Here is a 57,671-nt window from a genome sequence, read left to right as displayed (position 1 = left end):
CGGCGGGCGCATATGGGTGGAGAGCGAGGTGGGTCGCGGAAGTGCCTTCCACTTCACTCTGCCCTTGCCTGGCAAGCAGGTGGTCCCGATCCAGGCGGCGGAGCTTCCGGCCGGGTGGCGGTATCCCGCCGGCAGGCCCGAGAGTAGCCGCCGACTGGTGACGCTGGCAGAGCCGGCCGAGTTCGCCCGTCTGCTGGGAAGGTACCTGCCGGATGCGGAGGTTCTGGCCGTACCCGACGTCTCAGATGCAGAGGCGACGGCGCGCCGGGCCCAGGCTGACGCGGTCGTCCTGGCCGATGGCGCCCAGGACGGCACGGCAGCCAAGGAGCTGGCTGCTGCCACGGCCGACCTGGGGCTGCCCGTGATCACCTGCTCCCTGCCCCTGGAGAGGGACCAGGCCGTGGCGGCCGGGTTCAGCCACTGCCTCACCAAGCCGTTCACCGCGGAGGACCTGTCGCGGGTCGTCGCCGGGGCAGCGCCGCGGGCCACTAAGGTGCTCGTGGTGGACGACGACGCCGGGGTGGTGCGCCTGGCGGAACGGTGCCTGAGAGCCCTGCTGCCGGGGGCGAAGGTGCTGAAGGCCTATGACGGGGACCGGGCGGTGGAGCTTCTGGAAGAGAGGCCGGACCTGGTGCTCCTGGATCTGGTCCTCCCAGGGAGGTCCGGCCTAGAGGTGCTCGCCTGCCTGCGAACCACCCCGGGCATGGGAGGGACTCCAGTGGTGGCCATCACCGCCCACGGTTTTGCCGCCGATGCGGCGGCGCCGACAGAGGGCGTGATCACCATTCGACGGGGACGTCAGTTCGCCGCGGGGGAGGTCACCCGCTGGCTGGAGACCGCCCTGAAGACGTTCCCGGCCCGGCATCTGCTGCCCGCAGAGCCTGCGCCAGAGCCCGCACCAGCTCACTCTGGCTGACGGGCTTGCGCAGGTAGGCGTCGGCGCCGATGGTCAGGGCCAGGTGCTCGTCGCTCAGCACAGAGCACACCAGAATGGGAATGTGGGAAGTGGCCGGATCGGCCCGCAGCGACTGGAGGATGCGCCAGCCGTCCACGTCGCGCATCATTATGTCCAGGACAACGGCATCAGGCTGAAGAGTGCGGATCTGGGCCAGGGCTGTGGCGCTGTCCTGGATGAGCACCGGCCGGTAGCTATAGGGCTCCAGGTAGCGACGAAAGAGCTGAAGCGTGGTGGGGTTGTCGTCCACTATGGCAACCACTTCCTCGCTGCTCAGAGGCAGCCGCAAGCGGACGTGAAGGATGCCGTCCTCCTCCCGCGCGTCTAGGCTGCCGCTCACGCGGTTGGCCAGGCGCATGGGCGTGAGGAGGTGGGTCTGCAGCGAGTCCAGCGTCTGTGGTGGCATGGGGATCTCGAGGTTCACCGTGGCCCAGGGCTCGGCCGCCGCCAGCTTCACCCGCAGGTAGCAGTGAGCGGTGCGTTGGAGCAGGGCGCTGAGGACGTCAATCAGCACTTGCCGGGTGATGACTTCGTCGGCAAAGGCGTGAACCGGGCGTTCGGCAGGAGGAGCGATGGCCACATCGCGCGCCAGAGCCAGGGGCGTCACCGCGGCGATGGCTTCCCGCGTGAGCGCCTCGAGGTCGAGGTTCTGCGCCTGCAATCCCAACTGCTCCAGTTCGTCGTTGAGGGCCTGGCGACGATCATCGTCGGTAGCGGAATCGTCGGATCTCCTGGCCCAGAGGAGCGTAGCCACCGCCTCAATGGCGCGTTGCTGCTCCCGGTAGTACTGACGCCTACCGATGGCCAGGGCGTCCTGCACCTCCTCCGCTTCCATGCCCTCCATGAAGCGGTGGCGCAGGATTCCGTACGGCCGATAGGCGGGATCATGGGGGGAGACGCGAGCCGGCGGTCTCAGTTCGCCGATCGCCTGCACGATGGCTTCGCGCAGGTACTGGGCTCGAACCCTGGGATCGGTCAGCTCTGAGGGCACCAGCAGACGAAGCAGCGGGTGCCGCTGCAGGTGGGCGGTATCGTGTAGACGCGCCAGGGCGTTCCGCACCTGTTTGGCGAACTCGCGCGGCGGTCCTTGGTCGGTCATGTTGCCCGCTGGCTCTTTGTCACCTTGGTGGCACTCCATGGCACTGCCCGGTCACTATGATCCTACCGCGCGCAGCCGCTAACGCGCTAGACTGGATGTGAGACCTCAGGTCTCTTTTTAGGAGGCGCGGCGGCACCGGGCGGGGACGTCCGGCATCAGAGCCCTTTCGCGCGTGGGCGCGCGAACTCCTCGGGGGTGGTTGGTGCTCTTGCTTGAGGACTTCGCGCTCCCAGGCGCGGCGGCACCGGGCGGGGGCGTGGGGCGGCAGGGCCCTTTCGCGCGTGGGCGGGCGAACTCCTCGGGGGTGGTTGGTCGCTCCCCCAGGCGCGGGGACATAGGCATCCCTGGTTGAGGAGAATATGAGCGTCAGGACAACCTGGTTTCAGGGCAGCCGCAGGGCCCGCAGTGAGGCCCTCTGGTCCTACGTCCTGATCTCCCCCTGGATTCTCGGCTTCCTGATCTGGATCCTGTATCCCATGCTGGCGTCGGTGTACTACAGCATGACCAAATACAGCCTGCTCAAGCCACCGACATGGATAGGCGGGGAGAACTTCTCCACCCTGTTCCGGGATCCGCTGTTCTGGCAGTCTCTCCGGGTGACGGTGTTGTTCTCAGTATCCTACGTGCCGCTTGCCCTTGCCTTCGCCCTGCTGCTGGCCTCGCTCCTCAACCAGCAGATTCGGGGGCTGGCTTTCTTCCGGGCCGCCTTCTATCTGCCGTCCGTTGTGTCCGGGGTAGCCATCTCGATGCTGTGGATGTGGGGCTTTAGCAACTACGGCTTCGTGAACGGCTTCCTGCGGCTGTTCGGCATCAAGCTGACTTCCTGGTGGACCAACGAGCGGCTGGCCCTCCCCGCCATGGTCATCTACAGCGTCTGGCTGGTGGGGGGGACTATGATCGTCTTTCTGGCCGGACTGCAGGCGATACCGCGGCACTTGTACGAGGCGGCGGAGATTGACGGCGCTAACAGCGTCAAGAAGTTCCGCTACATCACTCTGCCTATGCTCAGCGCCACCATGTTCTTCAACCTGGTCATGGGCCTGATCGCCGCCTTCCAGACCTTCACCGGCGGCTTTGTCATTACCAAGGGCGGTCCGAACTATGCCACACTCTTCTACAATCTGTACTTGTACGAGAACGCCTTCACCAAGCTGAAGATGGGCTACGCCTCGGCACAAGCGTGGGTCCTGTTCGCTATCATTCTGGTGCTGACCCTCATCGTCTTCCGCTCCTCGGCCGTGTGGGTCTACTATGAGGGGGAGGTTCGGAAGTGAGCCTCAGCTCATCCACGGCCCCGGCGCGGGCCCGCTCGACGCTTGCCCGTCCTGCTAGCCCTGGCTTAGGGAGGGCCCTGCGGTGGCTCAGGTCGCGCGGCTCTATCTATCTATTGGTGATCGCCTTCTCGGTGGTGCAGGTCCTGCCCCTGGCCTGGATGTTCACCACTGCCCTGAAGCCTGACGGCGAGATCGTCTCCATCCCGCCCAGCTTCATCCCCACTACCTGGCGTTGGGAGAACTTCCGCACCGCCTTAGCGGCGATGAAGTTCCCCATACTGCTCAAGAACACGGTCACCATCACCGGCATCTCACTTGTGGGCGTGTTGGCGTCGTCGTCGTTGGTGGCCTATCCCTTCGCCCGCCTGCGCTTCCCGGGCAAGTCCTGGCTCTTCATCCTGGTGCTCAGCACCACCATGCTGCCCTACGCCGTCACCATGATCCCAGTGTACATCGTGTTCGCCAAGCTGAAGTGGATAGATACCTTCAAGCCCTTGACCATCCCGGCATTCTTCGGCGGTGGTGCCTTCAACATCTTCCTCCTGCGCCAGTTCTACATGACCATCCCCCGCGAGCTGGATGAGGCCGCCACTATGGACGGCTCCGGGGTGCTGGGCGTGTTCTGGAATGTGATCCTTCCTCTGGCCAGACCGGGTCTCACTGCAGTTGGAATCTTCACCTTCATAGGCCACTGGAACGAGTTCCTGATCCCCCTACTGTACCTCAATTCGCGGGACAAGATGACGCTGGCGGTGGGCCTCAACTTGTTCCGGGACCAGTACGCTACCCAGTGGAACTACCTGATGGCAGCGTCGCTCGTCGTCATGCTGCCCTGCGCTGTGATCTTCATCGTCGCTCAGAGATACTTTGTGGAGGGAATCGCCTTGACCGGTGTCAAAGGCTAGCGGGGGGAGCGCCTTTGGCCATCCGGGCTATCGCCCCTTGAGGCTGGCAGGCTTCGAGGTGTCTAGCCGGGGCGGCCGAGGGATAGCTGACGATAGGACCCGATGGGATGAGGAGGTAGAGATGATCACTCGGTTGTCGCGTCGAACGCTGCTGAAGCAGGCTGGCATCGCTGGAGTCGGCCTTGCACTGGCTGGTTGTGCCGGAACGCCTGCTCCCGCAGCTACTGCTTCCACGGGCGCGGGGGAAGCTGCCACCGCGGTCCCGGCAGCGACCAAGAAGCAGGTGAGCCTCATGTATTACACCTCGACGACTCCGGCCATCGCTCGGATGGAGAAGCAGGAAGCTGGCTTCAAGGAGAAGTACCCTGATATCGAGTTGACAATCATACAAGAGCCCAGCGACCCCGACGGCAAGCTGAAGGTGATGTACGCTGCAGGTACGGAGCCCAACGTCTTCTGGGCGGGGCTGGCCGCTAACGGCTTTGCCGCCCAGGGGGTGTTTGCTCCCCTTGATGATCTCATCAAGGGCGACGCGTCGTTCGACCTGACCACTTACTACGAGCGCGTGGTCGACGGCTTCATCTACGACGGCAAGCTCTACGCTCTGCCCTACGGCTTCACAACAAGCGTCTGGTTCTACAATAAGGCGCTGTTCGATGCCAAGGGCGTACCTTACCCAACGGACGACTGGAAGCTCGAGGATTTCCACAGCATCGCTTCTGCACTGACAGAGGGCGACCAATATGGTGTGGGAGACCTGTGGGTCTATATCGGCAACTTCATGGCCGGTGGGCGAGCTTGGGATAACAGCTTCACCCAGTCCGCCATCAACACTCCAGAGACAATCTGGGCTTTGCAGTGGAACTACGACCTGCGAGTGACGGCTGGAGCGGTTCCGCCCGCCGACGTGCTTCAGGAGCAGGGCGCCATAGCCATGTTCCAGAACCAGAAGGCCGCCATGATCACGCTGGGCCGTTGGGGTCTGCCCGTGGCTGTTGCCATCGAGGACTTCGACTGGGATATCGCCGCCTTCCCCACTCCGCCGCAGGGGAAACGTGGCACCTGGACCTCCTTCGAGGGCTTCTCCATCACCAGCCGCACCCAGGACATGGACTCCGCTTGGAAGCTGGTGAAATACCTCTGCGATGAGGAAGCGCAGCGGAGTTTTTATGTCAAGGAGGGAAGCGCGATCCCCGCCATCAGGGCTGTCGCTGAGTCCGACGACTTCAGCTCGCCCGCCCCGGGCAAGAATCATGCTGCCTACCTGAAGTCCATAGACTTTGCTGTCCCTGTAGGCAAACATCCTGCCGACTTGCGCTTGCTCGTCGAACCTTGGGAGGGCTGGCAGCAGGTACTGGACGGCAAGATCACGGTGGAGGAGTTTGCGGCGCAGGCGGCGGAGATCATGAACACAATCATCGCGGAAGTGGCCGAGCTCTGATCGCCGGCGCGCCGATTCCGGAACGCTCCGAAGGGCAGCGGGGCCCGCACTGAGCCCCGCTGCCCTCACGCTAAAGGAGAGTGACCGTGGCAAGATTGGCCGCCCTGCAGCCAAGGCCGCCGGAGGAACTCATGGCGCGGTGGGCGGGGAGCGAATCCCGAGACCTGGAGGAGCTCCGGCGGCGTCTCGACCCCACCGATGACGGGTACGACGACGATACCTTCCGGGCGTGGATGGCTTACTGGCAGCGGTACCTGCTTGGTCTGGTAGCGGAGGCCGGGGCCCGGGGCGTAGAGCTCCTCCTCCTGCCGGAGAACACCCTTCCCACCGGAACCCTCAAGCGGGTGGGCATGGAAGAGCGCTTGCGCGAGGTATGTCGTTGGAGCGCGGAGGCGTACCTCTCCCAGCTGGCCGGCATCGCCAGGCAGTCTGGCATGGTGGTCGGCAGCTGCCTCAACTACGTGGATGGCCAGCACCTGGTCAATGCTGGCATCCTGACCGATGAGCGGAGCGAGATCGCCGGGATCTACCACAAGACGCACCTGCCGGGCTACGAGGACGAGCGGACGAACTCCAGCGAGGCGGCTATCCTGCGGGCGGGAAGCGAGTATCCGGTGTTCGAGACCAAGGTGGGGAAGATCGGCTTCCAGATCTGCTACGACATCGTCTTCCCGGAGCCATCGCGGATCCTGGCCCTCCAGGGAGCCGACGTCATCTTGCATCCATCGGCAGGCTACAACTTCCCGGACGAGGAGGAGGTCGTAGGAGAGGCCAGGCTTCGGGTGCGCGCGGCGGAGAACTCGGTGGCTCTGGTCTACGCCAACTTCGCCGTCAGGAGCCGCAGCTACCAGTGCGGTGGCCGCAGTTGCGTCATAGACCGCCGGGGAGCCATGGTCGCCTGCGCCGGGCGGCAGGAGGGGCTGGCGGTGGCCGACGTGGACCTGGAGGCGCCCAGGATACCGGGTTGGCTGAGGCCAGGCTACGAGCATCGCGAGCACATCTGGCGCAAGCGGCGCCCGGACACCTACGGTCTGCTCACCGAGCTACGCCCGCCGGTCCTCAGCGAGCTGCATGAGGCCAAGCAGGAACCCCTGTACCACTACCGCCAGGACGTCGGCTTGCCGTAACACGTGAGGAGTGACCCGTGGCGAGGCAGGAAGGAGGGCACACCCCCTCGCGTGTGGGCCGATTCCGCATGCAGACGGAGGCAAGCCCACGCACGCCACTGCGGCCTGCATCGCGCCTGCGACACGGCTCGCACGTGGGCTGATGCAGCGCCTCGGGGTCCGCCTGGCCGACCCTCCGGCAAGCACCGTCCATGCCGTCGCCCCGAGGCATGGCATCGCCGCCTACGAGGCCGCCTATCTGGCGCTGGCGGAGTAACTGGTCGCGCCTCTGTGGACGGGCGACCGGAGCCTCTACGAGAGACTGGCTGCCTCTGAACCGCCGGTCCGCTGGATCGGCGACTACCAGTAAGCCGGCGTAGGTGGACTTTCCGTCAGAGCTCCAGCATCAGGGGGATGTCCAGGGGCTCCATGGCGTGAAGCTCGGGATCAGGCTCGGGAGCCAGGTGGGCACCGCGACTGAAGTAGAAGGCGATGGCGGATTCCGAGGGTGTGGCGGAGATGTAGAGCCGGCGCGCACCCCTCTCCCGGGCCAGGCGTTCGATCTCCTGCATGAGGCGGGAGGCCACGCCCATCCGCCGGTGGCTGCGGGTGACGTACAGCAGGTCGAGGTGGAGGTAGTCCTGCCGGGGGCCGCGGAACGTTGGGCCCAGGACGGCGAAGCCCACTAGGCGGTCGCCGTCGAAGGCTCCTACCGCCTGTCCCCCGCGCTCGAGCTGGTCTAGCGCCCGCAGGCGGAAGCGCTCCACCTGGGCTTCGTCCCAGCGCTCCTTCTTGCGTTCCACCTTCTCGGACACCAGCCGCCCGTCCGCGAGGCGATAGCCTAGGAAGATCTCTTCGGAGCGGTCAACGTGGGCGATCAGGTGCAATTCGTCTTTGGAGAGGGGTCGTAGGGTCAGGCTATTGGCGTCAGGGGTCATTGGGGCTCCTGGTTGCGCTTTCGTGCGGTGTGGTCGGCGCACATTCTGCTACACCGTCGTGCCATGCGCCAGTGTACCAGCCTGGGGTGCTCCGCTCGCTGCGCCATACTGGCACGGCGTTTCTCCAGAGCCGGTCTCAGATCCCCCGATCAGGCAGCGTACCAGGAGCTCTCCCTTTCCCCTCGCGAACGGGTGATTCACCGTCCGGCCCGGCAGGCCGGACGGCGAGCGGGATCCCCACCGGACGTCATCCCGATACGTCCTGGACGTAGGGGGTACAGCCGAGCTTCTCCTCGAACCCGCGCAGAAGCTCAGGTATCTCCCCTCCGGCGTCGCGCAGCACTCGTTCCTGCATCAGCGCACACACATCCGGACGCTCCTCGGCCAGGTTGACCTGGAGCTCGGGGTCCGCCGGGGAAGTCCCTGCTCGGCCCACGGGGTCTGTCCGGGCGGCGTCCCGGCAGAGCCGCGCCCCTCGAGCCAGGGCTTTTCAACCCTCCTATGGTTGGGTGAGGAGGGCAAGGCTGGCTTCAGGGTGGAGACGCAGGTGACGGATGGCGTCGGGGACAAGGGGGAAGCCTAGGGAGCGCAGGAGGTTGAGGGCCAGGCTCCGTATAGCTGCCAGGGCCAGGCCGGTCACTCGGGCAGGTGGAGGTCCTCGCCTTGGGTCACGTCACGCACCCGATGCAGGGCATTCTCGATTTGCCAGTGGTCCCGCAGCAGCTTGGCGATGGTCTCGGGGTCGGCCTGCTGGGGGCTCAGGCTGGTGACCCAGGTGGTGGTCTCTACCTTCGTCTGCCCCGTGGCCATATCCACCCTGGTGCGCCTGATGAGACCTGCCTGCCTCAGCCCCCGCCAGTTCCACTCCCGCTCCAGGTAGGCCCCCAACTCCCCCGCCTCCACCACCCACAGCTCTCGACGCTCCAGCCGCCCCCGCTGCTTATCCCAGCGCAACACATCAGCCCTTCGCTCCTGGCCCAGGGGGGAAAACCTCGGGTCGGATGTAGTCATCCACCAGAGCCTTGAGCTCGGGGTGGTTGCCTTTGAGAGGGCCCAGATACTGCCCTCCCCCCTCCACTACCGCCTCCACTACCCCTCGCTGCATAAGCCCGGCATCCACCGTCACCACCTTGCCCTCCAGGTCCAGGCTCCTTAGCACCCCCAGGGCCGCCTGCAGTTCGTCCCCCTCCTTCACCCCCCGCTGGGCCACCACTACCCGCAGCTCCTGGGCCAGCGCCACCACCAGCGCCAGGGCCCGCTCCCGGCCCCGCCGGCTGCCCCGCAGGGTCTTGCCGTCCACGCTTATGTGCTCCGCTTCCCCATACTGCTTCTGGGCCCACTGCCCCAACACCCCCTCCAGAGCCCCCTCCTCCAAACCCCGCAGGGCATACCATACCGTCGAGTGGGCTGGAGGCCGCCGCCCACTGCGAAAACCCAAAGCCTGCCATATCTCCTGCCAGTGCCCCACCCCCCACAGTCGCATCCCCCGCAGCGACTGCTCTCCGTGCAACCCCCCAGTATCAGCATCCCCACGATCGCCCCCAGAGGATACATGAGCCCTTGCCGACGCCTGTGATCACGAAGCCGCGCCAACCCCTCCAGCAGGCTTTCCTCCCCTGTCTCATCCACCATCGCCCTAACCTCAGCCTCAAACTGCTACTAGCATAACATAACTGGCCGCTCCTGTCAGAGCATTGAAAAGCCCTGCCCTCGAGCGCCGGGCCCTTGACAGACGGCAAGCCCTTCGGGTATACGAGGGGCGCGCAAGTTGGCGCAGTAGCGTTAGCAGGAGGTGATGACATGTCAGAGCAGTTGAGACGTGTTGGCAGGCGATCGTTCCTCAGGAAGGCGGCCGTGGGGGCAGGGGTGGCGGCAGCCACGGCAGTGTCCACCGGCGCGGCAGCCGAACCCTCCCGCCAGATGGTTACCCCCGAAGAATGGGACATGGAAGTTGACGTGGTCGTGGCCGGCGCCGGTCACGGCGGCCTATGCGCCGCGGTAGCAGCGGCGGAAGAGGGGGCGGACGTTCTGCTCCTGGAGATCAGCTCCAAGACGGGGGGCGGGTCCGCCTGGTCGGGCGGGTACATCCACGCCATGGGCTTGCAGGACTGGGAAGAGTACAACGCCCACACCGAGGGTCTCCATGACCCGGTGCTGGGACGGCCGTACATCGAGACGTTCCGCAACGAGTTCATCCCCTGGCTGGAGGAGATCGGGGCCTACTTCGAGGGCCCGGGTGCGGGCATAGCCTTCTCGGCCGACTACTCCATGGGCCATGGTGAGCCTGGCTACCTGCGCCATCGCCTGTACTTCGACAGCCTGGAAGAAGCGCTGGCGAGGTTCGGCGGCACCCTGATGACGCGCATGCGGGCGGTCAAGCTGTTTGCCGACGAAGAAGGCAATGTCGTGGGCCTGCGGGCCGTCAACGTGGAAACCGGCGAAGTCCTGAACATCGGCGCCAAGGCGGTGATCCTGGCTACCGGCAACTTCATGGCCAACAAGGAGATGCTCAATCGGTACGTGGGCCCGTTCGCTCATCGGGCCAAGCTCATGGGGGTGCCCTATTCCACTGGCGAGGGCATCATGATGGCCCAGGAAGTGGGCGCCATCCTCAGCGGGAACATGAGCACCTGGTCCGGCACCTTGGTGGCGCTAACTCCGGGTGACCCCCTCTGCGCCAATGCGGAGGAGTACGAGCGGGTGCTGCAAGAGACTCCACCGGAGGAACTGGGCGGACCGCTTTCGGCCGGTAGGGTCTCGCCTCCTGGGTGGCTTCCCCTGGATGCTGGGTTCTTCTCCGGGCAGGTGCGGGGGCTACTAGTCAACAAGGAGGGCAAGCGGTTCATTGACGAGAGCAGCCCGCTGGAGGGCAAGTACGTGCGGCTGCAGCAGGCGGTTCTCAACCAGACCGAAGGCATGGCCTACCAGATCGGGGATCAGGCCATCTTCGATGCGGCCATGGGCTCCGCAGCGGCCATCGAGGCCATCGAGGCTGAAGGGGGGACGGTGATCGTCGCCGACACCCTGGAGGAGCTGGCCGACCAGTTGGCGGAGCGCGGTGTGCGTCGGGGCGCTTTCCTGCGCACGATCGAGGAGTACAACCAGGCCATCGCCGATGAAACCACAATGGACCTGGACGTACCCCGCGCCGCTGGCCTCTTCCCCATCGAGAACCCGCCCTTCTACGCCATAGCAGTCACCGCCCAGATCTACATGACGTTCGGAGGCATTGCCATCAACGAGAAGTGCCAGGCCCTGGACCGGCAGAAGGGCCCCATTCCAGGGTTGTATGCCGTTCCGCCAGCCGGTGGAGGCGTGTTCGACGTTATCTACGGCGGTGGCATCGGCATCGCCGGGACCTTTGGCTACCTGGCCGGTAAGGCGGCCACCGAGGTAGACGAGGAGTAGGCGGTTCCCCGGCCTGAGGCCGCAAACCTGTCCGCCACCGACGAGGCCTGCCGGAGCCCTCCGGCAGGCCTCTTGGCTTGTCGGCCCCGGCAGCTGCCGGGAATGGTACGGCCACAGTGTGAGGATAGATGTCAGGCCCAATGGTCAAGTACCGACTGTATCTGGTGGCCGAACTGGCGGATTGTGGCAGGTCGTGGAAGACTAGTCCGGGCCGCAACCGGCTATCGCCGGCAATGCGGCCGACAGCTGTCGCTCGGGATTCCGAGGCAGGGAAACGGGGGGAACGTGCATAATGAAAGCTAGCAGGGTCCTGGTAGTGCTGATACTGGTGGTAGTGCTAATGCTGGTGCTGGCCGCGGCAGTGCTGGTGCAGCGGGGCTCCAGTCCGGAGCCGACGCCCACTCCACTGCCTCCTACGGCCACCACTCAACCGACGGCCACGGCCGTCCCCACTGACACGCCCGCGCCCACGGCGGTGCCCACCGAGACGCCGACCACCGCGCCCACGGTGGCTCCCACTGAGACGCCGACCACCGCGCCCACGGCGACAACGGAGCCGACGGCCACCGCCACCGCGGAGCCGACGGCCACCGCCACGGCTGAGCCTACGGTCGCGCCCACGGCTGAGGCCGAGGAAGAAGGGGAGACGGAAGAGGGCGAGGCTTCGGCCGGCTACGCGCCGCTGCAGGCTCCGACAATCCTACACACTCTTGACGGGCGGGACGCGTGCTTGATGTGCCATGCGGTGGAGACCGGGCTTGAGCCCGCCCCGGAGAGCCACGCTGCCTTCGTCGACGAGGACTGCCTCACTTGTCACCGCACCGAGTCGGGCGAGGCGGCCGAGGCGGTGACGCCGGTGAGGATGACCGTCGCCCAGTGCCTCACCTGCCATGGCCCGTACGACGCTTTGATCGCCGCCACGCAGGACTACGAGCCCTTCCCCGACATGCCCAACACGCCGCACACTTACGTGCCGCACGAGGAGCCGGGCATCGAGGCGAACATCCCGTCCTGCATCAACTGCCACAGGCCGCACTCCATCCCGATGACCGAGGCCACCGGCGAAGTGGACCCGGGCGTCCGTTGGTGCTACGGCGCTTGCCATCACACCGGCACGCTCAACCCTTGTAGCGACTGCCACTAGAGTCACCGCGTCCACGCCGCCGCCAGGCGCGCGGCCTGGACGCAGGCTTTGCCAGGGGAGGACCCCGCGGGGTCCTCCCTTTGTCATCCCGGCGGGCGCCTTCACACGTTTGACGGAGGCTTACCAGCGGCCCACAATCCAGAGGTTTGATTCGCGATGTCGGGGCATGGGCCAGAGCCGGCCCGGCGGCTTGATTGGGAGAAGGTGATGAGTAGCAAGTATCGCGTGGGGATCATCGGTTGCGGGCGCATCGCGCCGGCGCATGTGAACAGCTTTCGGGCGGTGGAGGGCTACGAGCTGGCAGCGCTGGCGGACGTCAAGCGCGAGGCGGGCGAAGGGCTGTGCAGCAAATTCGAGCTGAGCGTTCCCCTCTACGAGGACTATCGCGAGATGCTGGAGAAGGAGCATCTCGACGTGGTGACGGTGGCCACCTGGCCAGGCACTCACGCGGAGATCACCGTGGCCGCGGCCAAGGCCGGAGTGGCCGGCATCCTGTGTGAGAAGCCCATGGCTCCCTCGCTGGGCGAGGCAGCTGCCATGCTGGAAGCCTGCGACGAGTACGGGGCGAAGCTGGCCATCGGGCATCAGCACCGTTTTGATCCCGCCTGGAACCGAGCCAAAGAGCTCATCGCCGACGGGGCCATAGGCCAGCCGCTCTTGGCGCTCTGCAGGGTAACCGACGGCCTGCTCAACAACGGCACTCATTACATAGACGGGATTCGGTACATTCTGGGAGATCCTCTGCCGCAATGGGCCATGGGGCAGCTGGAGCGCCGGACCGACCGCTACGAGCGGGGCGAACCCATCGAGGACCGCCTGCTCGGTTTGGTGGCCTTTTCCGGAGGGGCCCAGGCTCTGGTGGAGGTGGACATGCCGACGGCAGCGGAGGCGGCCTCCTGGCCTTACACCTTCCTGGGGACCGAGGGCAGGATCCAGCTGGAGCCCCAGAGGCTCACGCTGATCAACGCCAGCGGCAAGCAGCAACTGGCGCTGACTGCCGAGGTGTCCTCGCACGTGCTGCAGGCGCGGGAGTTTCTGCGCTGGCTGGATGGTGAGATCAAGGACTACCGGGGCTCGGGGGAGAAGGCGTATCAGACCGTGGCCATCATGATGGGCATGTACGAGTCGGTGCGCCGGCAGGGTGTAGTCTCTTTCCCTCTAACGGTCAAGGAATCGCCTCTCAAGCTGATGCTGGAAGCGGGGCGCCTACCGGTGGAGCAGGTGGGGAGGTACGACATTCGGGCTTGAGCTCTGCGCCTAGTTTGCGCCCATCTGGGTTGATGCCTGAGTGACAAGCTACTATAATCTGCCGACGTTGGGATACGTTAGCCCACTTAGCTAGAGGAGGAAGACATGCTATCGGACAAGCTATCACGCCGTGGGTTCCTTCACTTCTCCGGTCTGGCCACTACTGCGGCCCTGGCAGCTGCGTGCGCTCCCTCGGCGGCCACGCCTACGCTGGCCCCCACCGAGCCACCTGCTGCCACGCCGGAGGCTACCGCGGCTGTGACTCCGACCGCGGCACCGGAAGAGACGCCGGCTCCCACGCCGGCAGAGGCCCGTTACTCGGAAGCACCGATGCTAGCCCAGCAGGTGCAGGCTGGCACCCTTCCACCGGTGGAAGAGCGGCTGCCCGTGGACCCGATGGTCATCGAGGCCATTCAGGAGCCGGGGCAGTACTCCGACACCTGGCGTCGGGCGGAGACCAACCCCGGCCACGTGGCTGCCCGGCTGGGCGCTGAACCGCTGGTCACCTGGGCCCGCGACGCCCAGACCATCATCCCCAACCTGGCCTCGCGATGGGAGGTAAGCGAGGACGGCACCGAGTACACCTTCTACCTCCGGCAGGGGGTGCGCTGGTCCGACGGGGAGCCCTTCACCGCCGACGACATCATGTTCTGGTACGAGGACGTGCTCCTGAACGAGGAGCTGAGTCCCGCGTTCCCGGCCTGGATGATAGCCGGCGGGGAGCGGGCTGTGGTGGAGAAGGTGGACGACTACACCGTCAAGTTCATCTACGCCGTGCCGTCGGGGCTGGCGCTGGACAACCTCGCTTTCAGCGGCAACGCCATCCTGAACTACCCCCGCCATTACCTGGAACGGTTCCACATCAACTACGCTGACGAGGACGAACTGAACCGGATGGTGAGCGAGCGGGGCTTCGAGTCCTGGTTCCAGCTCTTCGGTGCCGAGGTCAACCCTAGGGACAACCCGGCTCTTCCCACCGTTCGGCCCTGGAAGATGGTAACCGAGAACTGGACCACCACGGCCACAGCCGAGCGCAACCCCTACTACTGGAAAGTGGATACCGAGGGCAAGCAGTTGCCCTACTTCGACCGCATCTTCTGGAACATCGTCGGCAGTGTAGACCTCATCCCGCTTCGCGTGGTCTCGGGCGAGGTCGACATGCAGGCCATGTACATCGGGTTCCCCAACTACACCCTCCTCATGGAGAACCGCGAGGCGGGCGACTACGAGGTGCGCTTGTGGGACCCGGGCCTGAGTGGGAGCACCATGTTCGTGAACCAGACCCGCACCGGCGACGACGAGATGCGGGAGCTTCTCCGCCAGCGTGACTTCCGCATCGCCCTCTCCAAGGCCATCAACCGGGACGAGTTCAACGAGCTCTTCTACTTCGGCCTGTCCCAGAACGTGCTCGCTTTGTATCCCCAGTCAGTGGCGGAGGACCCGGAGATCCAGAATCACTTCGTCTATGACGTGGACGAAGCCAACCGGTTGCTCGACAGCCTCGGGTTGGACCAGCGCGATGGGGAGGGCATGCGTCTCCTGCCCTCGGGGCGTCAGCTCACGTTGCGGCTTTTCGGGCATGCGGCTTACCCCGTGCACCGAGACGTGGCCGAGGTGGAGGGCCAGTTCCTAGGCGAGGTGGGTATTCGCACTACCATCGAGTTCGTGGCCGGCGAGCTGTGGACGCCGCGGCTTCAGCAGAGTGACTACGACATCCTCTGCTACGATGCTGACTACGCGCCCGGCAACCTGTTCTGGCTGGCCTACCCTCGCGCTATCTTCCCGGTGGAGCTGAGCACCTACTGGGCCTCGCTCTGGGGCTGGTACTACGCCACCAACGGGCAGAACGGGGAACCGCCCGAAGGCGAGGCGGCGCAACTGGTGGATCTGTGGGAGCAGGTCAAGATCACGGTGGACCGGGCCGAGCGCCAGGCTCTCGTGGATGAGGGCTTCCGCGTTCAGGCCACCAACCTGTGGACCATCCCCATCTTCGGAGGGGACATCGCTCCTTGTGTGGTGAAGAACGGCGTACGCAATGTGCCGGAGGTGGGCTCGCTGGCGTGGCCGGTGTACTCGCCCAAACTCTACAACCCCGAGCACTTCTACCGGCAGCAAGCCTGAGGCCCATAGAGCCTCGGCCGCTTGGCAGTCAGGGGGCTCGCGCCTAGGCGCGAGCCCCCGTTCGTTCTCCTCCGGTAGTCGGGTGCGGCGGTCACTGCCAGCTCCATGCACTCGATCCACCCGATGGGCAGACCGTCCCGGCGGAGAGCCGGGGCGGGGCCCCGGGCTAAACCCCCTACACCGCCCGCGCGCGAGATGAGCTAGCGGCGGCTTCTGGCTGGCCCCACTCGGGAGGGGCCTGCTCCCTGCATCGGGTGCGAGTCAGGAACGGGGTACACGCAAGCCAGGCAGCCCCAGGACAGCCTCTGTGCCCAGTGAAGAACTGCTTCGCCAGTTGCCGGCGTGCAGCCAGAGCCCCAGCCGCCCGCCCCGGCTGCCCGGATCCTGACCCAGGCTCGCCTCGCTAGGGTGCTGGAAGGAGGGCACACCCAGCAGTATAATGCACCTGGTTCCGTCGGGTCGAGGGCAGCGGTCGGCTTGCCGTACCGCCTGCCGACCCACGACCGAAGGAGGAAGAGATGTCTGCCGGCAAGCTCGATCGACGTACCTTTTTGCGGGTATCTGCCCTGGCTGCGACGGCCGCCGGCATAGCTGCCTGCGCCGGTGGGGCCCCCGCACCAACGGAGGCGCCCACGCAGGCCCCCGCGGCTACCACGGCTCCGGAGGCCACCGCTGCTCCTGAGGCTACTGCGGCCCCGGTCTCTCGGTACAGCGAAGCTCCTATGCTGGCCGAGATGGTGGCTGCTGGCACCCTGCCCCCGGTGGAAGAGAGGCTGCCCAAGAACCCCATGGTGATCGAGCCTCTCAACGAGGTGGGGAAGTACGGCGGGCGCTGGCGACGCGCCAACACGCAGCCCGGGGCCATCTCTGCCCGCGTCGGTGCCGAACCGCTGGTTTTCTACGGTCGTGACTGGGTCACAGTGGAGCCCAATCTGGCATGGAAGTGGGAGGTCGGGGCGGAGGGCAAGGAGTACACGTTCTACCTGCGCGAAGGGGTCCGCTGGTCGGACGGGGCGCCCTACACCGCCGACGACATCATGTTCTGGTGGGAGGACGTCATTCTGAACGAGGAGCTAACGCCCGTTTTCCCCACCTGGCTCAAGCCCGGGGGCGAGAAGGCGGTAGTGGAGAAGCTCGACGACTACACGGTCAAGTTCATCTTCGCCGTGCCCTACGGCATCTTCCTGGATCAGATGTGCTTTCGCGGCAACAGCATTACCTACTACTGCAGACACTATCTAGAGAGGTTCCACCCTAAGTATGCGGACGCCAACGAGTTGGCTCAGTTAGTGAAGGACCGCGGCTTCGAGCAGTGGTTCCAGCTCTTTGCCGCCGAGGTGGACCTGACCCGGAACCCCGACCTGCCCACGATCCGCCCCTGGCAGATCACCAGCAAGGAGTGGACTATCAGCGCTACCGGTCGGCGCAATCCCTACTACTGGAAGGTGGACACGGAAGGCAACCAGCTCCCTTACATTGACGAGGTCATGTGGTGGATTGTGGGAGATGCCGAGCTAATCCCACTCAAAGTCGTGTCTGGTGAGATTGACGAACTGGAGTTCAAGACCGGCTTCGTTAATTACACCTTGTACATGGAGAACCGGGAGAAAGGCGACTACAACGTCAGCATCTGGGACTACGGGGCCTCGGTCACAGCCATGCACATCAACCAGACCAAGATGGGCAACGATGAGCAGCGCGACATACTGCGCAACCGTGACTTCCGTGTCGCGCTCTCGAAGGCCTTCGATCGGGATGACATCAACCAGCTGCTGTATCTGGGACAGGCTGGGAAGGCGCTGGACATGCTGCCCGAGTCGGTCAAGAGCGACCCCGAGGTGCAGGACCTGATGACCTATGACGTGGACGAGGCTAACCGTCTGCTGGACAGCATTGGGCTGGACCAGCGCGACGCCGAGGGCATGAGGGTGCTGCCCAGCGGGGCACCTCTGACTCTCCTGTGCATCGGCACCACCGCCTACGCTACCCACCGGGACGCCGCCGAGATCGTGGGCGAATACTGGGCGGACGTAGGCATAAGGCTGAACCAGGACTGGTTTGCCAGCGAGTTGTGGTCGGCTCGGTTGCAGGAGAGCACGCACGACGTCATCGCTTACGAGGTGGACTACACCGGTGGTAACCTGCACTGGCTCACTTATCCGCGGGCCTACTTCCCCATAGTGATGGATACCTACTGGGCGCCGATGTGGGGCTGGTACTACGACACAGGGGGCAAGAACGGTGAGCCGCCCCAGGGCGAAGCCGCCCGGCTGGTGGAGATCTGGGATGAAGTTCAGGTGACGGTGGATGCAGCCAAGCGCAAGGAACTCGAGGACGAAGCCTTCCGGATCTGCGCTCTCAACCTATGGCCCATACTCACCTTGGGCAGCCGTCCGGAGCCCTGCATCGTGAAGAACGGTTTCAAGAACGTGCCTGAATGGGGCAGCCTGGCGTGGGCGGTGTATGGCCCCAGGCCAGCCAAGACCGAGCAGTTCTTCATGGAGTACTAGACCGGCGCCGGGCGAGACGCGCCAGGGGGCCCTGGGGGACCGGGGCCCCTCTTCCTTGCCGACTGCTGGCGGAAGGAGATCACTGTGCCCATTCGGGACTGGTACCCTAGGACGTTCCGAGAGTCGCCCCTGCCGGAGCCGGTGGCGCGGGCCAACGGCCTCCGCTGGGCCCGAGAACTGGCCCGCGACCGCGAGGGTCTAGGGGCGCTGCTGACCCAGCTGAGCGAGTTTGGCCACGCTGCTGCCGATGACCCAGACCTCTGCCGCGACTCGTGGCTGGCCTGGGCGGCGCAGAGGAGAGCGGCAGTGCGCTCCACCCTGGGCGAGATCCCGCTGCTCACCGTGGACCGCGCCGAGCTCAGCCTGCCGGTGCAGCGAGAAGCGGCCGGCATCGTCCGTACCCGACTACTGACCCTGACCGGCGCTGGCTGCGAGAACCGCCTAGTACCGGTGACTGAGGTGGTCCCCGCCGGGGAGCCCAGGCCGAGGACGGCGCTGCTGGTGCTGCCCGACCTGGAGGTCACCCTGGGGACCGGGCGCCGAGGTTCGCCCGAGCGCTGGGGCGGCCTGGCCGGCACCTCCGCTGCTCTGGTAACGGCTCGGTTCGCCGTACTGGAGCGGGCCAGCACCGCCTGGGTGAAGCGCTGGCTGCTCGAGGGAACCACCTTCATCTCCCAACTCCTGGCCGAGATCGCCGGCGTGGCCGATTGGCTGGCGGCGGAGGCGGGATACGCGTCGGTGGTGGTAGCCGGGGAGGGGCACGCTGGCCTGGTAAGCCTGCTCGCTGGGGCGATCTTGCCTGGGATCGCTGGCTGCGTGGTGCGCGACTCGACCTCCACCGATCTCTGGCCCACGGAACACTTGATGCTGTTGCCCGAGTCCCGCCGCATTCTGGACGTGGCCACCCTGGCGGCGTTGGTGCCGCCGAACGGGCTGCTGGTTGTCGCGAGCGGGAGCAGGGAGGCCATGGCGGCGCCACTGGAGGCAGCCCGCTGGTCGGCCCGCTTCTGCTGCCCGGTGGCGAGCGAGGAGGCACCGCAGTGCGTGTGCTCCGCCGAGGCCTACGACTCGGAGGCCTTTGCCTCTTGGGTCAGGGCCCTGGAGGGGACGGCAACCAGCGAAGGACGGCCTGCCCCCGCCGGGCGAGTGCGGTTTCCCAATATGCAGCGGGCTTTCGCCGCCGCCGGGCTGCGCGACCGATTCATCACTGCCCTTGGGGGCTTCCCCGCCAGGACCGAGATGGAGGCCTGGAGCCGGCCGCTTGAGCATGGCGAGTTTGACCTGGAGGAGGTGTTCTTCCGTGGCGAGCCGGATGTGGTGGTCCCGGGCCTCTTCGCCAAGCCGAGAGGAGCCAGAGGTCGGCTGCCGGTGGTGCTGTGCCTGCCGGGTTCCAGCGCTACGGCCGAGAATGTAGCTGTGCCCTGGGGTCGGCCCCTACTGGAGGAAGGCTTCGGGGTCTTCGCGGTGGACGTGAAGGCGAGCCGCTTCGGCAAGCGGGGTCAGCAGGCGGCAGCCGAGACCATCGCCCGCGGCACGTCGACCCTGGGGCAGATGACCTACGACCTGGTGCGGGCCATCGACTACCTCGAGACCCGAGAGGATGTGGACACCGGGAAGATCGGCTGCTTCGGTATCTCCATTGGGGGGACGCAGACCTGGCTGCTGGCGGCGGCCGACGAGCGGGTGAAGGTAGCTGCGCCCGTGGTAGGCATCTCCACCTACGACGCTATCGCCCGATGCATCCGCGACGAGTCCATTGATTCTAGCTTCATGAGCTGCCTGGACAGCCACAGCATCTACTACTACGTTCCCGGGCTGCTGGAGCTCGGAGACCAGCCTGAGTTTGCCTCGCTCATCGCGCCTCGCCCCCTATGCGTGCTGGCCACATCACGGGACAACTGCTTCCCTCTGGAGGGAGTTGAAGAAGCCATGAGGCGCCTCCGCAAGGCGTATGAGGCAAGCGGCGCGGCCGATAGGCTGGGATACCAGGTGGCCGAGGGGCCGCACGCATACCCCGTTGAGCTGCAAGAGGGCGTGCGCACGTGGATGAAGAGATGGCTGTAGGCTGACACACCAGCGACGCAGGAGAGCGCTGGAGCAGCGTCGCAGCACCGCCTCAGCTGGACCGTGACCAGTGCCGCTTTGGCCTCAGCGTTCAGACAGGGACTACCCCGCTGTTGGCCGGTCGGGTGGGCCACCGGTCGAGAGCTCCTACCCATCTGATGCACGCGCTCGCCATCACTGATGTGCAGGGCTTCCAGGGACCTCCCCCCGTGGGCTTCCCCTCTTGGCCGTAGTCTCTCAGTGATCGCTTTCAGCCGCTCGCTCCAGAGTTCCCTGCGTTGTGATGTGCGTCCTGATGCGAAGGGTACCGATGCACTCGGCCGCGTTCCCTGTCGGCGGTTGCGGGTGCGGCCTTTGCACCCAGATGAATCGCTGCAGCTGGTGGTCTGTCTCGGTACCTGCGTCCGCTGGGAGCGGGATCGCGTAGCTGGGGTCCCTAACGACAACAGATGGAACCGGGTTCATTGATGGCCTGCTGCCTGTGCACTGCCGTTTGACGGTTCACTTCGTGTCCTCGGCCGCAGCTTCCCGCCCGCGGTCGGGTGTGAATGGACCGCCCTTCGGCCCTGGGATTGCGCCTGAGCTTCGATCTTGTTGTGCTCAGCCGCGCGTTGCGGCACCCGGTCTGGGAGCGGTCCGTACTTAAGGCGATTGCATCTAAGTGGTTAGTGTAGGCAAGGAACCTGCAGGAGGTGGGGAGCAGCGATGTAGGGAGAGGGGGCTGTCATGGCTGGAGCGAGTCTGGTGGAGCACTTCTCGGAGCTGACCGATCCTCGGGTGGAGCGCACCCGCTGGCACAAGCTAGTGGATATCGTGGCCATCACCCTTTGTGCCACCATCTGCGGGGCCGACAACTGGGTGGATATCGCCCTTTTTGGGGAGTGCAAGAAGGAATGGTTTGCCACCTGGCTGGAGCTACCCAACGGCATCCCCTCCCACGACACCTTTGGGCGAGTGTTTGCTGCTTTGGACCCAGTGGAGTTTGGCCGCTGCTTCATGAGTTGGGTACAGGCGGTACAGGAGGCTACAGAGGGTCAGGTGGTGGCCATTGATGGCAAGAGCCTGCGAGGCTCAAGGGACGGTGTGCTGGGCAAGAGCGCCATTTGTATGGTCAGTGCCTGGGCGGCAGGAAACCGCCTGGTGTTGGGGCAGGTGAAGGTAGAGGACAAGTGCAATGAGATAGCAGCCATCCCTGAGCTGCTGCGGGTGCTGGACCTGTCGGGCTGCATCATTACTATAGATGCCATAGGGACCCAAAGGGCCATAGTGGACCAGATCGTGGAGGGCGGGGCTCACTACCTCCTGCCCGTCAAGGACAACCAGCCGGGGCTGCGAGAAGAGATCGAGGATGTGTTCCAGACAGCGATGGAGTTTGACTTCAAGGACGTGCCCCATAGCCATGCCAGGAGCGTGGATAAGGGCCATGGCCGCCTGGAGACACGGGAGTGCTGGGCCATCCAGGACAAAGAGTGCCTGGCCTGCCTGGGCCAACACGCAGGGTGGGCGGGGCTAAAGAGCCTGGCCATGGTGAGGCGGCAAAGGCGTACCTGGGGCCAAGAGGGTAAGGTGCAGGAGGAGACCCTCTACTACATCACCAGCCTGGAGGCCGATGCCGAAAAGATCCTCAAGGTCAGCCGCACCCACTGGAGCATCGAGAACGGCCTGCACTGGGTGCTGGATGTGGCCTTCGACGAGGACCGCTGCCGAGCCCGAGCCGGGAACGGGGCCCAGAACCTGGCCCTTATGCGCCACCTGGCCCTGAGCCTGCTCAAGCAAGACACCACCATCAAGGCCGGTATCAAGGCCAAGCGCAAGGCCGCTGGCTGGAATGAGGACTACTTACTTCGCCTCATAAACCAATAAGATGCAATCGCCCTCGCGCTGGGGGCAGGATGGGGCTTTGTCAAAGTTCTGGGGCAGGCCACCAGAGATGACTATCGGCGAATACTGCGGGCGAACACGAAGGTGTCCGGTATCACCACATCGCTGACACTTTCTATCAGGACATGGTTGACACTCTTGGGGCATACTCCCCATGCGCACACAGGAGGGGAGCATGCCCTGGAAAGAGAGCTCAGCCATGGAAGAACGCATCCGTTTCGTAGTTCTGGTCCATCAAGAGGACCGTCCCTTCAGCGCCCTGTGTGAGGAGTTTGGCGTCAGCCGCCAGACCGGCTACAAATGGTTGAGGCGCTACGAGGAGGCGGGCTCTCTGGAGGGCCTGGCCGAGGCTTCCCGACGCCCTCACACCAGCCCCCAGCGTACACCGGCCGAGCTGGAGGCGCGGGTGGTGCAGTTGCGAGAGCGCCACGCCTGGGGGGCGCGCAAGATCAAGGTACGCTTGGAGGAGGAAGGCATCTTGTTGGGGGAGGCCACCATCAACCGCATCCTCTCCCGAAAGGGGCTGGTGGCTCCCCGGGACCGCCACCGGCCCGCCACTAAGCGCTTCTGTCGGCAGGCTGCCAATGAGCTGTGGCAGATGGACTTCAAGGGCCACTTCGCCATTGTCGAGGGTCTCTGCCACCCTCTTAGCATTCTCGACGACCACTCTCGCTTCCTGGTGGCTTCCCACCCCCTGCTGGGCACCCAGGCCAAGCCGGTCCATGAGCGGCTGGTGCAGGCCTTCCAGGGCTACGGCCTGCCTCAGGCCATGCTCATGGATCACGGCAGTCCCTGGTGGAGCACCACCAATGCCCTGGGCTTGACCTGGGTGTCGGTGGCTCTCATCAAGCAAGGCATCTGCCTCCACTTTAGCGGCGTAGGTCATCCCCAGACCCAGGGCAAGGTGGAGCGTCTCCACGGCAGCTTAGCCTGGGCTTTGCAGCACCTGGGAGCTCCCCAGGACCTGGCTGAGGCTGAGGCCTTCTTGGCCACCTTCCGCCATGACTACAACCACCTGCGCCCCCATGAGAGCCTGGACATGGACGTGCCGGCCCAGCACTACCAGGCCAGCCCCCGGCCCTACAACCCCACCCCTGCCCCCTGGCACTACCCCCCAGGGGTGGAGGTGCTGGCTCTCAATAGCCAGGGGATGCTACCCTACCAGGGACGTCGCTACTTCGTCTGTGAGGCCCTAGCTTGCGAGCCGGTGGGAGTGCAGCGCTTCGACGATAAGCTCCTGGTCAGCTTCCGCCACATGTTCATCCGCCAGATCGACCTAGCCACCAAGCACACTGTGCCTCTGGTGCAGCCGGTGTCCGATGTGTCAACCATGTCCTGATAGAAAGTGTCAGCGATGTCGTGATACCGGACGCACCTTCGCCCTTACGGGGATGGTGTGGGCGGGCGGGTACGAAGTTGCAGACGAGCACAAAGGCTCCTCTACCGGGCATAGGGGTCAGCGGCATCCCGCAGGCCGTCGCCCATGAAGTTGAAGGACAGTATGGCGGCTACCACGAACAGGGCAGGTATGAGCAGCCAGGGCGCCAGGGCGACCGTCTTCAGGTCCTGCGCCTCTTGCAGTAGCACCCCCCAGCTTATGGTGGGCGGGCGCAGCCCCAGGCCGAGGAAGGATAGGCTGGTCTCGCCCAGGATCATGCCCGGGATGGAAAGGGTGATGGAGGCTATGATGTAGCTAAGGAAAGAGGGAAGCATGTGGCGAAAGACGATGCGCGACTCACTCGCCCCCTGCAGCCGGGCAGCCATCACGAAGTCCTCCTCCCGCACAGCCAAGAAGCGACCCCGCACCACTCGTGCCAGGCCCGTCCAGCCGATGAGAGAGAGCAGCACCACGATGGCGAAATAGCGCTGCACGGTGCTCCATTCCCGAGGGAGGGCGGCGCTGAGCGCCATCCACAGCGGGATGGTGGGGATGGAGCGCAGAAACTCGATGATCCTTTGCATCACCTCATCCAACACGCCGCCCAGGTAGCCAGAGAAGCCGCCGGCGATTATGCCGATGACAAAGGAGATGAAGACGCCCACCAGACCGATGGAAAGGGATATGCGGGAACCGTACAAAATGCGGGAGAACATGTCCCGCCCCAATCGGTCCGTGCCCAGCAGGTAGAGGCGCTGGTCTGCCTCGCCTCCGGCCAGGCCGAAAAGGTGTAGATCGCTCTCGAAGAGACCCCAGAGCTTGTACGGGTCGCCGTGGACGAGGAAGCGCAGCGGATAGGTCACGCTGGTGTCCTCTTCGTACGTGATGATGTAGGTCTCTGGGTCACGGGTACGGATGAGCCCATAGGCGACCGGAGGCCAGTGGAACTGGCCTTGGCGGAGCAGGTACACTTTCATGGGCGGCACGAAGGTTAGCGTGCGCTCGTAGGTATTGGGGTTGTACGGGGCGAGGAACTCGCAGAAGATGGCGCCGATGTAGAAGAGGATCACCACGGTGGCCCCGATGTTGGCCAGGCGGTGCTTGCGGAAGCGCCACCACATTAGCTGCCACTGCGAAGCCACGAAGATCGTCTCTTCGCCTTCGGTCCTGGCGACATCCACGAACCCTTCGGGTACGCTTTCCTGGTTGGCTATCATCTTGGGCTGCAGTCCCTACCGAGATCCCACGCCGACATAGCGGATGCGTGGGTCCACTATCACCAGCAGGATGTCCGAGATGAGCGTGCCCAATACCGTGAGAGCGCTCAACAGGAAGACGAACGACCCGGCCAGGTACATGTCCTGGGACATCAGGGCCTTCAGAAGCATGGGTCCGTTCGTGGGCAGGCTGAGAACGATGGAGACGATGGTGGCACCGGAGATCAGGCCCGGCAGCATCCAGCCCACGGTGCTAATGAACGGATTGAGAGCGATGCGTACCGGGTACTTGAGGACAATGCGGCGCTCGTGGAGCCCCTTGGCGCGAGCGGTGATCACGTAGGGCTGGCGCAGCTCGTCCAGCAGGTTGGCACGCATGGTGCGGATCATGCCGGCAGTGCCGCTGGTGCCAATGATGACCATGGGCAGCCAGATGCGCTTGAATACCTCGAAGATCTTGGCCCAGGTCCAGGGCTGGCCCTCGTAGTCTATGGGATACAGGCCGCCCAGATTCACCCCGAAAGTGCTCCAGGCCCACCACAGCAGCACCAACGCCAGCAGGAAGTCGGGAATGCCCACCCCGACGAAGCCGAAGAAGGTGAAGATATAGTCGCTCAGGGAGTACTGATGCGTGGCGGAGTAGATGCCGATCGGTAGCGCCACGGCCCAGATGAACGCCGTGCTCAGTAAGGCGATGGCCGCGGTGAGCCCGAGCCGGTCGTAGATGAGCTGGGACACGGGCCGGTTCCACTCGAACGACACTCCGAAGTCTCCCTGCACCAGGCCGGTCACCCACTTCCAGTAGCGCACGTAAATGGGCCGGCCCAGGCCGTAGCGCTCCCGGAGAGCGTCCAGCTCATCCCGACTCACTCTCTCTCCGCGCGCCTCGAGCTGGGCAACGTAGCTGCTGAGATAGTCCCCCGGGGGGAGCTCGATGATGGCAAACGACACGATGGTGATCAGTGTCAGGGTAGGTATGGCGTAGAGGACGCGCCTCAGAATGTAAGTCAGCATGCGAGTCCGCTCCAGAACAGGTCATAGGGAGTAGGTTACAGGTTACAGGGGCCAGGGAACGGGACTGCTCGCCGCAGCCTTATCCCTGTCCCCTGTAACCTGTTCCCTGTAACCTATCCCTTGATGAAGTACTGCTCGGCCCAGTTGTCGGAGTCGTGGAGGAGCGAGAACGGCACCTCTGGAACGTTGCGGAAGTTGTTCTTCACGATGGTGATGCCGGGGCCGGCGCCCACCGTCAGCACTTCCCAGATGTTCCTCAGGTCTAGGCGCTGGATCTCAGCCAGGATGTCGAGAAGCTTGTTGGTGTCCACTGTCACCTTAGCTTCATCGAAGAGCAGCTGGCCTTTGCGGGCGTCCTCGTGGTCGGGCTCCACTCCCTCCAGTCCGCCCGTCTGGTACCACTGGCCCCAGGCCGGGGCCCAGTAGGTGCTGTGGTCCACCGGAGCGTAGGAGCGTAGATAGACGTAGCAGGCCAGCTTCTGCAGGCCGTCCTTGACGTAGCCACAGAAGGCGTACTCATGGGAGTAGATGCGCGGCCACCACAGGTCGTAAGACACTTCCTCCGGGGACGTCTTCACCCCGATGGCGGTCCAGTAGTTGGTGACCAGCTCGGCAGCGTCCATCAACTCCTTAGAGGAGAACATGTCCAACTTGATGATGAGCTGTCCGCCATCAGGCCGTAGCCGGACGCCATCGGCCCCCATCTCCAGCCCCATCTCGTCGAGGAGGGCATTGGCCGCATCCACGTCCAGCGTTAGATGCTCGAACAACTCCGACTCGCCCTCAAGCAGAGGGAATATCGCAGGGATGTCGGTACGCTCGCCCAGGTAGATGAGCTCGTTGAGCTCGTCTCGGTCTATGGCCAGGTTGAGGGCCTTGCGGAAGCGGATGTCCTTGATCAGCGCCAGCATGCCATCGTCGCCCACCAATGTCTGGTTGGGGAAGATGGTGAACCCGACGTTCTCACCCATCTTCTTGATGACGCGATAGTCGCCCTTCTCCCGGTTGTCCATGTAGAGCGGCATGTCGCTGAAGGCGATGTTGCGCGCCTGATAGCTCAGCTCTCCGGCTAGGGCCTTCATGGAGATCATCTGAGCGTTCTCGACGGCGCTCGCGCGGATGGTGTCAATGTACGGGAGCTGGTTGCCCTCCGGGTCAACTTTGTAGAAGTAGGGGTTGCGCTCGAATATCCAGGGCGGCCCCAGCTCCTTGAGCTTCCAGGCGTAGATCACGGGCACGTCCGGGTTCATCCTCTCCTGACGCCTGTCGCCCATGAGCTGCACCCAGGTCTCGAAACCGGCCTCTTTCACCTTGGCGGCCAGTTCGTCCGCGTCGGCGTACTTGGGATGGAACTGCATCAGGTAGTGCTTCGGGGCCCACATGTCTCTGGTGCCCCAGACGTAGGCGATGTAGGGCAGGAACAGGCCGGCCGGCTTGGCGAAGGTGACCTTGAACGTGTAGTCATCCACCTTGGTGATCACCGCCAGTTCGCCCTCGGACTTGAGCCAGCCCGGCTTGCTGGGCGAGAGCTCATCGTTGAGGACCAGATCCTCATACCAGAAGAGCACGTCGTCGGCAGTGAAGGGCTCGCCGTCGGACCACTTCATGCCCTCACGCATGTGGAAGGTGAACTCGGAGCCGTCCGGGCTGATCTCCACCGCCTTGGCCAGGTTGGGGGACCAGGCGTCGCCCGCCGCGTTGTACAGGATCCAGGGTTCGATCTGGTAGCCCATGGCGCCGTTGAGGTCGGCCTGGCCGGTGACGGCCATGTCCCAGATACCACCGTACTGGCCGATCTCCTCAATCACCGGGACGACCAGTGGCTCCTTGGGGAGCCGCTCCTCCACCGGGGGAAGCGTACCTGCCTTCACCATCTCGGCCAGCATGGGCGCTTCGTTGTAGCGGGAGGGCGGGGCCTCGACTGGGGCGGTCGTGGCTTCGGCGGGCGCGGCCGTGGGCTCTGGGGCCGTGGTGGCCTCTACGGGGGCCGGAGCCGTCGTCGGAGCAGGAGCACCGGCGCAAGCGGAGGCTACTGCCGCACCGGTGGCTATGGCTGATACCCGAAGTAAGTCACGCCGTGTGAGTCTGCTTTCGGACATACGAACCTCCCTTGGCTGTAAGTCGAAGGTACCGGCACGATATCCGTGACACCTCGGGGTCGCCCCGCTCTCCGAGGATGTCAACCACTTAGCGGCGACACTGCCACTGGAACCCTCGCCTGACTTGGAGCCAGGCGGGCGTGACGCTATGGGCCCCAAAGCCGTTGGGGAATGTGAAGTACAGTGAGTATAGCGGATGGCCAGGCCAATCTCAAGGGGGAACCCGAAAGCCGGAGCGCGTTCTGACGAGCACCATCGCTCAGGCACGCGGCCGAGTCATGGGCGAGCGAAGCCCGCCCCCGCGGGCTAAGCAGGGGCCTCAGGGGAGGGGCGCTCGCCCACTCACTCGTGTGCCCCCAGCTGGCACGGAACCAGGGCCCGGATGGCCGGCTCCTGTCCGGCTAGAGGCACAGCCACTCCCTCCACGCTAAAGGTCACCTCGTCCGGCGCCAAGTTGCAGAGGCAGGCAAACCCGTCCACCATGACGTAGATGCGGGCTCGGTCCCAGGCCTTCACCTCAAGCCGCCTCCTGCCAGTCTGGTGGTGGTCCTCCTCCGGGCACCACAGCGCTGCCAGCTGCGCCACCGTCTCGCCTGCTCTCACTGGCCGAGGCTCGTCCATCAGGCTCAGGGTGATGAGGTCGGCCACCGCATGCCAGGGACGGAAGAGGTGGCGGTTGGTGTAGAGCGACCTGCCGCTGCCGGCGAACACCAGCCCCAGCCGGTCGTCCACGTTGAGCCAGCCGCCCTCCAGCGGTATGGCCTCGTCCTCATCCGCCGAGGAGCTGGCGTAGCCAAGGAGCTCGCGCTCGCCCCCAGCCCAGTACAGCCGTCGGTGCCCTCGCAGATCCGGGTAGTCGCCGAAGTATGGATCGTTCATCACTTCCAGGGTACCCTGCTCTACCCGCTCCACTGTCACATCCTCGAGCGCCACCAGCCGCTCGGCCGTGAGACAGCGTCCGTCGGGCAGGGAGCAGAACAGCACCTGCCGCCTGAGGCTGTCCTGACACAGATCCTCGACGAAGAGGGCCGCCACCCGGTCCTGCCCTTCCCGAAGCCGAAGGAGACGCTCTCGGGCACTGGGGGCGCGGTCCCGCACATAGACGCGCGCCAGCAGGGAACCGGCGGCCGGACCCACCAATCGCAGGCCCTCGCTGGTGTTGGGCAGCACCATGGTATTGTTGCGCCAGGCGAAGCTGGTCTTGCCTCGTGGGTGGCGGTGCAGCAGGGCCCCACCGTGGAGGTACAGGTGCACCCCGCGCAGGCGCTCATCGAAGTCCCGATCCTTGGCCGGCCTGGGCCCGCCGTCGCCCAACCGGTGCACCAGATAGCACCGGGCCAGGTTCGCCCCACTGCGCTCCGACATGATGGCGGGGTCCTGAATGCTGTGGCAGTGGGCCAGGATGCTCTCGGGCACCACCCTGCCTGCGTGGGCAGCCATGGCGCGTTCCACCGTGCTCAGGCTCCGCTCCTCCAACAGAGCCGCCTCGGGATCGCGCAGGAGCTCGGCGCCCACGGCGTGGAAGAGACAGTCAGAAGGATAGGACAGGTAAGGCCAGTCCATACCTTGCACTGGGTGCAAAGCCCCGGTGTCATCAGCCCAGGCTTTGAGCAGGTCGTACGTGTCCCGGCGATGCCACCACAACTCCTCGGGGGCGTCCTGCCCGAACAGGCGCAACATGGTGGCGGTCAGGCCGCTGAAAGTGACGCAGCTCATCATGTAGCCCGGGTGCACTATGTAGTGGTTCTCGGCCGTGCCGTCGGGCAGAGTGGTGAACGACCGGCCGCAGAGGTCGCGCACCGTCTTGCCCTGGGCGAAGAGGGCATAGTCGTGCACGTCCTGAGGCCTAGTGGCGGTGCGGAACATCCAAAGGCGCGCGTTCTCCCACAGGCTATCCCACTGAGGATGCCCAGGAAGGAGCAAGAGGGAGGCAGTCAGGCCTTCGGCCGTCCAGGCGTTCTCCTCCATCTGGGTGTCCGCGTAGACGCCGCTCCTGGGCTCCATCATCCCGAAGCGGTCCAGATAGTCTGCGGCTATGGCGGCCAGCATGGACCGCTCCTCCTGGCCCAGAAGGTCGAAAACCAGGGCCGCCGTGCGGGCCAAGGCTCCCACCGTATGGCCGCACTGGCTCTCGCGAAAGAAGCCCTGCCCGCGCTCCCCCCACTTGGTCCCCGCTGGTTCGGGTCGGCCCCAGCTTTCCCTAGGTCGCACGCAGTCCTCCGGGCCGGTGTCGTGCACGAAGCAGAGGTAGCGCAGGGCCTGAAGGGCCATCTCCCGCGCCTCCTCCGCTGAGATGCCGGCGACGCTGGCGTCGTAGTCGGGGGACGAAGCGGCGAAGGCAAAGGCCTCCATGGGCATGGCCGTCTCTCCCCCGTACCAGTAGACTCCCCCAAAGAAGTGGCCACAGCGAGGCCGGCCCTGCCAGGGGTTGAAATACTGCCGGCCGACGGGGATCCAGCGGAGCACCAGGTCCAGGTAGCGGCGGCTGGCACGGTTCTCCGCCTGCGGGAGGGTGACGTGGCCAAAATCGGTGAATGCGTCGGCGGGATTCATAGCTGCACTCTCCGGGCACTGCGATGGCGGAAGTCTAGGACAGCAGCGACTGGAGGACAACAGGGCGCCCACAGCGCTGCCCCTCCGTGGGCCGAACGCGAGAGACTCTCGCTAGTTCCGGCTCTAGAATGCCCCTTGTGCTATCATGGAGGCATGCCAGGCTCAAGAGCGGCGCGGCGCGCCGGCAGCAGGAACAGCGACCGAATGTACTTACGGCCTAACCTGGCCTCCACGTGCTCGCTTCTGGCTCTGTTCCTCGCCCTTCTCTTGCCCTCCCAGGCGAAGGGACAGGCCGAACGGGTGGCGTACGTGATAGAGCTGCGGGGCCCGATAACTGTGGTGACCCAGAGTTATGTCGAGCGCGCCATCGCTGTGGCCGAGAGCCAGCGGGCGGCCGCCCTGGTGATGCTCCTGAACACCCCCGGGGGCGGCCTCACCACCACCAGGGAGATAGTGGAACGCATGCGCGCCTCCGCCGTCCCCATTGTGGTGTACGTGTCGCCGGCCGGCGCCACGGCCGCCTCCGCGGGCACCATCCTTACCCTGGCGGGGCACGCCGCCGTCATGGCCCCCGGCACCAGCATCGGTGCCGCCAGCCCGGTGAGTATGCAGGGCGAGATGGACGAAGTGGCGCGGCGCAAGGCGGAGAACATCATCATCGCCGACCTCAAGGCGCTCACAGAACACCGTTCGCCCGAGGCGCAGGCTTGGGTGGAGCGGGCGGTAACCGAATCGGCTGCCCTCTCCGCCACCGAGGCCTTGGACCTCGGGGTGGTGGACGCTGTGGCTCCTACCGTCGAGGAGGCCCTTCGCCAGCTTGACGGGCTGGAGGTGCGCCTGCGGGAAGAGGTCACCACACTGGACTTGGGCGACCTTGAGATACGCCAGCTCCCGCAGACGATCATCGAGCAGTTCCTCGACACCATCCTCGACCCCAACATCGCTTTCATCCTGCTGACCATCGGCATGAACGCGATCCTCTTCGAGCTCTCCAGCCCAGGCGGCTACCTGGCCGGCGTTGTAGGCGCCATCTGCCTGGTCCTTGGCTTCTTCGCCCTGGGCGTCCTCGACGTCAACTGGACCGGCTTGGGGCTCATCGTCCTGGCTTTTGCGCTCTTCGTTGCCGATGTGATGACCCCTAGCCTGGGCGTCCTCACCGGCCTCGGAGTGCTGTCCTTCGCCCTCGGCGCCGTAATCCTCTTCAGCTCGCCCGTCTACCAGGTGTCGCTCACGCTGGTGGTGACCGTGGCTCTGTTCACCGGCGCGTTCTTCGCCTTCGTGGTCACCAAGGCCGTGACGGCCCAGCGCCGCCCTTCCGCCACCGGCCGCGAGGGGCTAATAGGAGCGCTGGCCCGAGTGCGTGAGCCCCTGGACCCGGAGGGGATGGTGCTGGTGGAGGGAGAGTTGTGGCAGGCGCGCAGCCAGGGGGCCACGATTCCCGCGGGTGCGACGGTGAAGGTGGTAGCCGTCGAGGGACTGTGGCTGGTGGTCGAGCCCGTCCCCGCCAGTTAGGACCATCGCCTACTCCCTGATCCTCCTGGCTGCTGCCAATCGCGCTCTCGCGCTCGAACCTCCCCCGCCCACAGCCAGCCCCGTCTGCCACCGGCAGGGCAGAACCTGTCCATAACCGGCTCACAGCCTGTGGATAACTGCGCCGCATTCGGTGGATAACTCTCCAGTTATGTGGATAAGTCGGCCCTATCCGGCCCACTTATCCACAGTGCTGCCGCAGTTCTCCCCAGCCCTGGGGGCCCTGTGGAGTATAGGCACGGCTCTCCCAGACATATCCACACCCATCCCACAGCCTCTGTGGCCGGCCCCGCTCCCCATATAGGGTCTCGTGCCTTCGGAGGCACGATATAGGGCGCCGTGCTCGTCTAAGGGTGGGTTTGTCCACAGGTTGTCCCTCCTCTACTAGGACTACTGTATCTTAAGAGGGATTCAGGAGATCAGGTGAGGATAAGTACTGTGAACAACGGCAGGCACGGCACCGCGGTGCCGCAACTGGCAAGCGCTTGTCGTTGAACAGCGAGGGCTCCCGAACGCGGTCGGCACATCGAGACGCGATGCGCCTGGGGGCGCTGACTGCTCCAATGAAGGTGCGCTTCCAATCGAGTCTGGCTGGCTCTAGGAGCCTGAGCGCAGGGGAGGACCCGAGCCGCCGTGCTGGCCGCAATCCGTGGGCCCGATCCTGCGCTGTCGCGCGGGAAGTTATTAGGGGGGCGGATCCGGCGAAGCAGCGAGCGGCAAGGCCAGGCAGCAGCGATAGCCCAGCGGCCCTGACCCTTGAGAGAGCACATGCTACCCATGGAGGCTGGCAGGTTGGTGCGGCGCTGGGTAGACGGTGCAGACCAGGTGGACCCAGGAGATCAAGCGGGCGTCAACGGCGCGGGAGGGTGCTAGATGTAGGGCGCTGGCGCTAGAGGTCGCGCCGATCGAAAGTGGCGACAGCCGCCGCTACCACGGCCAGGCAGTAGACCAGGCTGTAGTACACCATGGCGGGGCTGGGAACGGAGGTCACGGCGAAGGGGGTGGAAGCGAAGCTCTGGTACACCGCAGGCTGCATCAGATGGGCAGCCCGCTTCCAGAGGGCCTCGGTGGGGAGGATGAGGCTGGTGACGATCCCCACCCGGATGGCGGCCTGGTTGCCTAGGAAGCCGCCGATCTGCTCCGTCCAGCCTCCCAGGAAGGCCAGCCCGAAGAGCATGAACACCAGCACTCCGTTGGCCAGCGTGGAGAGGCGGGTCCCTCCCAGGATGGTGAGGGAGGTCAGGACCAGTCCCTCGAGCACGATCAGAGAGAGGCCTACCAGGGTATTGGGGATCAGATATCCGGTGATGGCCCAGGAGATGGCCACCACGCCGCCGCCCAGGGCCAGTACCGCCCCCACCACCAGCGCAGCGAAGCCCAGCCACTTGCCCAGGATGACCTCGCGCCTCCGGATGGGCTTGGACACGAGGCTGTGGATGGAGTGCGAGGCAACCTCGCCTGAGACCGTGTCCACCGCCGCCAGTACGCTGAGCATGATGACCAGGAAGTTGGCGGCGTAGAGCCCGGCGATAGCGAAGAACGACGCTGCCTCCCCCTCGCGCCCAGATCGGGGCATGTGTGCCAGGATCTCGGCGTACACCAGGCGGAAGCCTACGGCGAAGACGATCAGGAAGACCAGACTCAGGCCTCCCACCAGCCAGAGGATGCGGCGCCGGCCGGCCTCGCGCAAAGTGAGCCAGGCGATGAACAGGATGGGCCTCACCCGGCCTCCTCACCCTCCATTAACCGCAGGAAAGCCTCCTCCAGCGAGCGGCGGCGTGGCGTGACCGCTCGCAGGCGGAGGCCATGCTCCACCATCCAGGCCACCAGATCGGGCACGTGCTCCTCGTCGCGGAGGTGGACGCTAATGCGGTCTCCGTCGCCCACGGCCGGCCACCCCCGTGCGACCAGATCGGCGACCGGGAGCGGGGTGCCGGGTTCCAGCCGGACCTCGACCTCCGTCTCCGCCGCAAGCAGATCACGTAGGGGTCCAGAGTGCACTACCCGACCGCGCCGGATAAAGGCTACCCGGTCGCAGGTGACCTCGATTTCGCTCAGCAAGTGGGAGTTGAGGAAAACGGTAGTACCGCGACGCCGCAGGTCCTGGATGATCTCCCGCACCAGGCGCCGGCCCAGGGGGTCTAGGCCCGAGGTAGGCTCGTCGAGGAAGACGAGTTCGGGTTGGTTGATCAGTGCCTGGGCCAGGCCTACGCGCTGAAGCATGCCCTTAGAGAAGTCCCGCAGACGACGGTGCGCGTGACGGCCCAGGTCTACGAGCTCCAGGAGCTCGTGGGCGCGGCGGCGCCGTTCGGGCTGAGGGATGCCGTGGAGGCGGCCATGCACGTCCATGAACTCCAAGGCAGTGAGCCACTCCTGGAAGCGGAAGTGCTCGGGAAGAAACCCCACGCGGGCCCGAGCCCGCCAGTCGGCAGCCGGACGCCCCAGGAGCTGCACCGTCCCGGCTGTAGGCCGGGCGAGGTCCAGGCAGATCTTGACCGCGGTGGTCTTGCCGGCGCCGTTGGGTCCTAGGAAGCCGAATACTTCACCGCGGTTCACAGTCAGGTTGATGCCGTCCAGCGCCAGCGTCAGGCCGTACTCCTTGCGCAGGCCCTCGATTCGTAGAGCAGCGTCAGGCAACGTGCTTCTCCGTGGGGGAGGAGTAGAGGAGCGAAGGAGTAAAGGAGACAGGAGTAAAGAACTGAAGGAAACCGGAGAGCATCCTGTTAGCTCTTCCTTTGCTGCAGCGCCTCAGGTGATGCCGAGCATAGCGGGTGATGCTCATCGGTGGCGGCAAGCACCTCAAGACCGTGCTCTCCCATCTCCCCTCTCCTGTGTCGTGACTACTTTGCTCCTGTCTCCTCCCCTCCTCTCCTCCTCTACCTCAGCGACTGGGCCACAGCCAGGAGCTGCTCAGCGGGCAAGTCGCCCGCCACCACGTGCACCGTGTCGTCCTTCTCCCAGACCACAGCAGTCTCAGTGTACTCCTCATTCTCTCGATTCTCCAGCACGTACCCCTTCACCCCTTGGACCGTGACTTCCTGGACAGAGGCGACGTCGCGAGGCACGGGCACCACCAGAGTGGTGGCCCAGTCTATGCTCTGAGCCAGGCCGCGCGCCTCTTCGGCGCTGAAGCCCAGCAACTGCAGCCCCAGCTCCGCCACCCTCTCGGCATCCATCCCCTGTGGCACCGAGACCTCCGGGCTGGCAACCTGGAGGACGGCAAAGGAGGAAGTGCCGTCGGAGTAGCGCTGATCGGACATGGGCGGAATGGAAGCGGAGATGATGTTGGCATCGGGGTCTTCAGGCAGGACATCGGTGGGCAGCCCAGCCATCTCCAGGAGCGCTCGGGCGGCTTCGATGTCCACCCAGGCACGGGCGGACCGCTGGGGAATGACGGTGAACTCAGTGAGGGCGAAGCCGGGCGGTACCTGGCCGGCCGAGAGCACCGGCCTCCCCGTCAACCGGCCCGCTTCCTCCACGCCGGACACCGCTTGCGGCTGAGGCTCCTCCATCACCACCCTGGTGAACAGCCTCTCGTCCAGGCCCACGGCGCGGTCGGGATCGAAGGTCACTACCTCGATGCGACGCACCCGGAAGATGTCGAGGAACTGCCCCGCTGCCGTGCGCAACGGGGGGACGAGTATGAGTGCCGCCAGCACTACGGCGGCGCTCGCCAGGCCCAGTAGCGGGCGTCTCAGACGACAATACGCGTGAGTAGTCATGTCCAGTACCCTCCTCAGGGGCGGATCAGCGGCATCGCCGGTGGCCCGGGCCCGGAAGCGCTGCCAGGCCTGGGCCACATCCGGAACCGGCGGCGCCGACGCGGAGAACGCGGCCTCGGCCAGCGCAGCGTCGTCGCGCATTCGTGACAGTCGCTCGCGGCAGCGGGCACAGGCTCGCAGGTGTTCCTCCACATCGGGCCGGCTCCGATCCGGAGGCATTCCGTCCAGGTGGGCGCGTAGCTCGCCCTCGGTCAGGCATTCAGGAGTGCTCGGCATGGGAACCTCCGCTCTCCAGCTTCTCGTAGCTCTCCCGGAAGGCGCGCTCGGCGCGGGCCAGCAGCGTGCCCACGCTGCCGGGCGCTACCTCCAACTGATGGGCGATCTCGGCGTAGGATAGGCCGGAATGGCGCAGAAGGAGGATGAGGGCTTGCCGCTCGGGCAGCTCCCCCAGCACCCGCCGCACCCGCTCGACCGCGTCGTTCCGAACCGCGACGTCGCCCGTGTCCGCTGATGGGGCCTCCAGCGCTGCGGCGCGCGCCTCCCGCGATCGGCGGCGGCGGTCAGTGCGCAGTCGGTTGTAGCACAGGTTGGTGGCCACCGTGACCAGCCAGCCGACCAAATTGGGGCTGGCGCTGCCGACGGGCGGGCGCCGATAGAGCCGGATGAAGGCCTCCTGAGCCACCTCCTCCGCCGCCGAGCCTTCCCCGAGCAGGCGGTAAGCGACGGCGTACACCCTGCCGTAGCAGGCGCGGAAGATCTGTTCGAAAGCGCGCCGGTCGCCGGCGGACAGGCGTTGCATGAAGACCCGGCTATGGAGTGATTCATCGCCCATGATGCCGATCATAGCTTCTGCCAACTTAACACCGCCAGAGGCTCTGATGTGACAGAGGCATCATGTACAGGTCCTAGTGGGCGAAGTACAATGCTCCCTATCAGCCGTCTTATGCCTGCAGGGGGAGGTGCTGCTGTGGCCAGGATCGCCAAAGCTGCTGTGCTGGACCGTATTGGAGGGGAGTTCGAGGTCAAGGAATACGAAGTGCCGGAGCCGGCTCCGGGGACCTTCATCCTCCGCACCGAGATGGCCGGAGTGTGTGGCACCGACGCTCACATGTACTACGGCCACCTGGCAGGGGTGCCCTATCCCATCGTCCTCGGGCATGAGTTCTGCGGCATTCTGGACCGGTTGGGCGAGGGAGTCACTCATGACCTCCGGGACGAGCCGGTACAGGAGGGAGATCGGGTCATCATGCTGCCCGGGGTGGCCTGCGGGCGCTGCTACTTCTGTGCCGTGGCCCGCACCCCCAATCGCTGCACCAACAGCCGGGTGTACGGCTTCGCCCTGGATGACGAGTTCCCCCTGGCGGGGGGCTTCTCCCAGTACGTCTACGCCCGCTTTCCCGGCACCGGCTTCATCAAGACCGATCTGCCCGCCCGGGTGGCCGTGCTCACCGAGCCCATCAACATAGCGGTACACGGGGTCAACCGGGGCCGGGTCTACGCCGGAGATACGGTGGTGATCCAGGGATCGGGCGCCATCGGCCTGGCGACGCTGATCATAGCTCGCTACAGCGGCGCTGCCAGGACCATCGTCACCGGGGGCCCGGCGAGGCGGTTGGAGCTAGCCCGCGAGCTAGGCGCCGACGTTACCATAGACATCGGGGAGGTCCGCGACGCCGACGAACGGGTGCGGCTGGTGCTCGAGGCGACGCCCGGGCGGCGAGGGGCCGACATCGTCTTCGAGTGTGCCGGCGTGCCCGCTGCCCTGCCCGAGGGGTTGCGGATGGTGCGGGATAGCGGCCGCTTCGTGGAGATGGGCCACTTCACCGACATGGGCCCGGTGGAGATCAACCCGCACTGGCACCTGATGCAGAAGAACCTGGACCTGTACGCCGTGTGGGGCGGGGGCGTGCCCTACTTCCTCCAGGCCGTGGCCCTGATGGAGCGGCGCGAGTATCCCTACGAGAAGCTAGTGGATCCCATCATCGGGCTGGGGCGCATCAAGGAAGCTGTGGAGGCCATTATCAAGGGTGGCTGGCGCATGGACGGCCAGGAGGTGATCAAGATTGCGGTGGATCCGTGGAAAGAGGAGTGACGCGGTGACGAGTGACGCGTGACGCGTGACAGATCTCGCCCAACCCTGCTCACGCATGGTGAATCGCGGTAATACGCCCCTGTCTGCCAGGAATCCCATTCCTGGTGGAGACTGCTCCCAGGTAGGACCGAACCGGAAGGCGGTATCCTCTCCCAAGGCCGGCGCCCACCGCGGCGTCCATTGCTGCTCCTCTCTGCGATCTGGGCGTTCACTGCAGTTGGGTCCCCTTTCCCCCTCGTCGCGATGTTGAGCCGGACTGGCACCGTTCCCGAGCTGCTGGCCCTGGGGGCGCTGGACGCCGGGGTCCGGCTCGCCGCCGGCTACCCCGGCGCGCCCGTCACCGGAGTGATGGAGACCCTGGCCCGTCTCACCGGCGAGGAAGTGGTGGTGGAGTGGGCCACTAACGAACGCTCCGCCTTCGATGCTGCCTTCGGTGCCTCCCTGGCTGGGGTGCCCTCCCTGGTGTGCCTCAAGGGAGTGGGGCTCAACGTGGCCCTGGACTCGCTGATGGCGGCCAACCTAGCCGGCGGGCCGGGCGGGTTCGTGGTCCTGGTGGGCGACGACCCGGGGGCCTGGGGCTCTCAGAACGAGCAGGACTCCCGCCTGCTGGCCGCTGCCGCCGAGGTGCCCCTCCTGGAGGCCACCGGCGCCGCTAGCTGCGCGGCCGCTATGGCCCACGCCTTCGACCTGTCCCGCCGGCATGCCGTCCCCGTTCTGGTGCGCCTGACCTCCAGCCTGGCCCTGGAATCCGGCCCTCCACCGGCGGCCAACCGGCCGGAGGTCCGGGTGAGAGTCGATTTCCGGCGCGAACCGGGCCGATACACCGTCCTGCCCGCTACGGTGGTCGCCTATCACCGGCGGCTGCACCGGACGCTGGCCGCCATCGGCCGCGAGTTCGAGCGCTCCTCCCTCAACCGGCGTCGAGGCGAAGGAGAGGCCGGGGTGGTCGCTGCCGGGAACGCGGCCGCCAAGCTGGAGCGCTACCTGAGGGCCGCCGGTGGCCCGCCCCTCCAGGTTCTGACCCTGGGCACCTTGCTTCCCCTGCCCGAGGAAACCCTGGCCGGTTTCCTGGCTGCCGTTGCTCGGGCGCTGGTAGTGGAGGAGACCCTGCCCTACCTGGAGGAGAGGCTCTTGGCCCTGTCCCGGCGCCGAGGCCTGACCCTGCCGGTACTGGGCCGTCTGACCGGCCACATCCCCTCGGCGGGAGAGATCACCGAGGGAGACATAGGCCGGGCGTTGGCCGCACTGCTGCCGGGTCATCTCTGGCCGGCGGTGGAAGCGCCGACCCGGCACCTTCCCAGCCAGGAGAGCCTGTGCCCGGACTGCCCCTACGTGCCCGCCTTCCTGGAGTTGCTGGCCGCCTTCGAGGCCCGCGGCGGACGCGAAGCCTTCGTGGTCACGGGCGAGCCCGGATGCATGGTACGGGCACTGCTGCCACCCTTCGAGCTGCTGGACGTAAAGTACGCCATGGGCTCCAGCATCGGGCTAGCAGCGGGGCTGGCCCGGGCGCAGAGAGAGAAGAAGGTGGTATCCCTGGCGGGGGACTCAGCCCTGCTGCACACGGGTCTGCAGGAGCTGATAGATGCGGCTCAGGCTGACGCTCCTCTCATGGTCATGGTTTTGGACAACGCGACGGTGGCCCTCACCGGCGGCCAACCCCACGCCGCCAGCGGTCGCGACCTGAGGGGCCAGCCCCGACGGCCGGTGGACCTGGAGCGGCTGGTGCGGGCCTGCGGAGTGGAGCGAGTATGGGTGGCTGACCCTCGCCGCAGAGGTGCGTTCCGGGTGGCGCTGGCGCAGAGCCTGGACGCTGAGGGCCTGCGAGTAGTGATCGCCAGGGCGCCGTGCCCGCGGGGTGGATAGAGGCCTTCGCCCACATTGACCCTCAGTTGACGCGCGGACCTCAGCCCCTATCATGGCTCTCAACTGTCAGCGAAGCTTGGCCTTTGAGCGTTAGTCTGGAGGAATAGACATGGATCTCCCCGGCAGACCTCAGTCGTACTGGATCGCCAGCACCCCCGAGACGGACTTCCCCCCACAACCTCAAGACGCACAGGTGGACGTCGCCATCCTCGGGGGCGGCATCGTGGGCATCACCGCGGCATACTTGCTGAGACAGGCAGGCCTGCGCGTGGCGGTAGTGGAGGCCCACCGCATAGTCACCGGTGTCACCGGCCACACTACCGGCAAGCTCACCTCCCAACACGGCATCCTCTACCGGGACCTGGTCTCCCGCCTGGGTCGGGAGCGGGCTCAGCTCTACGGCCAGGCCAACCAGGCTGCTATAGAGAAGGTGGCCTCGCTGGTGGCGGAGAGGGGCATCGAATGCGACTTCCGCCGCCTGCCTTCCTGCACCTTCGCTGAGCGTCCGGGGGACGCCGAGATCGTGCAGGAGGAGGCAGAGGTATCCCGCTCGCTCGGCCTGCCGGCTTCCTTCGGGAAGGAGGCCTCCCTCCCCTACCCCACCTACGGCGCCGTCTGCTTCCATAACCAGGCCCTGTTCCACCCCCGTCGCTTTCTTCTCGCCTTGGCGGATGCCATTCCCGGCGAAGGGAGTTACGTCTGGGAGGAGACGCGAGCGCTCGACGTGGACGAAGGGGTCCGGCCGGTGGTCCGCACGGACCGAGGACGCATCAGGGCCGAGCATTGCCTCGTGGCCACCCACACTCCCTTCCTGGATCGCGGGCTGTACTTCGCCCGCCAGACACCCAGGCGATCCTACGTCTTGGCCACGCGGCTTCGAGGAGAGGTACCTCTGGAGCTCTACATCAGCGTCAAGCCCGGCTTCCACTCCATTCGGCCGCACCCCACCGCCGACGGCTGGCTCGTCCTGCTCGGCGGGGGGCAGCACGTCACCGGCCGTGGGGGCGACACTACCCGGTACTACGCAGACCTGGCGGAGTACGCCCGTGCCCACTTCGACCTGGAGTCCATCGAGTACCGCTGGTCCACCCAGGACAACTACACTCTGGACGGCGCCCCCTACGTGGGTCGCTACAGCCCCATCTCCGACAACCTGTACGTCGCCACTGGGTTCGGCGGCTGGGGCATGAGCAACGGGGTCGCCGCGGCCATGATGCTGTCCGACCTGATCCAGAGGCGGGAGAACGACTGGCTTCCGGCCTTCTACCCGGCCCGGGTAGCCCAGCTCAAGGGGGCGGAGCATCTCGTCGAGGGCGGTGCCCGGTTCGTGCAGCACTACGCGGTGGACCGGCTGCGCCACGTGGAACAGGGGACGCCGGCGGACCTGGCCCCGGGCGAGGGCCGGGTGCTCGAACTCGAAGGGAAGAAGGTGGCCCTCTACAAGGACGAGCAGGGCGGCCTACACGCTCTGTCCCCCTCCTGTGCGCACCAGGGCTGCCTGGTGCGGTGGAACGCGGCCGAACGAACCTGGGACTGCCCCTGTCACGGGTCCCGCTTCCGCCCCGACGGCACCTTCATCCACGGCCCCACGGTCAGGGACCTCAAGGGCAGGGGATAGGGGATAGGTTACAGGGGACAGGGGACAGGCTATAGGGGACGGGCGCTCAGTTGTAGTAGGTCGAGCGGAGACTGCCGATGCGCTCCCCGCACCCGCCGCCTCTCCTGCCTACCCCCTGTCCCCTGTCCCCTGTAACCTGTAACCTGTAACCTGTAACCTACCCCCTACTCCCAGCGCCAGAACTTGATGGTCAGGGGGACCAGCAGCAGGAGGAGAGCACCCAGCACAGCTGCGTCTAGCCAGAGAGGGAACATGGGCCGAAAGTCCACCATGACCTGGCGGAGGGCATCCGAGAGGTAGGTCAGGGGCATGACGTACATGACCGGGCGCAGGACGGAGGGCAGCAACTCTGCCTCGAAGAAGCTGCCGGACAGGAAGGTCATGGCGAAGTTCACCACCTGAGCCACGGCCACGGCGGCCTCGCTGCTGGGGGACAGGGCAGCGATGAAGTACCCCATCGTCACGAAAGCAACCGCGCCAAGGAGGACAATGGCCGGGAAGAGCAAAAACTGGTTGCCAGGGTTGAGTCCCAAGACCAGGATGCCGAAGGCGACGAACAGGACTGCCTGGGCGATGCCCACCGTCACTCGCCAAGCGACCTGCCCTGCCAGCATCGTCCGGGTGGAGAGAGGCGCCACCGCCAGTCGTCGCAGCACCTTCTTCTCGCGCATTTCCACCAGAGGCATAGCGGTGCCGAACACCCCCAGCCAGAGGATGGCCAGGCCGAGCATACTGGGGACGTAGAAGGAGGCAGGGCTCTGTCTTTCCACCTGGACGCTGAGCGGCTCTGCGGTCAGGAGCTCTGGCGCAGAGGCAATGGCTAGGTTGGCCTGGCTGAGGAAGCTTCTCACGAATCCCAGCCCCACGCCTGAAGAGACCTGACTGGTGGGGTCGTAATAGACCGGGAGGGCGGTGGGCTGGCCGCTGCTCATCCTCTGCGTCAGCCCCTCCGGCAGCACCAGGATGACGTGAAGATCTCCTGCCCGCAGCGACTCCAGCAGCGGGTCCATCTCCCCTCGACGTGTGGAGACCGTGCCGATCGTCCGGTCACCCTCCAGCAGCGAAGCGATCTGCTGGCCAGCTGGGCCGCTGTCCTGTACCATTAGGCCCAGCTGTATCCTGATGCCCTCACCGCTGCGGCCGAAGATTACGCCGAAGAAGCCGGCGAACAGCAGAGGCATAATGATGGTGATGGTCATAGCCAGCTTGTCGCGGACAAACTCCCGGGCATTGGCCAGATAGAGCGCCCTGAAGGCTCCCATCAGCGGATCCTCCTTCCGGTGATCTTCAGGAACACGTCTTCCAGCGTGGCCTGGCGGATGGTGAGGGCGCCGAGCGCCAGCGACTGCCGTTCGGCGAGGTCGAAGAGTCCTGCCATGGTACGGGGTACGTCGGCGGAGTAGATGGTGAACCGGCCGTCCTCCGACGTGACGTCCGATACCGATGGGAGCTCGGCCAGCTCCGTCTCCCTCAGGCCCTCCACCGAGCCCACCTCGATGGCCGTCTCCTGGAAGTGCTGGCCGATCAGTTCACGCGGAGTATCCAGTTCGATGATACGCCCCCGGTCCATGATGGCCACCCTATCGCACAGCTCCTCCGCCTCCTCCATGTAGTGGGTGGTCAGGAGCACGGTCCTGCCCTGGCGGCGCAGGTCCTTGACGATCTCCCAGACGCTGCGGCGGGACTGGGGGTCGAGCCCGGTGGTAGGCTCGTCCAGGAACAGCATCTCGGGCTCGTTGACCAGCGCCAGGGCCAGGGAGAGCCGCTGCAGTTGGCCCCCGGACAGCTTGGCGCTGGCGGTGCCCTGCACCTCGCGCAGTCCCACCAGGTCGAGCAAAGCGTCGGGGTCCAGAGAGTGCTGGTAGAAGGAAGCGAACAGCTCCACTATCTCCCGTACAGTGAGCTTGGGGTAGAGGCCGGTGGTTTGGAGCTGTATCCCCAGGCGCTGGCGAAACTCGGGGCGGTTGGCGCCGAAGGGCTCGCCCAAGATGACGACTTGGCCCGAATCCGGCTGTCGCAGCCCCTCGATGCACTCGACGGTGGTGGTCTTGCCGGCGCCGTTGGGACCCAGGATGCCGAAGACTTCGCCTGAGCGGATCGAGAACGACACCCCGTCCACGGCCTGTAGGTCGCCATACCGCTTGCGAAGGTTGGTCACTTCCAGGGCAATCTGGTTCACGTTGGCACCTCGCGGTGGGAGGTGGGTCAGGGCGGGAGACGACGGCTCAGAATAGCGGAGCCTCGTCCATCGGACAAGAGGGTGCCGGACGCCGACTCCCCCTCTTCCTGGAGTGACAACCCTGACCTACAGTGGCACGGGCCATGAGCTCCCCCCGGTGCCAACGATTCCTTGTCGGCGCAGCTTACTTGCTCATGGCCTTTCCCAGTTGTGACCTAACTCAACGCCCAGCCCTTCCTCGGTACGACACACTCGCCAGACGTCGCCGTTCCCCGATGGAATAGACGGACCTTGTATGGGCAGCCCCACCGGCAGAGGGAAAGCAGCGCCATTCTTGTGCAGGTCTATCGCCTCACTGGCGAAACTGGCGCCCTCTATCTCCGGTGGCCAATTGAGCAAGCGACCATTGCTCCGGTAACCCCAGTGCCGGCGAGCTGCCTCCAGACAGTCGAGCCATAGCGCCAGGAAACCCTGGCGCTCATGGCCCGGTTCATCGTGGGCATAGGAGTACCAGAACGACGCGGACCAACGGGTAATAACGAACTCAGGCACCGGCACGCCCAGGTAGGTAGATAGATAGCGGCACCACACCTGCTCGACGAACTCGTAGGCGCTGATGCCGCGGTCAGGCGAAAAGACCGGCCAGGAGTACAGCCCGTGGCGCCTCTCCATAGCTAGTGCCTGGCGGATGACGCCCTGGGCTGCTTCCAAGGACTTGGCCATCTCCTCAGCGCTGGGCAACTGGTCGTGGTCCTGCCAGGCGACGTAGCGGAAGAAGAGCTCGTTCAATCTCGACCAGAGGGCACCTGCGTCCCGCATGACCTCCAGTTGGTTGCGCAGCTTCAGGTACTGCGCCGGTGGCATGGCATCGCGCCCGTCGGCTAGCTGCTGCAGCGCCGCCTCTGCCTCACGGCACGCTTCCAGAGGCGAAGAGGCCACTTCCCGGATGAAGTCCTCATCGGGATGGAAGAACTTGTCGGTGAGCCAGCGCTTCTCCGGTTCCCACTTACTGGGGGCGCGCGCCCACAGATTCTCCAGAGAGTGCTCCAAGGCGGCGATCATGTTGTGGTAGTTGACTACCGTCACGCCCTTGACGAAGAAGACACGCTCGCTGGCCAGCTCGGTGTGTTTTAGGGCAGCCGTCACCGCTGGTGCTGCTTCGGCGCCGTAGTGCATCAGGCCCCATTGCTGCCAGGCCTGGTCCAGATCGTAGTTAGGGTCCCAAGAGAGTTTCCCGAATACATAGGCATTGAATTCGTTGAAATGGGTGAATATCTCCTCTGGCTCCATCTCCGGGAAGGGGAAATCCACCCGCGCTACGGTGCCCACGACTCCTTTCTCGACAGCGTGGCGCAACCGCTTCTGGAAATCGTCGGGAGTCAGCACTGGGATGAAGGTGCGCCCCGACCACTCGCGGTCCAGGCTGAACTCCACCAGGTGGGGGTTGGCGAAAGCTCCGATGAGTGGCTCGTCCACGATTTCGGTGCCGTAGAAATCCTGGGGACAGTACTTAGACATCAGGTACACGTCCCCAGGCAGGTGGGAGAAGGCCTCGCGGATGATGTCCAACTCCGGGTGGGAATCCAGGTCCTTGATAAACGCTGCTTGAAAGGTGCGCGCCACGAGCGTCTTGCCGTAGTCGCGGCAGGCGCGATAGACCGGTGTCAGCACTGCGAGCAATCTGTCGCTGCGGCTCATGTGGCGGCAGTGGTCGCACTGACAGCCGGCATCGGTGATGAGGCTAAAGTGTCCTGACTCAGTCACTGAGAGCACCACCCCCGCCAAGTGGGGTGCGCCCTCGAACAGCTCGGCGTAACGGTCATAGATGAAGCGCTGTACCAGGGGATGGGAGGTGCACAGGTCGTAGTCTACTCCCTTCGTCTCCGGGAAGAGGGCGAAGAACTCCGGTGGCACGTACAGCTCGTGACTCCACACATACAGGTCGAGTAAGAGGTCACGTGCGGAGCGAGCTGTTTCCTCCAGCAGCAGTAAGCTGTCATCGCTTGCCTCGACGGAGCGGGTAGCACGGAACTGTGGGTAATGTCGGTAGGCCAGAAGCCAATCCGGGTCGAAGCCATCGCCTGGCCGGCCATTGAGCTCTATGGAATTGACACCATAGTTTGGCGCCAGTGCCATGATGCGGCGCACGCGATCCAGCCCGTCCCAGAGAGTGCGACGATCGTCCCAAGGCCGGCGGTGCAAGCGCGAGATCGCGATGGACCAACGGCGCACCGGGAAGAAGGGGTTGCTGGTGCCGGCGCTCGCCTCTGGCCAGCCCCTGGCCAAGCCGATGCGCTCACAGAGGTCGTGTATGGCGTAGAGCGCTCCGCGGTCATCAGCACCGCAGATCAGAGCTGTAGGTTCTCCATCACTATCCCGGCCGAGGCGCCACGCGAAGCCCTCCGGCCTCAGGCCCATGGCCAGGCTCTCAACCTCTCTTGCCATTGTGTCGCCGCGCGTGATCAGGATGCCGGAGCTCTCTGTACCTGGGTGCGGCCTCTCACAAGGCACGCCAAGATCCTCGAGAAGGGAATGCAGCCTCAGGGCGGCCTTCCTTACCGCTGGGTGCAGCCGTGGGTCAACAGCCAGGTTCAGCATAAGCTCTCCTTTAGCCACCGTACGACTCGTGAATCTCGATCGTCGGAGGGAAGGTCAACTCTGAGGTTCTGCGGGCTGCCTACAGCAGCGTAGAACTGTTTCGGCCAAACCACGTCTGCTTTGTCGTGCAGAAGCCACAGAGCTCTAGGTGCTATGGCGGCACACACATCGGGTACGTCGTAGTACCGCAACGCTCCCGGCAGCAAGTGTGAATCCGAGCGCCTGTCGGGTTCCTCCACCAGTGCCAAGAGTGACGGCTCGAATCCGGCGGCAGCGACGGCACGGAAGCGTTCATCCAAGGCGCCGGCCATCAGGGCTACGAGCCCGGCCTTAACGCCCTCACCATGGAGCGCCAAGCGCGCACAGTCAATCTCGGCCATGCCTGCCAACCAGTCGGCCGCCCGCATCAGGTCGACTACCGCCATGCCTACTTCGGTTCTGCCAAAGGTGAGCGCCATATGGCCGGGTCCCAGGCGCACGCCTATTGCCACTAGGCCTAATCCTGTCCGCAGAAGTGCCGTCGCCAGCCCGGCGCGGGGCAGGTTCCATTCATCGTTGCAGTGCAGAACGACGGGACAGGGGCGCTCTGCACACTTGGGCAGGCTGAGGGTGAGGAGCACGTCAAAGCCCGGCTCCGGCTGGAAGTGGTAGCTGATGGTACGGTCCAACCCCGTCTCGCTCTCGCCAACGACGGTGGCCGGTGGAAAGCACGTCGGCCTATGCAATAGCAGACTCCTGGCCAATCCGCTACGCACCTCCGCCTTGTATGCTGTTGGCGATGACAGACCACGAAAGCGGCGCTCTGTACAGGCACGCGCTTGAGCATGGGCATGGATGAGATTGAGGCTGAAGGCCGTTTCACCTCCGAGGCTGGCGACATCGCCGCCTGGCAAGCAGAAGAGATCGTCCGGACGTTCCAGGTGTATCTCTGTCTCCTCATCATCGGCATCCACGCCCAGCCAGTAGTTGGCCCAGCGATACATGGCCTGGCGCATGGGCAGGGTGTAGCCGTGATCGGAGTCCGTCAAAACCAGGGCTAGGCGCTCCTCGGCATCATATAGCCGATACACGTGACGCACTTCCTCGTAGACAGCCTGCATAGACTCGTGGGGAAAGGCGGGATCATGTAGCGCACCGATGATGAGCTGTGGCTTTGGCGCAAAGCAGCAAGCTAAGGCGGTGTTGTTTGGGCCGTAGGGCTGAACGCAGCCTGGGAATACCGACTCCGGGTGAAGCTGACTGGGGCCAAACTGGCGGTGGCTTTCCATCACGTAACACACAGGCACTGAGACAGCCAGGCGCTCATCCACCGCCGCCAGGTACACCGTCTGCGTGCCGCCACCGGATGTGCCGGTGACGCAGAGGCGCTGAGCATCTACCTCTGGGCGGCTGACCAGATAGTCCAGCGCCCGCACTGCATCCCATAGGTAGTGCTGGCCCAAGTGCATGCCGGTGAGGATACCCTGCGTGCCCTGGATGAAATGATTGTTGCCGGAGCGGGGGTCGAAGTAGCTGCCGCGCTCTAGTTGGCCATAAGGATCGAAGGTGAGCACGACGTAGCCTTTACGGGCCAAAGCGATGCAGTGACCCTGTACTTCAGGGCCGCCGCCATAGTAGGTAGCCTTACCCTGAGGGTAATGGCCCAGGGGCCGGAGCACGGCAGGAAAGGGGGGCTTCCCGCCGGTGGGCACGTAGACGAGGGCAGTGACGTAGAAGCGTGGCCGGCTCTCGAATATCACCTTCTCAATGCGGTAGCCGTCGCGCTCCAGCATGCCCACCAGGCGCGGGTCGAGTGACGTGCGCTCCGGCATTCCACCCAATACCTCCCACAGATTGCGGCGAACCTTATCGCGGTATTCCTCGAAATCGGTCGTGGTGCGCAACTGCCGCCGCACTTGGCTGTCCGCGGTCGCTTGGCGCTGGCCCAACATCTCCAATGATTGCACCAGCGGCTGTAAGTGCGGTGAGACTGGCAGCCGCTCGCCCCAACGTCCTACCCAGTCCCCTCTCATTGCGCCCCTCGCTTGTCTATCGACGCTGCAGGAACAGCCGCCAGGATCATGCTCTCCCTGCAGGCAGCCACCGCACCAGCCACCCGGCAAGCAGGTCATCGCGAGCGTTCTGATCGGCCTGGTAGAGCTCGAAACGCTCCCCGGCGCCCAAGCTCTCGTACACTTCCTTGGTGGTGCGATACCGATCCTGCGCCCCAAGGGCTGGCCGATTGAGGCTGTTTACCCCGCCGGCCAGCAGCAGTGGTCGCGGCGCGACCAGCGCTGCCACCTGCGGTAAGTCGGCCAGAGCGAGGATACCGGGCAGGAAAGTGCTGAATGGTATCTCGGTTGAGAACACTCCAGGCTCATCGGGCACGTAGCTGACTAGCGCCCCCCAGATGGCCACCGCAGCGACTTCCTCATCCAAGGCAGCCAGGTATAGGGCTTCCAGCCCTGCCACGCCGTCGCTCACCACTGCCACGTGCCCTTGGCTGACGCCAGGTCGGGAGCGAAGCAGCTTCAGAGACTGCATGGCGTCCCATACCCGGCAGGCGAACAACGGCCGCCCAAGCAGTTGCAGGCGGGAGAAAGAGGTGTACTCGTCGCTGCCCCGGCTCTCGTCGGCCGGCCAATGTGTCTCGCCGCGGCCGCGCAGATCCGGCGCCAGCACCGTCCAGCCGCGTCGCATCAGCTCTGTCACCACCGGGTCTGTCAGTGCCTGCTCCTTGTGGCTTGGTGAGAGGTAGAGAGCCGCAGAGCCTACGTGGCCGCCGGCGCCGGGCTCCAACAAGAGTGCCGGTACGGCGATGCCCGGCTCGCTGAGATAGACGATCCTGGTCGCTGCGCCGTCTGTAACTACCCGCCCTTCCTCTCCAGCTGTGACGACCGGCGCCGGGGCCGCTGGGAAGCCACCGAGTATTCCCTCGCGGATGACCCTACGGAGAACCTCAGAAGACATCTGCGGCCGAGTGATGGCCAGGGCGAAACGGCGATTGAGCGCCGAGGCCGTGGTTGTGCCCTCCGGCAGGCCATCGGGCAGGCACCAAAGCCGCCGCGACGCCTCCGGTTCCGGCGTTATCTCGCCCTCATCGACGGCCCCGCCATCACCAACGCCGGCCAGGTGATGCAGGAACCAGCCGTACATGGCCTCACGCATGGGCTGGCTGTAGCCGTGCTCGTCGTCCACCTCGAGATAGCGGGCGTTCTCTGCGCAGCCGAGCAGCTGCCAGTAGGCGGAAGCACGGGCAAAGCACTCTCTGGCACCGCCTGGCGGGAAAGAACGATCGCGCCGGGCGGTGACATGCAGCAACGGGTTGGGGGCGAAAGTGGCTAGCAGCTCAGGAACATCTGCATACCGGTAGATGTTGGGGATGAAGTTGCAGAGGCAGTGACTCACGTCTGTGCTAAACAGCGAATGCCAGGTCACCGGAAAGCAGACGGCCGCGGCAGCCGCCAAGCGGTCATCGGTGGCCACAAGCAGAGTCGTCTGCAGCCCGCCACCGGAGCAGCCTGTGACGCCCAGTCGGCTGGGATCCACCTCCGGTCGCGTGCAGAGGTAGTCGAGGGCGCGCTGGTTATCCCAGGTCTCCAGGCCGGCGATGCTGGCACCGGTCAGCGCCAGGGCTTGCTCGTAGCGATGTCCGGTCGCCGCCCGCTCTCCGAAACCCCAGCCGTCTGGGGCTAGGGATACGAAGCCATGCCTGGCAAGCCAGATACAGCGCTTCTGCACAGGTTCGGCTGCTTTGCCGAACCCCCAATGGCCATGTGGGTGCAATATGGCCGGAGCAGGTGCTGCCAGCGCGTTCGGCAAGTAGAGGTTGGCAGTTACCGGCACGTCCGGCTGGCTGTAGAAGAGCACTTTCTCAATACAGTAGTCATCGCGCTCTAGTACACCAGTAGTGCGCGCGGCCAGCTCACACGACTGGTAGAGATGAAACCCCAGCACCTCCTGTACGCGCTGCCGTAGATTGTGGCGGTACTCCAGCCAGGCATCGGCGTCCGGAAACCGGTCTATCGGGAAAGGCGGCCTCTCCGCCAGCCGCATGGTGAAGCGGTGCAGCATGTCTGGTGTCAGGTCGGCCAGCACAGAACTTGCCTTCTCTCGCTCAACGTTCAAACCGGGCACCCCAGCTAGGACACTGTTTCTAAGCCTGTGTAGTCCACTACCTCGAACTGCGCGGTCTCTAGCGAGCGCTGAGCTGCCTCAAGAACCGCCAGCAACCTCGCGTTCGAGCCCAGACCCGGATCAACCGGCTGTCGCCGCCGTAAGGCCGGCAACAGTAGCTTGAATAGACGCAAGTGGCAGGCGACATGACTAGGGTCCCCGGGCTGATACTCATAGGGCACAATGGGGATGTCCGAGGTTATGCCCAACTGGTCATGTAGCTCCTGCGTGTATTGGATAAGCACTTGGCGTTCGGGATCGTGCACCTGCTCGTAATCCTGATTGTTGTCTCGGCCCAAGAAGATGCCCTGTGGCAAAGCCGTACCCTCGGTGCCATAGAGGCTTATGGAGTAGTAGGGGAAAGCGTAGTAGCCGATGTAGCCCACATTGGTGAGGCTGCGGCCGATCATATTGGGCCGGCAGAACTCCAGTTCCAGCGAGACACAGTCGCTCGGGCGCAAGAGGCCGGGGTTCCTCTGTGCGACTATGCCCTCGACTTGCTGCGCCCACACCCTCTTGATAGGGCCTAGCAACCACACTAGGGTGTCAAGCGGGTGGATGGCGGACTCGCGGTGGAAGTTTATCGGCCTCTCGTTGGTGCTCCAGAAGCGGGGGCTATCGGGCATAAGCACGTAGCGGCAATCGTGCAGGTAGTCCTGCTGAGCGAAGAAAATGTCGCCCAGCAGCCCGTCGTCAACAAAGCGTTTGATGATCGGAAAAGGCCAATACTGCCTGACATTCATGCACACCATAACAGTAAGCTGGTGCTCGCGAGCCAATTCCAGGGCCTGACGAGCATCGTTGGTATTGCAGGTGACCGGCTTCTCGATGTAGACATGCTTGCCGGCTGCCAGCGCTGCAAGTGCGTTTTCAGAATGCTGGTCGCCAGGTGTGCCGAAGTACATCAGGTCCACAGTTCTGTCTTCTAGGAACTCGCGCCAGTTGCTGGTAGTGCGTGTAACCTCGTAGCGCCTAGCAGCCTGCTCCAGTTGGCCGGGCCTTACATCGGCCACGCCCACCACCTCGAACTGCTCCGGCACCAGGCGCAGCGCGTGCAGGAAGCCCATGCCCTGGCTGCCGACGCCGACTATGGCCACTCTCACCGGCCGCCCATTCGATAGATCGCGGCTGCTCACTCTTCCTGCTCCATCGTGTTGTTCTCGCTTGCTAGCGTCTTGTGAACGCTCAGGCTATCGCCCTTCTTCTCGCCCTCAACGATGTACCTGCCGGCGCGTAGGCCGAAAGCGGCATCGGCGAAGGGACAGGCGGGAAAGGCTCTTATCTCCCCAGACCAGTCCTGCAACAGCATCTCGTCTATGCCCTGGACGAACAGGGCGTGCGCCGCCAGGTAGCAAGGCATACGCCCCGGCACCTGCTTGACGTCCTCGCGGAACATGATCCAGGGCGGCTGCGAGAAGCGGAATATCTCCTGCAGACAGCGGTGCAGCGGTGAGTCCCAGATCTAGTACTCCTAGTAGTCCTGAGAGAAGAGACGGCTGAGCAAGAGCGTGCGCATGTCCCGCTGCTTGCCAGAGCTGTAGCGCAACTCGTCGTAGACCTTGCCTGCGAAAGGGTCAAAAAGGCCGGTTATGTCGCCGTTGCCCGATGGCAGCAGTACATAGCTGTCAATCTCACCCCAGCGCAGGCTCTGACGCACTGTGGCTCTCGTGGCCCCGTCCATATGAGAAGCCTCGTTGTCGTGGATATCGGTGTTATGAGGAGGCCTTGGCCCATGGGCCGCGTTCAGCCGCGCACGCCGGTGATGGAGAGGCCCTCAATGAAATAGCGCTGGGCCAGGAAGTAGATGGTTATCATCGGCGCCAGTTGGATAAGCGAGAGCGCCATCAACCACTCGTAGTGGGAGCCATAGACGGTGTCGACTTGGAGAGCGCGCAGCGCCAACACGAAGGTAAACTTCTCGCGGCTGCTCAGATATAGCAGCGGACCAAAGAAATCGTTCCAGCGATCAAAGGCGGTGAATATGCCCACAGCGACAAGGGGCGGCTTGATCAGAGGAAGGATGACTCTGGTGAGCGTGGTCAAATGGCCGGCGCCGTCTATGCGCGCTGCCTCGTCCAGCTCCAGCGGCAAGCTCATCATGAACTGGCGCAAGAAGAAGACGTAGTAAGCGCTGCCGAAGTAGGAGGGCACGATGAGCGGCTTGTACGTGTCCACCCAGCTCAGCTTGGCGAAGAGCACGTAGACCGGGATCATGGTGACGGCGCCGGGCAACATCATGCTGCTGAGAAGTACAAAGAAGAGGACGTTCCGCCCGCGGAATCGTACCCTGCCAAAGCCATAGGCAATGAGAGTGCATGAGGCGATGGCACCGATGACCGTCATGATGACGATGAAGAGCGAGTTGAAGGTGAACTTGGTGAAGGGATAGAGGTTCCAGGCCTCCACGTAATTCTGCCAGCGCACCGGGTCAGGGATCCATTTCACCGGGTAGATGGTCACCTGCCCGGCCGGCTTGAGGGAAGTGGAGATCATCCAAAACAGGGGGAGCAGGTAGACGATGCTGAGGCTTATGAGGACAGTGTATATGATCGCTCGCCCCAGAAGGTGGCGCAGCCGGTACCTACCGAAGATGCTTTCCCTCTTGCGCGCGTAGTGGACGTTGGTGCCCTTCATCCTAGCCCCGCTTGCCCAGGATCTCACCTTCGTAGTAGACCCAGGCGCTCGAGGAGCGAAACACCAATGCGGAGAACATGGCGATAATGAAGAACAGCACCCAAGCCATGGCCGATGCATATCCCATTTTGAAGTAACGGAAGCCGTTGTAGTACAGCCACAGCACCACGGTGGTCGAGGCGTAGTTGGGGCCGCCCCCCGTCATCACCAGGGGGCCGACAAAGGTCTGCAGCGAGCCAATGATGCCAGTGATGAGCATGAAGAAGATGGTCGGCGAGAGCATGGGCAGGGTGATGCGGCGGAAGCGCTGTGGTCGCGCTGCTCCGTCTAGCTCTGCGGCCTCGTAGAGCTCCTTCGGGATGGCCTGCAGGCCAGCCAGGTAAAGGATGACGCCACCGCCAACCCCCCACCAGCTCATCAACACCATCGAGGGTTTCACCCACTCCGAACTGGTCAGCCACCGTTGTGGCGGCAGGCCGAGGGCCTCAACGAAACTGTTCAATAGGCCATAGTTGTAGTCGAAAATGGTAATCCAGATAAGAAAGACAGCCACGCCCGCGACAACCGAAGGCAGGTAGAACGTAGTGCGGAAGATCTTGAGCCCGGCCACCTGCTCGTTGAGGAGCAAGGCGATCGCTAGGCCAAGTGGGATGCCGGTGGCTAGCCCGAAGAAGGCCAGAAAGCAGGTGTTGTAGAGGCTCTTCCACCAGATCTCGTTCTTGAGCAGCTCGACGTAATTGCCCAGGCCCACGAACTCGAACTTGTTGATCAGGTTGGTGTTAAAGAGGCTGAAAATGAAGGAAGCGATAAAGGGGCCGACGGTGAAGATAATGAAGCCGATCAACCAGGGTGAGATGAAGAGGTAGCCGGCGATGTCCTCCCGCGCTTGCCGGTTCCACTGCAACCTGGGGATGAGCAAGGGACGGGCGGTGTTGTCGGTGGATGCTGTCATCAAGAGTTGTCTCCCCACTGCTTGTTTGCCTGCTCGTGCAGAGGGGATGTGTGGCATCCCCCCTGCACGCCTCAGCAGGCCCTGTCCTACTCGGGTTGGGCCAAGATCTCCTCGATCTTCTTCTTGGCTTCGGCCACCGCTTGCTCCACCGGCATCTTGTTATCGGCGAAGGTTTGCTGCATGATGTTGCTGAAGGTATCCATCACCTCGCTGTAATGAGGCGGCTGGGGCGCTGGCTTGCCGCACTCGGCCATCTCCGCCGAGATGCGATCAGCGTGCTCTGGTGGCTGGCTGGGGTCCTTGGACGCACCGGCCGCAGACTTGCGGGCTCCGTCGGTGCCAAAAACCAGTGCAGCTATCGACATCGCCTCCGTGCTGCTCCAGAACTTGACAAGCTCCCAGGTCCACTGGGGCTCCTTGGTCGCCTTGAAAGCGTACACAGGATTGCTGGCAAGGGGAGTGCAGCGCCCCTTCGGCCCCTTGGGCAGGCGAGCGATGTCCCAAGCGTTGGCGTTTTCGGTGCCCCTCACTTTATCTCGCAGGTTGCCATATGCCCAGGATCCCTGCATCCACATACCGTAGAAACCGGTAGCGAACATAGTGTACGTGTCGGTCTGTTGTTGAGAGAGCATGGAAGGAGCCGGCGCTACCTTCTCCTTCCATATGAAATCATGCAGCACCTGCAACCCTGCGAGCGCCTCCGGGGAATCAGCGATGAACTGCGTGTAGTCTGGATTGAACCAGTCGCCCCCGTAGGCCCAGACTGCAGGAGCCATGTGCCACATATCGCCGTAGCTGGCCCAATTCTCCCATCCCCAGCGCACCACCCGGTCGTCAGCTTCCTTCTGTGTCTGCTTGGCTGCAAGGAGTACGTCCTCGTAGGTCCAGTCCTCACCAGGGTACTCCAGCCCTACCTCATCGAAGGCTGGCTTCCAGAAGTACACCGTCTCGGCGAAGACCCGGTGAGGGATGGCCCAGAGCTCGCCACCCTTGCCCGTATAGATGGCCAACGGCCCAGGGTAGAAGTCATCCTTTTCTTCCTGGCTCACGAGATCCCAGAAAGGTCTTAGGTCCAGGATGCCCCCGGTGGCCAGGAACTGCTGTACCCAAGAGAGACCACCGGCGAAACCAACGTCGGGTGGGTTGCCGGCGACCAATCGGGCGGTCATGCTGTCCAGGAAGGACTGATCATCGCCCATCCAGTATTCCATCTTGAGCGTTACGCTTGGATTGTTCTTCTCGAAGAGCGCTTTGAGCGTGTCACCATACCGTTGGTGCGAAGGTGAGCCGTACGCGGCGACTGTCAACGTAACCTGCCTGCTGCGGTCTAGGGCGGAGGGCTCGAGTGTGGCCGTAACCACGACCTCCTCCCTCACCACTACGGTCTCCTTCACCGTCTGTGGGGCAGCAGTAGCGCATGCCGAGAGCACCGCTGCACCGGTCAACGCCCCGGCTGCCCGCAAGAACGAACGTCTGCTGGATCTCCTCTGCATTACCATCTCTACCTCCTTTGCGCGAATAGAAGGCCCGATGCCGGGGTGCGATTCAGTGCGGGGCAGAGTAGTCCTGGGTTGAAACCAGGGCTGGAGGGTCTTTGGCCAACCGTCGGCCTGCCCCGACGCCTGGCTGCCAGCCCTATAGATCCGACTTCAGTCGAGAGTGGCTCTGGCCAAGCCGACACTCTGCCCCCGTTTTGAAGTGCAGGCCCTATGCTGCCAACAGTTGAGGATAGGAAGCATCTCGAGTAGCATGGCCATCATAGCTCATGTGAGGCTGCCTGAAGCCGGTGTCACCTGACAGAAACTTGCCATGATTTTGCCATTTTTCGCCGGCGCCGGCGGCAGCTGCTGGGAGCAAGGGATAGAATGATCACACCGGAGCAAGCTCGTGAGGCGCTCCTTCTCCTCTACATTCCCCAGGGCCTGGCTGATTGCGAGCTGGCTAGGCTCTTGCCGGAAACACGGGACACCGGTGACCCTCTGGCGAGGGCTCAGGCTGTGCGAGGCAAGCTCTTGGACGCCATTGCTGCCTTGCGCTCCAACCTGCGCAGCGGCCTGCCTGCCTCAGCGAGCCGTGCCTACGATTGCCTTAGGTTGCGCTATGTCTCCGGCTTCAGCGTCGAGGAGGTGGCCCGCCGGCTTTCTCTCAGTGAGCGCCAGGCATATCGCGATCTGCGCTTCGCCGAGGAACAACTGTGCTACTTGCTTCAGCCTGGCCCAGCTCCTCAACTAGACCAAGTCCCTACCGATAGCGAACGCCAGGCGGATGATGTACTGAGCGAGGAGATCCGCGCCCTGGCTCACAAGCCGGAGCCGGTGCATCTGGTGGAATTGGTGCGCTCGGCCATTGATACGGTGTCGCGCCTGGCGGAAAGGCAGGGCGTCTCCGTGCAGCTGATGGCTCCCCGCAAGAACATAATGGTCACCGCCACTCCCGCGGTACTGCGTGAAGTTCTGACGCAAGTGCTCAGTTGCTTATTGCAGAGCCAACCTGATGAAACCATCAACGTGGCCCTTGAGGGCGATGACAAAGTGGCCACGATCATCATACCGATGAGGCGCCCCGAAGAACTATCCAAGCGCGACCTACTGCAGTCGGCCCTCAGAGTGGCGGATGTTCAGGGCGTGGAGCACGAGCTGGCTGCGAGCGCAGGCGGCTTGACACTGCGCTTGCGAGTGCCGTCAGCCAAGCGCCGGCGCGTGGCCATAGTAGAGGACAATCCGGGAGCTTGCGCTCTCTACGAGCGCTACCTGGCCAACAGCGAGTGGGAGCCCGTGACCGTGCCCCACCCGCGCCTGGCCGTGGACATCACCGCCTCCAGGCAAGTGGAGGCCGTCATACTGGACATCATGATGGCGGAGGCGGACGGTTGGGACGTCCTGCAGGCGCTGAAGCTGAACCCCCGTACCAGCGCCGTGCCGGTCATAGTCTGCTCCGTGGTGAACGACCCTGAACTTGGGATGGCCTTAGGTGCAGCCGCTTACTTGACTAAGCCAATCTCCCGCCGCGATCTGCTCAAGAGCCTGCGACAACTGGCTCAGCAACGTACGCCGGCCGTAGGTGATGTAAACACGCCCGGATCAGTGCAAGAAGCTCCTCCTCGCTGAACCCCATCAAGGAGGTGACAGCGAACGTTCGCGCCCCGCTGGACGTTTCCCCCATATCTGGCTGCAGGGCCGTCACAGCGATAATAGCTACTTCCTGGCTCGCCCTCTGCCGCAATACTGTCGCCAGCTCTCTGCCCTCCAGACCCGGTAAGGCAATGTCAAGTAGCACCAGATCGGGAGAGAATTCCTCCGCCAGGCGCAGGGCAGACCTTCCATCATGTGCTGTTGCCACCTGGAAGCGGCCTTCTTGCGCTTCCAGAATGCGCTGTATCAGATGGGCGAAGGGCACGTCATCGTCGACCACCAGTATTCTCCTTGCTCTAGGGAAGGCAGAGATGGCCGATAGCAGGACTTCTGCGCCCACCGGTTTCACCAACCAGTCGTCAAAGAGCTCCGTCTCCGATCGAGATCTCCCCAGCGGCAGCGCGCATTGCACCACGGGCACTGGCTCTTCCAGGATGAGAGGGGGAACGGGCGAGCCCAGGTCCTCCATCTCTAGTGGCCGGTTCAAGATCAGAGCCTGTGGGTGCTCCTGGCGCACCAGCTTGCGTGCTTCGCGGAGGTCAGGAGCGCTAAGGAACTGCACCCCTTCGATTCGCCGCGAGAGAAGTGTGACTGCCCGACCGTTGTCTACAACCACTACGGTCGGGGGGTCTGTCTGGGTGCTGCTCAATGGCAGCAACGGCGGAGGGGGTAACATCGCCACCTGTTTCTCGGCCCGGGGCAGGCTGAAACTGAAAGTGCTACCCTTGCCCACCTCGCTTTCTGCCCAGATACGCCCGCCATGCATGGCTACAAAGCGCTTGGCGATGGCCAGCCCTAACCCCTTGCCGGCACTGCCGAGGCTGTTGCCGGCGGCTCCTTGC

At 64.6% G+C, this 57,671-nt stretch carries 43 protein-coding genes (1 of these 43 running past the window's edge); 18 read left to right on the top strand and 25 right to left on the bottom strand.

All coding sequences use genetic code 11. The features are described from left to right. A protein-coding gene (locus HPY83_11190) for a hybrid sensor histidine kinase/response regulator (protein NPV08508.1) crosses the window boundary here: on the top strand, positions 1 to 916 show its 3' portion. Its footprint begins 1,331 nt before the window's first position; the window shows 916 of its 2,247 coding nt (coding positions 1,332–2,247); its start codon lies off the left edge, out of view; its stop codon occupies positions 914 to 916. On the opposite strand, the gene HPY83_11185 is transcribed toward HPY83_11190, so the two are convergent. Continuing rightward, a complete protein-coding gene (locus tag HPY83_11185; protein ID NPV08507.1) occupies positions 819 to 2,054 on the bottom strand; it encodes a response regulator in 1,236 nt (411 codons plus the stop codon). The genes HPY83_11190 and HPY83_11185 overlap by 98 nt on opposite strands. A gap of 359 nt (positions 2,055 to 2,413) precedes the next feature. Between HPY83_11185 and HPY83_11180 the strand changes: the two genes are divergently transcribed. The 4 genes from HPY83_11180 (at position 2,414) to HPY83_11165 (ending at position 6,801) form a co-directional block, all read left to right on the top strand. Continuing rightward, positions 2,414 to 3,328, top strand: a complete 915-nt coding sequence (locus HPY83_11180; GenBank protein NPV08506.1) for a sugar ABC transporter permease — start codon at positions 2,414 to 2,416, stop codon at positions 3,326 to 3,328. Between the two features lie 158 nt (positions 3,329 to 3,486). Further along, the gene (locus HPY83_11175; GenBank protein NPV08505.1) at positions 3,487 to 4,233 is read left to right on the top strand and encodes a carbohydrate ABC transporter permease; all 747 of its coding nucleotides are present in this window, start codon (positions 3,487 to 3,489) and stop codon (positions 4,231 to 4,233) included. 121 nt (positions 4,234 to 4,354) lie between these two features. Then, positions 4,355 to 5,674 (top strand): sugar ABC transporter substrate-binding protein, encoded by a 1,320-nt coding sequence (locus tag HPY83_11170; GenBank protein ID NPV08504.1) that lies wholly within the window; start codon positions 4,355 to 4,357, stop codon positions 5,672 to 5,674. 86 nt (positions 5,675 to 5,760) lie between these two features. Beyond that, positions 5,761 to 6,801: a carbon-nitrogen hydrolase family protein gene (locus HPY83_11165; GenBank protein ID NPV08503.1), complete on the top strand. Its 1,041-nt coding sequence runs from the start codon at positions 5,761 to 5,763 to the stop codon at positions 6,799 to 6,801. Positions 6,802 to 7,172: 371 nt separating this feature from the next. Here the strand turns inward: HPY83_11165 and HPY83_11160 are convergent, their stop codons facing one another. From HPY83_11160 to HPY83_11145, 4 genes are all read right to left on the bottom strand, one after another. Then, positions 7,173 to 7,718, bottom strand: a complete 546-nt coding sequence (locus HPY83_11160; protein ID NPV08502.1) for a GNAT family N-acetyltransferase — start codon at positions 7,716 to 7,718, stop codon at positions 7,173 to 7,175. A gap of 247 nt (positions 7,719 to 7,965) precedes the next feature. Further along, complete coding sequence (locus tag HPY83_11155; GenBank protein ID NPV08501.1) at positions 7,966 to 8,154, bottom strand: hypothetical protein; 189 nt, start codon at positions 8,152 to 8,154, stop codon at positions 7,966 to 7,968. A 200-nt stretch (positions 8,155 to 8,354) separates the two neighbouring features. Beyond that, positions 8,355 to 8,675, bottom strand: coding sequence for a transposase (locus tag HPY83_11150; protein NPV08500.1), 321 nt, complete (start codon positions 8,673 to 8,675; stop codon positions 8,355 to 8,357). A 1-nt stretch (position 8,676) separates the two neighbouring features. Continuing rightward, the gene (locus HPY83_11145) at positions 8,677 to 9,201 is read right to left on the bottom strand and encodes an ISAs1 family transposase (protein ID NPV08499.1); all 525 of its coding nucleotides are present in this window, start codon (positions 9,199 to 9,201) and stop codon (positions 8,677 to 8,679) included. A 317-nt stretch (positions 9,202 to 9,518) separates the two neighbouring features. Between HPY83_11145 and HPY83_11140 the strand changes: the two genes are divergently transcribed. From HPY83_11140 to HPY83_11105, 8 genes are all read left to right on the top strand, one after another. Then, positions 9,519 to 11,126 (top strand): FAD-binding protein, encoded by a 1,608-nt coding sequence (locus tag HPY83_11140; GenBank protein NPV08498.1) that lies wholly within the window; start codon positions 9,519 to 9,521, stop codon positions 11,124 to 11,126. Between the two features lie 292 nt (positions 11,127 to 11,418). Continuing rightward, on the top strand, positions 11,419 to 12,270 hold the full coding sequence (locus tag HPY83_11135; protein ID NPV08497.1) for a hypothetical protein: 852 nt from the start codon (positions 11,419 to 11,421) through the stop codon (positions 12,268 to 12,270). Between the two features lie 207 nt (positions 12,271 to 12,477). Beyond that, a complete protein-coding gene (locus tag HPY83_11130; protein ID NPV08496.1) occupies positions 12,478 to 13,518 on the top strand; it encodes a Gfo/Idh/MocA family oxidoreductase in 1,041 nt (346 codons plus the stop codon). 105 nt (positions 13,519 to 13,623) lie between these two features. Further along, the gene (locus HPY83_11125; GenBank protein NPV08495.1) at positions 13,624 to 15,639 is read left to right on the top strand and encodes an ABC transporter substrate-binding protein; all 2,016 of its coding nucleotides are present in this window, start codon (positions 13,624 to 13,626) and stop codon (positions 15,637 to 15,639) included. A 518-nt stretch (positions 15,640 to 16,157) separates the two neighbouring features. Continuing rightward, the gene (locus tag HPY83_11120) at positions 16,158 to 18,149 is read left to right on the top strand and encodes an ABC transporter substrate-binding protein (GenBank protein NPV08494.1); all 1,992 of its coding nucleotides are present in this window, start codon (positions 16,158 to 16,160) and stop codon (positions 18,147 to 18,149) included. 84 nt (positions 18,150 to 18,233) lie between these two features. Next, a complete protein-coding gene (locus HPY83_11115) occupies positions 18,234 to 20,213 on the top strand; it encodes a hypothetical protein (protein ID NPV08493.1) in 1,980 nt (659 codons plus the stop codon). Positions 20,214 to 20,939: 726 nt separating this feature from the next. Further along, a complete protein-coding gene (locus tag HPY83_11110; GenBank protein NPV08492.1) occupies positions 20,940 to 22,076 on the top strand; it encodes an ISAs1 family transposase in 1,137 nt (378 codons plus the stop codon). A gap of 193 nt (positions 22,077 to 22,269) precedes the next feature. Beyond that, positions 22,270 to 23,433 carry an IS481 family transposase gene (locus tag HPY83_11105; GenBank protein ID NPV08491.1) on the top strand — a complete coding sequence of 388 codons (1,164 nt, stop codon included), beginning with the start codon at positions 22,270 to 22,272 and terminating at the stop codon, positions 23,431 to 23,433. Between the two features lie 101 nt (positions 23,434 to 23,534). On the opposite strand, the gene HPY83_11100 is transcribed toward HPY83_11105, so the two are convergent. The 4 genes from HPY83_11100 to HPY83_11085 all read right to left on the bottom strand — a co-directional run bounded on the left by HPY83_11100 (position 23,535) and on the right by HPY83_11085 (position 30,355). Then, the gene (locus HPY83_11100; GenBank protein ID NPV08490.1) at positions 23,535 to 24,689 is read right to left on the bottom strand and encodes an ABC transporter permease; all 1,155 of its coding nucleotides are present in this window, start codon (positions 24,687 to 24,689) and stop codon (positions 23,535 to 23,537) included. 15 nt (positions 24,690 to 24,704) lie between these two features. Next, complete coding sequence (locus HPY83_11095; protein ID NPV08489.1) at positions 24,705 to 25,703, bottom strand: ABC transporter permease; 999 nt, start codon at positions 25,701 to 25,703, stop codon at positions 24,705 to 24,707. A gap of 113 nt (positions 25,704 to 25,816) precedes the next feature. Continuing rightward, positions 25,817 to 27,802 (bottom strand): ABC transporter substrate-binding protein, encoded by a 1,986-nt coding sequence (locus HPY83_11090; protein ID NPV08488.1) that lies wholly within the window; start codon positions 27,800 to 27,802, stop codon positions 25,817 to 25,819. 342 nt (positions 27,803 to 28,144) lie between these two features. Further along, positions 28,145 to 30,355 carry a hypothetical protein gene (locus tag HPY83_11085; protein ID NPV08487.1) on the bottom strand — a complete coding sequence of 737 codons (2,211 nt, stop codon included), beginning with the start codon at positions 30,353 to 30,355 and terminating at the stop codon, positions 28,145 to 28,147. 204 nt (positions 30,356 to 30,559) lie between these two features. Here HPY83_11085 and HPY83_11080 point away from each other — a divergent pair, with 204 nt between their 5' ends. Further along, the gene (locus tag HPY83_11080) at positions 30,560 to 31,867 is read left to right on the top strand and encodes a nodulation protein NfeD (GenBank protein ID NPV08486.1); all 1,308 of its coding nucleotides are present in this window, start codon (positions 30,560 to 30,562) and stop codon (positions 31,865 to 31,867) included. A gap of 907 nt (positions 31,868 to 32,774) precedes the next feature. Here HPY83_11080 and HPY83_11075 read toward each other — a convergent pair. The 4 genes from HPY83_11075 to HPY83_11060 form a co-directional block, all read right to left on the bottom strand. Continuing rightward, on the bottom strand, positions 32,775 to 33,608 hold the full coding sequence (locus tag HPY83_11075) for an ABC transporter permease (protein NPV08485.1): 834 nt from the start codon (positions 33,606 to 33,608) through the stop codon (positions 32,775 to 32,777). Further along, positions 33,605 to 34,522 carry an ABC transporter ATP-binding protein gene (locus tag HPY83_11070; GenBank protein NPV08484.1) on the bottom strand — a complete coding sequence of 306 codons (918 nt, stop codon included), beginning with the start codon at positions 34,520 to 34,522 and terminating at the stop codon, positions 33,605 to 33,607. The genes HPY83_11075 and HPY83_11070 overlap by 4 nt, the downstream gene beginning before the upstream one ends. 239 nt (positions 34,523 to 34,761) lie before the next feature. Next, positions 34,762 to 35,883, bottom strand: coding sequence for a DUF4367 domain-containing protein (locus HPY83_11065; protein NPV08483.1), 1,122 nt, complete (start codon positions 35,881 to 35,883; stop codon positions 34,762 to 34,764). Continuing rightward, a complete protein-coding gene (locus HPY83_11060) occupies positions 35,867 to 36,463 on the bottom strand; it encodes a sigma-70 family RNA polymerase sigma factor (GenBank protein ID NPV08482.1) in 597 nt (198 codons plus the stop codon). Before HPY83_11060 ends, HPY83_11065 begins: the two co-directional genes overlap by 17 nt. A gap of 111 nt (positions 36,464 to 36,574) precedes the next feature. On the opposite strand from HPY83_11060, the gene HPY83_11055 reads away from it, so the two are divergent. From HPY83_11055 to HPY83_11045, 3 genes are all read left to right on the top strand, one after another. After that, complete coding sequence (locus tag HPY83_11055) at positions 36,575 to 37,699, top strand: alcohol dehydrogenase catalytic domain-containing protein (protein NPV08481.1); 1,125 nt, start codon at positions 36,575 to 36,577, stop codon at positions 37,697 to 37,699. 246 nt (positions 37,700 to 37,945) lie between these two features. Next, positions 37,946 to 39,562: a hypothetical protein gene (locus HPY83_11050; GenBank protein NPV08480.1), complete on the top strand. Its 1,617-nt coding sequence runs from the start codon at positions 37,946 to 37,948 to the stop codon at positions 39,560 to 39,562. 109 nt (positions 39,563 to 39,671) lie between these two features. Beyond that, on the top strand, positions 39,672 to 41,180 hold the full coding sequence (locus tag HPY83_11045; protein ID NPV08479.1) for an FAD-dependent oxidoreductase: 1,509 nt from the start codon (positions 39,672 to 39,674) through the stop codon (positions 41,178 to 41,180). Between the two features lie 164 nt (positions 41,181 to 41,344). Here the strand turns inward: HPY83_11045 and HPY83_11040 are convergent, their stop codons facing one another. The 11 genes from HPY83_11040 to HPY83_10990 form a co-directional block, all read right to left on the bottom strand. Next, positions 41,345 to 42,442 (bottom strand): ABC transporter permease, encoded by a 1,098-nt coding sequence (locus HPY83_11040; GenBank protein NPV08478.1) that lies wholly within the window; start codon positions 42,440 to 42,442, stop codon positions 41,345 to 41,347. Then, positions 42,442 to 43,350 (bottom strand): ABC transporter ATP-binding protein, encoded by a 909-nt coding sequence (locus HPY83_11035; GenBank protein NPV08477.1) that lies wholly within the window; start codon positions 43,348 to 43,350, stop codon positions 42,442 to 42,444. Before HPY83_11035 ends, HPY83_11040 begins: the two co-directional genes overlap by 1 nt. Before the next feature lie 201 nt (positions 43,351 to 43,551). Continuing rightward, positions 43,552 to 45,804, bottom strand: a complete 2,253-nt coding sequence (locus HPY83_11030) for a hypothetical protein (GenBank protein ID NPV08476.1) — start codon at positions 45,802 to 45,804, stop codon at positions 43,552 to 43,554. Positions 45,805 to 45,950: 146 nt separating this feature from the next. Then, positions 45,951 to 47,969 (bottom strand): prolyl oligopeptidase family serine peptidase, encoded by a 2,019-nt coding sequence (locus tag HPY83_11025; protein NPV08475.1) that lies wholly within the window; start codon positions 47,967 to 47,969, stop codon positions 45,951 to 45,953. A gap of 46 nt (positions 47,970 to 48,015) precedes the next feature. After that, a complete protein-coding gene (locus HPY83_11020; GenBank protein ID NPV08474.1) occupies positions 48,016 to 50,064 on the bottom strand; it encodes a prolyl oligopeptidase family serine peptidase in 2,049 nt (682 codons plus the stop codon). 14 nt (positions 50,065 to 50,078) lie between these two features. Continuing rightward, on the bottom strand, positions 50,079 to 51,248 hold the full coding sequence (locus HPY83_11015; protein NPV08473.1) for a Gfo/Idh/MocA family oxidoreductase: 1,170 nt from the start codon (positions 51,246 to 51,248) through the stop codon (positions 50,079 to 50,081). Next, complete coding sequence (locus HPY83_11010) at positions 51,245 to 51,472, bottom strand: hypothetical protein (protein NPV08472.1); 228 nt, start codon at positions 51,470 to 51,472, stop codon at positions 51,245 to 51,247. The genes HPY83_11015 and HPY83_11010 overlap by 4 nt, the downstream gene beginning before the upstream one ends. 111 nt (positions 51,473 to 51,583) lie before the next feature. Further along, the gene (locus HPY83_11005; GenBank protein ID NPV08471.1) at positions 51,584 to 51,793 is read right to left on the bottom strand and encodes a hypothetical protein; all 210 of its coding nucleotides are present in this window, start codon (positions 51,791 to 51,793) and stop codon (positions 51,584 to 51,586) included. A gap of 62 nt (positions 51,794 to 51,855) precedes the next feature. Then, the gene (locus HPY83_11000) at positions 51,856 to 52,746 is read right to left on the bottom strand and encodes a carbohydrate ABC transporter permease (protein ID NPV08470.1); all 891 of its coding nucleotides are present in this window, start codon (positions 52,744 to 52,746) and stop codon (positions 51,856 to 51,858) included. A 1-nt stretch (position 52,747) separates the two neighbouring features. Further along, positions 52,748 to 53,698, bottom strand: coding sequence for a sugar ABC transporter permease (locus HPY83_10995; GenBank protein NPV08469.1), 951 nt, complete (start codon positions 53,696 to 53,698; stop codon positions 52,748 to 52,750). A gap of 86 nt (positions 53,699 to 53,784) precedes the next feature. Further along, positions 53,785 to 55,191: a sugar ABC transporter substrate-binding protein gene (locus HPY83_10990; protein NPV08468.1), complete on the bottom strand. Its 1,407-nt coding sequence runs from the start codon at positions 55,189 to 55,191 to the stop codon at positions 53,785 to 53,787. A 372-nt stretch (positions 55,192 to 55,563) separates the two neighbouring features. Between HPY83_10990 and HPY83_10985 the strand changes: the two genes are divergently transcribed. Continuing rightward, positions 55,564 to 56,805: a response regulator gene (locus tag HPY83_10985; GenBank protein NPV08467.1), complete on the top strand. Its 1,242-nt coding sequence runs from the start codon at positions 55,564 to 55,566 to the stop codon at positions 56,803 to 56,805. Here HPY83_10985 and HPY83_10980 read toward each other — a convergent pair. Next, positions 56,714 to 57,671, bottom strand: a 958-nt coding sequence (locus tag HPY83_10980; protein ID NPV08466.1) for a response regulator, incomplete at its 5' end; no start/stop codon positions are given. The genes HPY83_10985 and HPY83_10980 overlap by 92 nt on opposite strands.

This window comes from Anaerolineae bacterium (assembly GCA_013178015.1).
Lineage (GTDB): Bacteria > Chloroflexota > Anaerolineae > DRVO01 > DRVO01 > Ch71.
Note: the sequence above shows the minus strand (reverse complement) of the source record. Positions and strands in the feature narration are given on the sequence as shown.

Coding starts and splice junctions, on each gene's coding strand:
- HPY83_11185 (NPV08507.1), bottom strand. CDS start 2,054: ATGACCGACCAAGGACCGCCGCGCGAGTTCGCCAAACAGGTGCGGAAC.
- HPY83_11180 (NPV08506.1), top strand. CDS start 2,414: ATGAGCGTCAGGACAACCTGGTTTCAGGGCAGCCGCAGGGCCCGCAGT.
- HPY83_11175 (NPV08505.1), top strand. CDS start 3,487: ATGTTCACCACTGCCCTGAAGCCTGACGGCGAGATCGTCTCCATCCCG.
- HPY83_11170 (NPV08504.1), top strand. CDS start 4,355: ATGATCACTCGGTTGTCGCGTCGAACGCTGCTGAAGCAGGCTGGCATC.
- HPY83_11160 (NPV08502.1), bottom strand. CDS start 7,718: ATGACCCCTGACGCCAATAGCCTGACCCTACGACCCCTCTCCAAAGAC.
- HPY83_11145 (NPV08499.1), bottom strand. CDS start 9,201: ATGCGACTGTGGGGGGTGGGGCACTGGCAGGAGATATGGCAGGCTTTG.
- HPY83_11140 (NPV08498.1), top strand. CDS start 9,519: ATGTCAGAGCAGTTGAGACGTGTTGGCAGGCGATCGTTCCTCAGGAAG.
- HPY83_11135 (NPV08497.1), top strand. CDS start 11,419: ATGAAAGCTAGCAGGGTCCTGGTAGTGCTGATACTGGTGGTAGTGCTA.
- HPY83_11130 (NPV08496.1), top strand. CDS start 12,478: ATGAGTAGCAAGTATCGCGTGGGGATCATCGGTTGCGGGCGCATCGCG.
- HPY83_11125 (NPV08495.1), top strand. CDS start 13,624: ATGCTATCGGACAAGCTATCACGCCGTGGGTTCCTTCACTTCTCCGGT.
- HPY83_11120 (NPV08494.1), top strand. CDS start 16,158: ATGTCTGCCGGCAAGCTCGATCGACGTACCTTTTTGCGGGTATCTGCC.
- HPY83_11110 (NPV08492.1), top strand. CDS start 20,940: ATGGCTGGAGCGAGTCTGGTGGAGCACTTCTCGGAGCTGACCGATCCT.
- HPY83_11105 (NPV08491.1), top strand. CDS start 22,270: ATGCCCTGGAAAGAGAGCTCAGCCATGGAAGAACGCATCCGTTTCGTA.
- HPY83_11100 (NPV08490.1), bottom strand. CDS start 24,689: ATGATAGCCAACCAGGAAAGCGTACCCGAAGGGTTCGTGGATGTCGCC.
- HPY83_11095 (NPV08489.1), bottom strand. CDS start 25,703: ATGCTGACTTACATTCTGAGGCGCGTCCTCTACGCCATACCTACCCTG.
- HPY83_11090 (NPV08488.1), bottom strand. CDS start 27,802: ATGTCCGAAAGCAGACTCACACGGCGTGACTTACTTCGGGTATCAGCC.
- HPY83_11085 (NPV08487.1), bottom strand. CDS start 30,355: ATGAATCCCGCCGACGCATTCACCGATTTTGGCCACGTCACCCTCCCG.
- HPY83_11080 (NPV08486.1), top strand. CDS start 30,560: ATGTACTTACGGCCTAACCTGGCCTCCACGTGCTCGCTTCTGGCTCTG.
- HPY83_11065 (NPV08483.1), bottom strand. CDS start 35,883: ATGCCGAGCACTCCTGAATGCCTGACCGAGGGCGAGCTACGCGCCCAC.
- HPY83_11045 (NPV08479.1), top strand. CDS start 39,672: ATGGATCTCCCCGGCAGACCTCAGTCGTACTGGATCGCCAGCACCCCC.
- HPY83_11040 (NPV08478.1), bottom strand. CDS start 42,442: ATGGGAGCCTTCAGGGCGCTCTATCTGGCCAATGCCCGGGAGTTTGTC.
- HPY83_11030 (NPV08476.1), bottom strand. CDS start 45,804: ATGGCAAGAGAGGTTGAGAGCCTGGCCATGGGCCTGAGGCCGGAGGGC.
- HPY83_11025 (NPV08475.1), bottom strand. CDS start 47,969: ATGAGAGGGGACTGGGTAGGACGTTGGGGCGAGCGGCTGCCAGTCTCA.
- HPY83_11010 (NPV08472.1), bottom strand. CDS start 51,472: ATGCCTTGCTACCTGGCGGCGCACGCCCTGTTCGTCCAGGGCATAGAC.
- HPY83_11005 (NPV08471.1), bottom strand. CDS start 51,793: ATGGACGGGGCCACGAGAGCCACAGTGCGTCAGAGCCTGCGCTGGGGT.
- HPY83_11000 (NPV08470.1), bottom strand. CDS start 52,746: ATGAAGGGCACCAACGTCCACTACGCGCGCAAGAGGGAAAGCATCTTC.
- HPY83_10995 (NPV08469.1), bottom strand. CDS start 53,698: ATGACAGCATCCACCGACAACACCGCCCGTCCCTTGCTCATCCCCAGG.
- HPY83_10990 (NPV08468.1), bottom strand. CDS start 55,191: ATGCAGAGGAGATCCAGCAGACGTTCGTTCTTGCGGGCAGCCGGGGCG.
- HPY83_10985 (NPV08467.1), top strand. CDS start 55,564: ATGATCACACCGGAGCAAGCTCGTGAGGCGCTCCTTCTCCTCTACATT.